Annotated in this window: 54 protein-coding genes (1 of these 54 cut by a window edge); 22 read left to right on the top strand and 32 right to left on the bottom strand. The window is 71.6% G+C overall.

Going from position 1 to position 54,619, the window contains the following annotated elements:
* From ACWBNA_RS35245 to ACWBNA_RS35235, 3 genes are all read left to right on the top strand, one after another.
* Positions 1-1,350: the 3' portion of a DUF6777 domain-containing protein gene (locus ACWBNA_RS35245; RefSeq protein ID WP_482708580.1), read on the top strand. Its footprint begins 126 nt before the window's first position; the window shows 1,350 of its 1,476 coding nt (coding positions 127-1,476); the start codon falls outside the window, past its left edge; the stop codon is at positions 1,348-1,350.
* Positions 1,351-1,415: 65 nt separating this feature from the next.
* Positions 1,416-3,506, top strand: a complete 2,091-nt coding sequence (locus tag ACWBNA_RS35240) for a SpoIIE family protein phosphatase (RefSeq protein ID WP_482708579.1) — start codon at positions 1,416-1,418, stop codon at positions 3,504-3,506.
* 36 nt (positions 3,507-3,542) lie between these two features.
* Positions 3,543-4,406: an Fpg/Nei family DNA glycosylase gene (locus tag ACWBNA_RS35235; protein WP_482708578.1), complete on the top strand. Its 864-nt coding sequence runs from the start codon at positions 3,543-3,545 to the stop codon at positions 4,404-4,406.
* A 1-nt stretch (position 4,407) separates the two neighbouring features.
* On the opposite strand, the gene ACWBNA_RS35230 is transcribed toward ACWBNA_RS35235, so the two are convergent.
* The 5 genes from ACWBNA_RS35230 to ACWBNA_RS35210 all read right to left on the bottom strand — a co-directional run bounded on the left by ACWBNA_RS35230 (position 4,408) and on the right by ACWBNA_RS35210 (position 8,719).
* Positions 4,408-6,204, bottom strand: a complete 1,797-nt coding sequence (locus ACWBNA_RS35230) for a caspase family protein (RefSeq protein WP_482708577.1) — start codon at positions 6,202-6,204, stop codon at positions 4,408-4,410.
* A complete protein-coding gene (locus ACWBNA_RS35225; protein WP_482708576.1) occupies positions 6,201-6,593 on the bottom strand; it encodes a hypothetical protein in 393 nt (130 codons plus the stop codon). Before ACWBNA_RS35225 ends, ACWBNA_RS35230 begins: the two co-directional genes overlap by 4 nt.
* Before the next feature lie 123 nt (positions 6,594-6,716).
* Positions 6,717-7,373: a zf-HC2 domain-containing protein gene (locus tag ACWBNA_RS35220; RefSeq protein ID WP_482708575.1), complete on the bottom strand. Its 657-nt coding sequence runs from the start codon at positions 7,371-7,373 to the stop codon at positions 6,717-6,719.
* A 149-nt stretch (positions 7,374-7,522) separates the two neighbouring features.
* Positions 7,523-8,038: a hypothetical protein gene (locus ACWBNA_RS35215; RefSeq protein ID WP_482708574.1), complete on the bottom strand. Its 516-nt coding sequence runs from the start codon at positions 8,036-8,038 to the stop codon at positions 7,523-7,525.
* A gap of 135 nt (positions 8,039-8,173) precedes the next feature.
* On the bottom strand, positions 8,174-8,719 hold the full coding sequence (locus ACWBNA_RS35210; RefSeq protein WP_482708573.1) for a sigma-70 family RNA polymerase sigma factor: 546 nt from the start codon (positions 8,717-8,719) through the stop codon (positions 8,174-8,176).
* Positions 8,720-8,932: 213 nt separating this feature from the next.
* Between ACWBNA_RS35210 and ACWBNA_RS35205 the strand changes: the two genes are divergently transcribed.
* Positions 8,933-10,084: a CapA family protein gene (locus ACWBNA_RS35205; RefSeq protein ID WP_482708572.1), complete on the top strand. Its 1,152-nt coding sequence runs from the start codon at positions 8,933-8,935 to the stop codon at positions 10,082-10,084.
* A gap of 6 nt (positions 10,085-10,090) precedes the next feature.
* Here the strand turns inward: ACWBNA_RS35205 and ACWBNA_RS35200 are convergent, their stop codons facing one another.
* Positions 10,091-10,564: a MarR family winged helix-turn-helix transcriptional regulator gene (locus tag ACWBNA_RS35200; RefSeq protein ID WP_482708571.1), complete on the bottom strand. Its 474-nt coding sequence runs from the start codon at positions 10,562-10,564 to the stop codon at positions 10,091-10,093.
* A 57-nt stretch (positions 10,565-10,621) separates the two neighbouring features.
* Between ACWBNA_RS35200 and ACWBNA_RS35195 the strand changes: the two genes are divergently transcribed.
* On the top strand, positions 10,622-11,437 hold the full coding sequence (locus ACWBNA_RS35195) for an alpha/beta fold hydrolase (protein WP_482708570.1): 816 nt from the start codon (positions 10,622-10,624) through the stop codon (positions 11,435-11,437).
* A gap of 197 nt (positions 11,438-11,634) precedes the next feature.
* Here the strand turns inward: ACWBNA_RS35195 and ACWBNA_RS35190 are convergent, their stop codons facing one another.
* The gene (locus ACWBNA_RS35190) at positions 11,635-12,099 is read right to left on the bottom strand and encodes a universal stress protein (protein WP_482708569.1); all 465 of its coding nucleotides are present in this window, start codon (positions 12,097-12,099) and stop codon (positions 11,635-11,637) included.
* Between the two features lie 121 nt (positions 12,100-12,220).
* On the opposite strand from ACWBNA_RS35190, the gene ACWBNA_RS35185 reads away from it, so the two are divergent.
* Together ACWBNA_RS35185 and ACWBNA_RS35180 are read left to right on the top strand one after the other, a co-directional pair.
* On the top strand, positions 12,221-12,760 hold the full coding sequence (locus ACWBNA_RS35185; protein WP_482708568.1) for a hypothetical protein: 540 nt from the start codon (positions 12,221-12,223) through the stop codon (positions 12,758-12,760).
* A gap of 166 nt (positions 12,761-12,926) precedes the next feature.
* A complete protein-coding gene (locus ACWBNA_RS35180; protein ID WP_482708567.1) occupies positions 12,927-13,775 on the top strand; it encodes a polysaccharide deacetylase family protein in 849 nt (282 codons plus the stop codon).
* 33 nt (positions 13,776-13,808) lie between these two features.
* Here the strand turns inward: ACWBNA_RS35180 and ACWBNA_RS35175 are convergent, their stop codons facing one another.
* A complete protein-coding gene (locus tag ACWBNA_RS35175; protein WP_482708566.1) occupies positions 13,809-14,477 on the bottom strand; it encodes a class F sortase in 669 nt (222 codons plus the stop codon).
* A gap of 332 nt (positions 14,478-14,809) precedes the next feature.
* Here ACWBNA_RS35175 and ACWBNA_RS35170 point away from each other — a divergent pair, with 332 nt between their 5' ends.
* Complete coding sequence (locus ACWBNA_RS35170) at positions 14,810-15,307, top strand: hypothetical protein (RefSeq protein WP_482708565.1); 498 nt, start codon at positions 14,810-14,812, stop codon at positions 15,305-15,307.
* A gap of 122 nt (positions 15,308-15,429) precedes the next feature.
* Here the strand turns inward: ACWBNA_RS35170 and ACWBNA_RS35165 are convergent, their stop codons facing one another.
* The 3 genes from ACWBNA_RS35165 to ACWBNA_RS35155 all read right to left on the bottom strand — a co-directional run bounded on the left by ACWBNA_RS35165 (position 15,430) and on the right by ACWBNA_RS35155 (position 17,152).
* Positions 15,430-15,957 carry a hypothetical protein gene (locus tag ACWBNA_RS35165; RefSeq protein WP_482708564.1) on the bottom strand — a complete coding sequence of 176 codons (528 nt, stop codon included), beginning with the start codon at positions 15,955-15,957 and terminating at the stop codon, positions 15,430-15,432.
* Between the two features lie 247 nt (positions 15,958-16,204).
* Positions 16,205-16,969: a bestrophin-like domain gene (locus ACWBNA_RS35160; protein ID WP_482708563.1), complete on the bottom strand. Its 765-nt coding sequence runs from the start codon at positions 16,967-16,969 to the stop codon at positions 16,205-16,207.
* A gap of 21 nt (positions 16,970-16,990) precedes the next feature.
* Entirely contained in the window at positions 16,991-17,152 is a 162-nt protein-coding gene (locus tag ACWBNA_RS35155) for a hypothetical protein (protein WP_482708562.1), read from the bottom strand.
* A 26-nt stretch (positions 17,153-17,178) separates the two neighbouring features.
* Between ACWBNA_RS35155 and ACWBNA_RS35150 the strand changes: the two genes are divergently transcribed.
* From ACWBNA_RS35150 to ACWBNA_RS35135, 4 genes are all read left to right on the top strand, one after another.
* Entirely contained in the window at positions 17,179-17,433 is a 255-nt protein-coding gene (locus ACWBNA_RS35150; protein WP_482708561.1) for a hypothetical protein, read from the top strand.
* A gap of 369 nt (positions 17,434-17,802) precedes the next feature.
* A complete protein-coding gene (locus tag ACWBNA_RS35145; RefSeq protein WP_482708560.1) occupies positions 17,803-18,759 on the top strand; it encodes an SCO0930 family lipoprotein in 957 nt (318 codons plus the stop codon).
* Positions 18,760-19,055: 296 nt separating this feature from the next.
* On the top strand, positions 19,056-19,868 hold the full coding sequence (locus tag ACWBNA_RS35140; RefSeq protein ID WP_482708559.1) for an SAM-dependent methyltransferase: 813 nt from the start codon (positions 19,056-19,058) through the stop codon (positions 19,866-19,868).
* The gene (locus ACWBNA_RS35135) at positions 19,865-22,000 is read left to right on the top strand and encodes a putative bifunctional diguanylate cyclase/phosphodiesterase (protein ID WP_482708558.1); all 2,136 of its coding nucleotides are present in this window, start codon (positions 19,865-19,867) and stop codon (positions 21,998-22,000) included. The genes ACWBNA_RS35140 and ACWBNA_RS35135 overlap by 4 nt, the downstream gene beginning before the upstream one ends.
* 305 nt (positions 22,001-22,305) lie before the next feature.
* Here the strand turns inward: ACWBNA_RS35135 and ACWBNA_RS35130 are convergent, their stop codons facing one another.
* Positions 22,306-23,190 (bottom strand): LysR family transcriptional regulator, encoded by an 885-nt coding sequence (locus ACWBNA_RS35130; RefSeq protein WP_482708557.1) that lies wholly within the window; start codon positions 23,188-23,190, stop codon positions 22,306-22,308.
* Between the two features lie 119 nt (positions 23,191-23,309).
* Between ACWBNA_RS35130 and ACWBNA_RS35125 the strand changes: the two genes are divergently transcribed.
* From ACWBNA_RS35125 to ACWBNA_RS35105, 5 genes are all read left to right on the top strand, one after another.
* Positions 23,310-23,981: a succinate dehydrogenase gene (locus ACWBNA_RS35125; protein WP_482708556.1), complete on the top strand. Its 672-nt coding sequence runs from the start codon at positions 23,310-23,312 to the stop codon at positions 23,979-23,981.
* A 2-nt stretch (positions 23,982-23,983) separates the two neighbouring features.
* Positions 23,984-25,951 carry a fumarate reductase/succinate dehydrogenase flavoprotein subunit gene (locus ACWBNA_RS35120; RefSeq protein WP_482708555.1) on the top strand — a complete coding sequence of 656 codons (1,968 nt, stop codon included), beginning with the start codon at positions 23,984-23,986 and terminating at the stop codon, positions 25,949-25,951.
* Positions 25,948-26,697, top strand: coding sequence for a succinate dehydrogenase/fumarate reductase iron-sulfur subunit (locus tag ACWBNA_RS35115; RefSeq protein ID WP_482708554.1), 750 nt, complete (start codon positions 25,948-25,950; stop codon positions 26,695-26,697). Before ACWBNA_RS35120 ends, ACWBNA_RS35115 begins: the two co-directional genes overlap by 4 nt.
* Positions 26,698-26,922: 225 nt before the next feature.
* Positions 26,923-27,693 carry a GNAT family N-acetyltransferase gene (locus ACWBNA_RS35110; protein ID WP_482708553.1) on the top strand — a complete coding sequence of 257 codons (771 nt, stop codon included), beginning with the start codon at positions 26,923-26,925 and terminating at the stop codon, positions 27,691-27,693.
* Positions 27,693-28,502 (top strand): lysophospholipid acyltransferase family protein, encoded by an 810-nt coding sequence (locus ACWBNA_RS35105; protein WP_482708552.1) that lies wholly within the window; start codon positions 27,693-27,695, stop codon positions 28,500-28,502. Before ACWBNA_RS35110 ends, ACWBNA_RS35105 begins: the two co-directional genes overlap by 1 nt.
* Here the strand turns inward: ACWBNA_RS35105 and ACWBNA_RS35100 are convergent.
* Positions 28,499-29,101 (bottom strand): TetR/AcrR family transcriptional regulator, encoded by a 603-nt coding sequence (locus ACWBNA_RS35100; protein ID WP_482708551.1) that lies wholly within the window; start codon positions 29,099-29,101, stop codon positions 28,499-28,501. The genes ACWBNA_RS35105 and ACWBNA_RS35100 overlap by 4 nt on opposite strands.
* 81 nt (positions 29,102-29,182) lie before the next feature.
* On the opposite strand from ACWBNA_RS35100, the gene ACWBNA_RS35095 reads away from it, so the two are divergent.
* Complete coding sequence (locus tag ACWBNA_RS35095; protein ID WP_482708550.1) at positions 29,183-30,262, top strand: DMT family transporter; 1,080 nt, start codon at positions 29,183-29,185, stop codon at positions 30,260-30,262.
* Positions 30,263-30,347: 85 nt separating this feature from the next.
* Here the strand turns inward: ACWBNA_RS35095 and ACWBNA_RS35090 are convergent, their stop codons facing one another.
* Positions 30,348-32,681 (bottom strand): ATP-binding cassette domain-containing protein, encoded by a 2,334-nt coding sequence (locus tag ACWBNA_RS35090; protein ID WP_482708549.1) that lies wholly within the window; start codon positions 32,679-32,681, stop codon positions 30,348-30,350.
* Between the two features lie 56 nt (positions 32,682-32,737).
* Positions 32,738-33,748, bottom strand: coding sequence for an LLM class flavin-dependent oxidoreductase (locus ACWBNA_RS35085; protein ID WP_482708548.1), 1,011 nt, complete (start codon positions 33,746-33,748; stop codon positions 32,738-32,740).
* 158 nt (positions 33,749-33,906) lie between these two features.
* Between ACWBNA_RS35085 and ACWBNA_RS35080 the strand changes: the two genes are divergently transcribed.
* Positions 33,907-34,620: a nucleotidyltransferase domain-containing protein gene (locus tag ACWBNA_RS35080; protein WP_482708547.1), complete on the top strand. Its 714-nt coding sequence runs from the start codon at positions 33,907-33,909 to the stop codon at positions 34,618-34,620.
* On the opposite strand, the gene ACWBNA_RS35075 is transcribed toward ACWBNA_RS35080, so the two are convergent.
* From ACWBNA_RS35075 to ACWBNA_RS35060, 4 genes are all read right to left on the bottom strand, one after another.
* Positions 34,581-35,735, bottom strand: a complete 1,155-nt coding sequence (locus tag ACWBNA_RS35075; RefSeq protein WP_482708546.1) for a GTP-binding protein — start codon at positions 35,733-35,735, stop codon at positions 34,581-34,583. The two genes, ACWBNA_RS35080 and ACWBNA_RS35075, sit on opposite strands and share 40 nt — an antisense overlap.
* A 6-nt stretch (positions 35,736-35,741) precedes the next feature.
* Entirely contained in the window at positions 35,742-35,912 is a 171-nt protein-coding gene (gene rpmF, locus ACWBNA_RS35070; RefSeq protein WP_482708545.1) for a 50S ribosomal protein L32, read from the bottom strand.
* Between the two features lie 72 nt (positions 35,913-35,984).
* Entirely contained in the window at positions 35,985-36,395 is a 411-nt protein-coding gene (locus tag ACWBNA_RS35065; protein WP_482708544.1) for a (2Fe-2S) ferredoxin domain-containing protein, read from the bottom strand.
* Between the two features lie 55 nt (positions 36,396-36,450).
* The gene (locus ACWBNA_RS35060) at positions 36,451-37,653 is read right to left on the bottom strand and encodes a right-handed parallel beta-helix repeat-containing protein (protein ID WP_482708543.1); all 1,203 of its coding nucleotides are present in this window, start codon (positions 37,651-37,653) and stop codon (positions 36,451-36,453) included.
* 98 nt (positions 37,654-37,751) lie between these two features.
* Here ACWBNA_RS35060 and ACWBNA_RS35055 point away from each other — a divergent pair, with 98 nt between their 5' ends.
* Complete coding sequence (locus ACWBNA_RS35055; RefSeq protein ID WP_482708542.1) at positions 37,752-38,243, top strand: phosphatase domain-containing protein; 492 nt, start codon at positions 37,752-37,754, stop codon at positions 38,241-38,243.
* A gap of 30 nt (positions 38,244-38,273) precedes the next feature.
* On the opposite strand, the gene ACWBNA_RS35050 is transcribed toward ACWBNA_RS35055, so the two are convergent.
* The 9 genes from ACWBNA_RS35050 to ACWBNA_RS35010 form a co-directional block, all read right to left on the bottom strand.
* Positions 38,274-38,483: a dodecin gene (locus ACWBNA_RS35050; RefSeq protein ID WP_482708541.1), complete on the bottom strand. Its 210-nt coding sequence runs from the start codon at positions 38,481-38,483 to the stop codon at positions 38,274-38,276.
* A 125-nt stretch (positions 38,484-38,608) separates the two neighbouring features.
* Positions 38,609-39,571, bottom strand: a complete 963-nt coding sequence (gene egtD, locus ACWBNA_RS35045; RefSeq protein ID WP_482708540.1) for an L-histidine N(alpha)-methyltransferase — start codon at positions 39,569-39,571, stop codon at positions 38,609-38,611.
* A complete protein-coding gene (gene egtC, locus ACWBNA_RS35040; protein WP_482708539.1) occupies positions 39,568-40,359 on the bottom strand; it encodes an ergothioneine biosynthesis protein EgtC in 792 nt (263 codons plus the stop codon). Before egtC ends, egtD begins: the two co-directional genes overlap by 4 nt.
* A complete protein-coding gene (gene egtB / locus ACWBNA_RS35035; RefSeq protein ID WP_482708538.1) occupies positions 40,359-41,705 on the bottom strand; it encodes an ergothioneine biosynthesis protein EgtB in 1,347 nt (448 codons plus the stop codon). The genes egtC and egtB overlap by 1 nt, the downstream gene beginning before the upstream one ends.
* Positions 41,702-43,039: an ergothioneine biosynthesis glutamate--cysteine ligase EgtA gene (egtA, locus tag ACWBNA_RS35030; protein ID WP_482708537.1), complete on the bottom strand. Its 1,338-nt coding sequence runs from the start codon at positions 43,037-43,039 to the stop codon at positions 41,702-41,704. The genes egtB and egtA overlap by 4 nt, the downstream gene beginning before the upstream one ends.
* A gap of 378 nt (positions 43,040-43,417) precedes the next feature.
* The gene (locus tag ACWBNA_RS35025) at positions 43,418-43,864 is read right to left on the bottom strand and encodes a type II toxin-antitoxin system PemK/MazF family toxin (protein WP_383875604.1); all 447 of its coding nucleotides are present in this window, start codon (positions 43,862-43,864) and stop codon (positions 43,418-43,420) included.
* 52 nt (positions 43,865-43,916) lie between these two features.
* Positions 43,917-45,404: an SPFH domain-containing protein gene (locus tag ACWBNA_RS35020; protein WP_383875605.1), complete on the bottom strand. Its 1,488-nt coding sequence runs from the start codon at positions 45,402-45,404 to the stop codon at positions 43,917-43,919.
* 135 nt (positions 45,405-45,539) lie between these two features.
* Entirely contained in the window at positions 45,540-45,758 is a 219-nt protein-coding gene (locus ACWBNA_RS35015; protein ID WP_266450852.1) for a hypothetical protein, read from the bottom strand.
* A gap of 26 nt (positions 45,759-45,784) precedes the next feature.
* Positions 45,785-47,209: an amidase gene (locus ACWBNA_RS35010; RefSeq protein WP_482708536.1), complete on the bottom strand. Its 1,425-nt coding sequence runs from the start codon at positions 47,207-47,209 to the stop codon at positions 45,785-45,787.
* Between the two features lie 255 nt (positions 47,210-47,464).
* Here ACWBNA_RS35010 and ACWBNA_RS35005 point away from each other — a divergent pair, with 255 nt between their 5' ends.
* Positions 47,465-48,853, top strand: a complete 1,389-nt coding sequence (locus tag ACWBNA_RS35005; protein WP_482708535.1) for a glycoside hydrolase family 43 protein — start codon at positions 47,465-47,467, stop codon at positions 48,851-48,853.
* A gap of 31 nt (positions 48,854-48,884) precedes the next feature.
* Here the strand turns inward: ACWBNA_RS35005 and ACWBNA_RS35000 are convergent, their stop codons facing one another.
* The 4 genes from ACWBNA_RS35000 to ACWBNA_RS34985 all read right to left on the bottom strand — a co-directional run bounded on the left by ACWBNA_RS35000 (position 48,885) and on the right by ACWBNA_RS34985 (position 52,985).
* A complete protein-coding gene (locus ACWBNA_RS35000) occupies positions 48,885-49,916 on the bottom strand; it encodes a LacI family DNA-binding transcriptional regulator (RefSeq protein WP_482708534.1) in 1,032 nt (343 codons plus the stop codon).
* Between the two features lie 75 nt (positions 49,917-49,991).
* The gene (locus tag ACWBNA_RS34995) at positions 49,992-50,825 is read right to left on the bottom strand and encodes an ATP-binding cassette domain-containing protein (RefSeq protein WP_482708533.1); all 834 of its coding nucleotides are present in this window, start codon (positions 50,823-50,825) and stop codon (positions 49,992-49,994) included.
* Positions 50,822-51,817: an ABC transporter permease gene (locus tag ACWBNA_RS34990; protein WP_482708532.1), complete on the bottom strand. Its 996-nt coding sequence runs from the start codon at positions 51,815-51,817 to the stop codon at positions 50,822-50,824. Before ACWBNA_RS34990 ends, ACWBNA_RS34995 begins: the two co-directional genes overlap by 4 nt.
* A 145-nt stretch (positions 51,818-51,962) precedes the next feature.
* Complete coding sequence (locus ACWBNA_RS34985; protein WP_482708531.1) at positions 51,963-52,985, bottom strand: substrate-binding domain-containing protein; 1,023 nt, start codon at positions 52,983-52,985, stop codon at positions 51,963-51,965.
* A 261-nt stretch (positions 52,986-53,246) separates the two neighbouring features.
* Here ACWBNA_RS34985 and ACWBNA_RS34980 point away from each other — a divergent pair, with 261 nt between their 5' ends.
* A complete protein-coding gene (locus ACWBNA_RS34980; protein ID WP_482708530.1) occupies positions 53,247-54,209 on the top strand; it encodes a carbohydrate kinase family protein in 963 nt (320 codons plus the stop codon).
* The last annotated feature ends 410 nt before the right edge of the window (positions 54,210-54,619 follow it).

Raw genomic sequence — 54,619 nt, 5'->3', positions numbered from 1 at the left:
GCGGCCCAGGGACCCGACCCCTTCACGGACTCCACGGCGACCGCGTCGGCCACGCCGTCCCCGGTCACCCGAACGCCGCAACCGGACCGGTCGGGTTCGACCGCGGCACGGTCCGTGTCCGGCGGGACGCCCGGGCTCTACAGCGGCACCGCACGGGTCGGCAGCTGCGATGTCGAACGGCAGATCGACCACCTGGCCCGCGACCTGCCCAGGGCCCGCGCCTTCGCCCGGGCCCAGGGCATCGCCCCGGCCTCGATCCCGGAGCACCTGCGCGCACTGGCGCCGGTCGCCCTGCGCGCCGACACGGGGGTCACCAACCACGGCTACCGCGACGGGCGGGCGACGAGCTACCAGTCCGTCCTGCAGGCCGGCACCGCCGTCCTCGTCGACAACCGGGGCGTGCCCCGCGTGCGCTGCGCCTGCGGCAACCCCCTCGGGCCGCCCGTGGCGATGCCGGGCGGTCCCGGCGCCAGCGGCCGCCCCTGGGCCGGATACCGGCCCGCCCAGGTGATCGTGGTGGCCCCGACCACTCGGGTCATCAGCAACGTCACGATCATCGACGTCGTCGACAACACCTGGATCGAGCGGCGTATCGGCCACGACGTCCGCCACGACCGTGTCGTGCCCGCGCCGGACCCGGTGCCGCCGTCCCCGCTCCCCTCCCCGGGCGAGAGCGCGCCCAGCGCCTTGCCGGACGGGAGCGCGTCCTCGAGCGCGGAGGGCTCCTCCCCGGAGACGACCGACTGCGCGACCCCCACCGTGACCGCGACCCCGGGCACCTCCGACGGCGTACCGGTCGACGAACCCACGGACCCGCGCACGGGCCTGCCCACCGGCACGCCCACGGGCCTGCCCACCGGCACGCCCACGGGCCTGCCCACCGGCACGCCCACGGACCTGCCCGTGGACACGCCCACGGACCTGCCCGTGGGCACCCCCGCGGACCTGCCCGTGGACACGCCCACGGACCTGCCCGTGGGCACCCCCACGGGCGCGCCCGCGGACGTGCCGGTGGGGCAACCCACGGAAGCGCCCGCGCGCACGACTACGAACTGCCCCACGGCCACCGCCCCGGCCGTGCCCCGCACGAGCGAGCCGGCGAGCCCGCTGGTCCCGTCGGACGGCGCGAGCGTGCCCGGCTCCGGGGCGACGATCCCGCAGGAGCCGACCGTCGAGGGCCCACCCCTCGACGCCCCCGACTCCCTCGACTCCCTCGACTCCGCGGAGGAGACCGGCCCCCAGAGCGTGCCGGACACCCCCGACCCGCCCGACGGAGGCGGACTGATCCCCGACGACCCGGCCGGCACGGACAGCGTCTTCGGCAGTCCCACCGACGTCTTCGACAGTTGACCGAGCGCGCTGACCGGCCCGTCTCCCCGGTCGAAGAATCGGACAAACCCTGGCAAGGTGGCCACATGGTTGATCGGGGAGCGAGCGCCCTGTCACTCCCGGACGACTGGCCCGCCCACCCGGATCCGATCCTGGCGCTCAACCGCATGGGCAGTTTCGACTGGGACCTGGACACCGGTCTGTTCCACATGGACGCCCAGGCCCACGAGGTCTTCGACGTGCGCCCGGACGAGTTCGACGGGAACCCGGCGACCCTCGCCGTCCGGTTCCTGCAGGCCGAGGCCCACCGCCTGGACGCGCTGGTCGCCCGGGCCATGAAGGACGGCAGCGAGAACTACGGCACCTACTTCCGCCTCCGGTGCCGCGACGGCAGCCTGCGCTGGGCCCACACCCAGGGCTACATCCGGCGCGACGAGACGGGCCGGCCACGCCGGATCATCGGCATCGTCCGCGACGCCACCCAGGAACTCGACGACCTCGCGTCCCGGCGGGAGCAGGCAGCCCAGGACGAGGCGAGGCGTCGGCAGACCAACGTCGTTCAGCTCACCACGGCCGCCCTCGCCCATGCCCGCACCGTCCAGGACGTCATCGATGTCCTCAAGGACACCCAGGGCATCACCCACCTCGGCGCCACCAGTCTGGTCTTCGGCCTGGTCGAGGCCGGCCGCATCCGGCTGGTCGCCGAGGGCCCGGAGGGCAGCTTCGTCCCCGGCACCGACGTCACCCGGATCGACGAGCCCTACCCGATGAGCGAGGCCGTGCGGACCCTCAGCCCCCGCTTCATCGAGTCGCCCGAGGAGTTCGCGGACCGGTACCCGGTGCTGTGGCCGCACATCACCGACCTGAACATCACCTCGGCCGCCTATCTCCCGCTCATCGCCGAGGCCCGCCCGATCGGCGCCATGGGCCTGCTCTACAGCGACCGGCGCGGCTTCTCGCCGGAGGACCGCAACGTCCTGGTCGCGCTCGGCAGCAGCATCGCCCAGAGCCTCATGCGGGCCATGCTCTACGAGCAGGACAAGGACCTGGCCACCGGTCTTCAGCAGGCCATGCTGCCGCGCACCATCCCCAGCGTCCCCGGCGCCGACATCGCCGTCCGCTACCGCGCCGGCAGCGCCGCGGGTTCCCTCGGCCGGGACATCGGCGGTGACTGGTACGACGTGATTTCGCTGCCGGGCGGACGGGTCGGCGCCGTCATCGGTGACGTCCAGGGCCACGACACGCACGCCGCCGCCGTCATGGGCCAGTTGCGCATCGTCCTGCGGGCGTACGCCGCCGAGGGCCACCCTCCGGCCACGGTGATGGCCCGCGCCTCCGTCTTCCTCCACGAACTCGACACCGACCGCTTCGCGACCTGTCTGTACGCGGAGGCCGACCTGACCACCGGCGTGGTCCAGGTGGTCCGGGCCGGCCACATCGACCCCCTCGTCCGCCGGCCCGACGGCAGCTGCCGGCGCGTCTTCGTGGAGGGCGGCCTGCCGCTTGGTCTGTCCGCCGAGTTCGGCAGCCTCGAATACCCCGTCGCCACCCTCGAACTGGACCCCGGCGACACCCTGCTGCTGTGCACCGACGGCCTGGTCGAACAGCCCGGCGCCGACCTCGACGACGGCATGCGGACCCTGACGGCCCTCATCGCCACCGGCCCGGACGACGTCCGCGACCTCGCCGACCGCCTCATCGACGTGGCCGAGGAGCGCGGCGGCGACGACGACGTCGCCCTGCTCCTGCTGCGCCGCCGCGGCCTGGACACCCCGCGGTCCCAGGGCCGTCTCCAGCAACACGTGGCGCCGGGCGACCCCGAGGCCCTCACGGAGGCCCGGCACATGATCCGTGTCGCGGTCGGCGCCTGGGAGGCCCGTGACCTCTCCGACGAGATCGAACTGGCCGCCGACGAACTGATCACCAACGCCCTGATGCACACCGAGGGCTCCGCCATCGTGACCCTGCGGGTCCTCACCGGCGGCCGCGACCGCCGGCTGCGCGTCGAGGTCGAGGACTCCTCCAGCGCCCTCCCACGCCGCCGTGAGGCCGGGGAGTCGGGCGTGTCGGGCCGGGGCCTTCTCCTCGTAGACCTGCTCACCGACGCGTGGGGCGTGGAGGCGCGGGGCAGCGGCAAGTGCGTGTGGTGCGAGTTCGTGGTGCCCGACCGCGGCTGACCTGAGCGCGACGGCCGGCGGTGGCACTCTGGACGTATGCCGGAACTGCCCGAGGTCGAAGCGCTCAAGGACTTCCTGACCGACAACCTCGTCGGCCACGAGATCGTCCGGGTGCTGCCCGTCGCGATCAGCGTCCTGAAGACGTACGACCCTCCGCTCACCGCCCTCGAGGGACGCGAGGTCACCGCCGTGCACCGGCACGGCAAGTTCCTCGACCTGGAGACGGACGGCGGCCCGCACTTGGTGACCCACCTGGCCCGCGCCGGCTGGCTCCACTGGAAGGACAGGCTCCCCGACGGCCCGCCCCGGCCCGGCAAGGGCCCCCTCGCGCTGCGGGTGGCCCTGGAGACCGGGGCTGGCTTCGACCTGACGGAGGCGGGAACGCAAAAACGCCTCGCGGTGTACGTCGTCCAGGACCCGCAGCAGGTACCGGGCGTGGCCCGGCTGGGCCCGGACCCGCTCGCCGACGACTTCGACGAGGCACGCCTCGCCGCCCTGCTCAAGGGCGAACGCCGGCAGATCAAGGGCGCCCTGCGCGACCAGAGCCTCATCGCGGGCGTGGGCAACGCCTACAGCGACGAGATCCTGCACGCGGCGAAGATGTCCCCGTTCAAGCCCACGTCGTCCCTCACGCCCGAGGAGACCGGACGTCTGTACGAGGCCCTGCGCACCACCCTCACGGAGGCGGTCGAGCGTTCCCGAGGGGTGGCGGCCGGTCGGCTCAAGGCCGAGAAGAAGAGCGGTCTGCGCGTCCACGGCCGCACCGGCGAGCCCTGCCCGGTGTGCGGCGACACCGTCCGCGAGGTCTCCTTCAGCGACCGCTCGCTCCAGTACTGCCCGACCTGCCAGACGGGCGGGAAGCCGCTGGCGGACCGGAGGTTGTCGAGGCTGCTGAAGTGAGTCACCAGTGCTTGCTGCCCACTTGGTAGGTGATCAGGGCGAGCGCGGCCAGGATCAGGGCCGGAATGGCCAGACCCTTCGCCAGGGAGGTGAGGGTACTTGCCCAGCTCGACGCCGAGGTCGTGTAGCGGTCGTGCCGCGCACGAAGGTCGTGCCGGGCGAACGCACCCAGGACGAGCGCGGCTGCGGCGGTGATCAGGCAGATGGTGAGCGACGTGTCCACACCGAACTCGCGGACGTGGTCCTTGACGGGGGGTCCCTCGTCGATCCTCTTGGTCACGGCTTGCGCCGCTCCCACGGCGGCGAGAACGACCGTGATCACCGCGGTGACGGCAAGGGCGAGGGCGGCGCCGGCGAGGGCGGGGGCCCAGTGGGACTTGGGGGACCCGGGGGAGGTCCGGCTTCCGACGGGTTCCCGGGGAATCTCGCGCGGCTGCCCGGGAGGGCGGCCTGCCTGCCCGGTGTCGATGATCACCGTGTCCCGGTCGGCTCGCGGTGGATCGTCCGGAGGTTTGGGGACGCCCTGCCCGGGTCCGGGTGCGGGGGCCACCACCGCCTCCACGTGGACGACCGCGTCGTCGGCAACTCCCTTGAGCACGATGTCACCGGACAGTTGGCCCTCCGCGGAGGTGTCCAGCCGGACGGTCAGGCCGTTCACCACCGGCTCGACCCTCAGCCACGACTGGGTGGACTGGGCCACGCAGTGCCGGGCGAGGGGCGGGCCGCCCAGGGTCAGCGACTGCTGCCGAGGGGCCGAGCCCTGCAGTACCCGGCCGAAGTCCAGATGGTCCGGGGAGGGCGTCAGGCGGACCTCGCGCAGAGCGCCGCGCGCCAGGTCGGCGATCTGCTGGATGTCGTCGCGGGCGATCTCCTCCAGGTCCTGACGTGCCCCTTCGGCGATGGGGAGGGACTCGTTCTGCAGCCGGGACCTCAGTTCCAGGACGGCGCCCTGCCGGGTGAAGGCGTTGTCGCTGTGGATGGCGGCCATCAGGGACGGCGGTGAGGAGACCTTGACGATCTTGATGCGCCCGCGCCGGCTGTGGGCCAGGGTCAGTTCCCCCTCCATCTCCACGTCCTTGCTCGGCGTCTGGTGCGGGTTGACCTCGCGGACGCGGTCGTAGACGTAGTCGTACAGCTCGTCGAGGGTGACGTCGCCGTCCCCGTCGCGATCCGCCTCGCCGCTCTCCAGTCCCTGCACCACCGCGTGGGTGAACACCGACGGCCGCGGCGCGGAGTTCTCGGCCAGGTCCGGGCCCTCGAAGGCGTACTCCATGGAGTTGGACGCCGTGATGACGGCCCTGCCCCGCCCGCCGGGGGGCTTCTCGCCCCGGAAGGATTCGAGGACGTTCACGTCGCCGGTGGCGCGTACGGAGCCCGACCCGCGGGAGAAGGCGCCGCCGTAGCAGCAGTCGAGGAAGAGGACGGTGCTGCCCGCCCGGGTGCGGGACATGCACCGGCGCACGAAAAGCGCGGGGACGGCCGTGGCGTCCAGCAGCCGGGGGTCGGTGTCCTTGGCGGCGAAGTAGAGTTCGCCGGACTCGCTCTTGAGGCCGTGGCAGGAGAAGTGCAGGAGCAGCGTGTCGTCGCGCCGGCGGTCGTTGAAGAAGGCCTGGATGTGCCGGTTGGTGACGTGGGCGGGTTCGTTGCGGATGACCTCGACCTCGAAGTCGCCGACCTCGGGATCGTGCAGGACCTCGGCGAGGGCCGTGGCGTCCTGTGCGGGCGCCCGGAGACTCTTGAGTCCTTGGTCGTCGTAACGATCGTTGGCGATGATCAGCGCGTGCCGGGCTTCCGTCATGGCGGGGCTCCTGCCGTCGCGTGGCGCCGCACGAAGACCTCGAAGGCCTCGGCGACCTGCTCGTCGGTCGCCTTGGAGACCTCCAGGACGTCGTCGTCCAACTGCAGGCGCAGCGACGGGCGCGCGTCGTGGCACCGGCCAAGCCAGCCCCGGACCACGGTCACCACCTGGCTCAGGGCGGTGGCCGAGCCGCCCAGGGCGACCAGCAGGGAGCCGATCTGGGAGACGTCCACGGCACGTGCTCCGGGCGGAATCGCCTCCCCGGGAACGGCCGTCACGTCGTCCACGTCGAGCTGAAGCAGTTCTTCGCGCAGGTAGCCGGTCAGCTCCGCCACGCGTTCGGCTTCCGCTCCCTCCTCGGAGAGGAGGATCATCAATTGGTCGCCCACCGGTTCAGCCCCTTCGCTCGTGCTCCCAGGGGGCGCGGAGCGGGCCTGCCATCGGCTCCACGTCGGTACGTCCAGTTTCCGTCCGTGACCGTGGACCGGCAAATCAGGCGACGTGCGTGCCCGTCAGCCGGGTTGGAGCGTCACCAGGTGGTCGCCCCCCGTCGTCCGCACCTCGAAGCGGGCGATCTGGTCGGGGTGCATCGACGCGCCGCCGCGCATGGTGTTGGGGCGGGCGTCGTGGTCGGGGACGGTCCAGTTGGTGATCGTCTGTTCGGAGCCGTCGTGGCCGACGGCGACGAGGAGACAGGCACGGGGACCGGCGCCGTCCTTGACCTTGAGCTGCACCTGGCTGCCCCAGACCTCGTCCTCGGTCGTCACCTCGGCCCACACGCCCGAGCGTTCGTCGGTCGCGGTGACCCGCGCGGCCGCCGCCCCGCTGCTGTCGCTCGCCAACAGCACGATGCCGGGCCCGGCCACCGCGAGGACGACCGACGCGGCCAGGGCGAACCACAGCCGCCTGCGGCGGCCCCGCTGCCGTACCGCCACCTCGCCGAGGAGCCGCTCCAGCATCCGGGGGCCGGGCTGCGCCGTGGGGTGCACGACGCGTGGGGTCGCGCGCCGGTACAGCATCAACTGCCGGGTCGCGGGCCCGAATTCGGTCACGTGTGCCGCACAGCGGGGGCACTCCATGAGGTGGTCCTCGAAGCGGAAGGCGTCCGCCTCGTCCAGCACGCCGAGCGCGTACGCGCCGACGTCGCGATGCCTCTCCAGGGACCTCATGACGAATCCTCGTGCCGTTGAGTGGGTGGGGGGTTACTCCTTGCTCCCACCGGTACGCACCGGACCGCCGAATCACTCAAGGCACACACAGAATCGCAACCAACGATTCGGAGCGGCCGGACCCGCGGATTGGTCCGAGTCGAACGAATCTAAAAAAGGTGGATGGCGAGGTGTCCCAGAGGCAACCCGAGCTGCCATGCAGGCGTCCATACCTTGGGCCCTTCGTCCTCGCCGATCACCGGGCCGCCGCCCGGCACGGCGTTCAGATCGGGCGCGAGCAGCTCGGTCTCCTCCAGCCAGCGCCAGGCCGCCCGGGCCAGGTCCAGGTCGGGGGAGGGGCCGTCGGTGGCGGCCTCGGCGGCGGTGAGCGCGGTCATCCGCTCGCTCACCCAGTCCTGCCACGGCTGGTCGTATGCCGTCAGCGACAGCCAGTTCTCCAACTGGGAGACGACCTGGATGCCGGACAGTTCACCGTCGGTGTCGGACAGGAAGATGGTCAGCGCCAGGGCGTCCCGCCCGGCGCGGAACTCGAACGACGTCGGTGGCATCAACTCCCCGGACCGCAGCAGTTCGTCGGCGATGTACTCGGCGTAGAACCACGCCATGGGGACGGTCAGTTCGCCGCCGCCGGCGCCGTCCGTGCTCTCTTGACCTCTGTGCAGCATTCCTTCCTGCCTTCCTCCGGTGCGTGCGCGTCGCCCGTCGCCGGGCCCCAGTGCGGAACACGGATGAGGACAGCCGATTACTCAACCGGGGTCAGAGGCAAGGCGCTTTACGGAGGCTTGACTCGGCCATGGGTTTCACCGCAGGTCGGCCGCGTATCCGGGAAGCACCCGGCGCAGGGCGCGCAGCGCGTAGTACGCGCGGGACTTCACGGTACCGGGAGGAATGCCGAGGCTTTCCGCGGCCTCCGCCACACTCGCCCCTTGGAAATACACCAGCACCAGGACTTCACGGTGCTGCGGAGTGAGTGTCTTCACAGCCTCGCGCACATCGAGGGCGGCGGCCGCCCGCTCGGCGTGGTCGCCGCACACCCGGGCGTTCTCCAGGATCGCGTCGCCGACCTCCGCCGGCCGCGCCTGCCGGGCCCGTCGCGCGTCTATGGCGAGCCGCCTGCCCACGGTCAGCAGCCAGGGCCGTACGGACTCGAAGTCGTCGGCGCGCAGGGCCTCGGGGTGCTGCCAGGCGCGTACGAGCGTCTCCTGGACGAGGTCCTCGGCGCGCTGCCGGTCGCCGTCGCAGAGCCGGAGCAGGAGCGCGAAGAGGGGCCGGCCGTGCTCGCGCTGCAGTGCGGCGAGCTCGTGCTCGGCGGTCGTCCCGTTCGTGAGAGTGGTTCCGGCCGTCATGGCTGCATGGCACAACAGGGGGCCGTTTCTGGACAGGGCGGGCGCACAGGTCTGCGGCGGACGGTCGATCGCGTCGGCGAACGGTTCGACGAACGGTCCGCGTCCGGTCGTTCGCGGGCTCCGGACGGCCTAAAGAGGGCGGGAAGGTTGTTTGCGGTCGTCGTCAAGGTCGTACCTATTTGTGCGTAAATATGACCACAATGGGGTGAGCCGATGATTGCACGCAGACGGCAGGTGGCCCTGGCCCTCACGGCCCTCCTCGCCGCGGGCGCCGCCTGCCAGGCCCAGGACCAGGACACGCCCACCCGGCCGGGACGTCCCGCGCCGGCCAAGGACAAAGGCTTCACGCTGGTCGCCTCCGGCGACGTCCTCCCGCACAGCTCCATCATCGACCGCGCCCGCTTCGACGCGGGCGGCACCGGCTACGACTTCCGTCCGATGCTCGCCGGGATCGAACCCGTCGTCTCCCGCGCCGACCTGGCGCTGTGTCACATGGAGACCGTCTACGGCGAGAACGGCGACTACACCGGCTATCCCACCTTCAAGTCCCCGCCCGAAGTGGCGCCGGCCCTCGCCGCCACCGGCTACGACGGCTGCTCCACCGCCTCCAACCACAGCCTCGACGACGGCGCCGACGGTATCCGCCGCACTCTGGACGCCCTGGACCGGGCGGGCGTACGGCACGCCGGTTCGGCCCGCACCGAGTCCGAGGCAGGCGCGGTCACGATCCTGCGCGCGGGTCCCGCGAAGGTCGCGCACCTCGCCTACACCTACGACACGAACGGCTTCCCGCTCCCGCAAGGGCAGCCCTGGGCCGTCGGCCTGATCGACGAGAACAAGATCGTCGCGGACGCGCGGGCGGCCCGGAAGGCCGGTGCCGACGTGGTCCTCGTGTCCCTGCACTGGGGCACCGAATGGCAGGACGCCCCCGACGAGCGGCAACTGACCCTGGCCCGCTCGCTCACCGCCGCCCGTACCGGCGGCCGCCCCGACATCGACCTGATCCTCGGCACCCACGCCCACGTCCCGCAGGCCTACGAGAAGGTCAACGGCACCTGGGTGATCTACGGCATGGGCGACCAGATCGCCGGCGAGATGTTCAACCACGAGGGCGCCCAGGACCCGCGCGGCAACCAGTCCACCCTGGGCCGCTTCACCTTCGCCCCGCCCGCCCGGCCCGGGGAGCGCTGGCGGGTGACCAGGGCCGAGTTCGTGCCGCAGGTGTTCGACGTCGACGCGGGCCGCGTGCTGAACCTGAACGAGGCGCTCGCCCAGGGCGCCGACGTGCGGGGTGTGCGCGACCGCATCCGGGACGTCGTCCTGAGCCGGGGCGCGGCGAAGGACGGGCTGGTGATGGGGAAGTAGCCCGGCTCAGTCCACGTCCACGTCGTCGAAGGTGCGCACCATCTCGGTCAGCACCCGCACGCAGGCCCGGACCTCGGCGTCGGTCAGATCGCCGCCCACCTGGCGGTTGAGGGTGTGTTCCCGTGCCAGGACGGCGACGATGGTGGCCTGCCCCGCCTCGGTGAGCCGGATCAGCGAGGACCGCTGGTGCGCGGGGTTGGGCGTGATCTCCACCCAGCCCCGGGCCGCCGCCTCGTTGACCATGCGCTGGACGAACTGCCGGCTCAGGGCCTGCGCCCTGCCCATCTGGGGCACCGTCATGGCCCCGTTCCGGCGCAGCAGGTTCAGCACGGCGCGTACACCGGCGGACGCGCCCTCGATCGGTTCGCCCTGCTCCACCTTGCGCGCGGCGCGCCGGTAGAGCGGGCCCACGAGGTCGAACACCTCGGTGAGGCGGTCGCCGAGTTCGTCGGGGGCCAGGGGTGTGCCGGTGTCGTCCATACGGCCATCATGACACTTCGGTTGTCAAAACTCCCCGATGATGACACCTTGGTTGTCATGACTGCTGCTTCGGAGCTTCGCTTCTTCCCCTCTGGCGACGGCGACCTCGCCTACCTCGACGCCGGCTTTGGGGATCTCGTGGTCCTGATCCACGCGGGGTACGTCGACCACCGGTTCTGGGACGACCAGATCGCGGCCCTCGCCGCCGGACACCGCGTGATCGCCCCGGACGTACGCGGCCACGGATCCTCCGCCAACGCGAGCGAACCGTTCCGCTGGGCCGACGACCTCGCCGGTCTGCTGCGCCACCTCGACGCGGGCCCCGCCGTCCTCGTCGGCCTGTCGATGGGCGGGGTCATCGCCACCGACACCGTGCTGGAGCATCCGGAGCTCGTCCGCGCGGTCGTCACCTGTGGCGCCGCGACCGGCGACTTCCAGTACACGGATCCCTGGCACCGGGAGATCCAGGCCGAGTACGCGCGCACGCTGGGCGCCGGTGACATCGAGGGCTGGCTCGCGGCCTTCCTGCGTGTCGTGCCGGGCGAGCATCGCGGCGCCGACGAGATCGACCCGCGGATCCCGCGCCGGTTGCGGGAGATGGCGCTCAACACCATCTCGAAGCACACGCCCGACGAGAAGGACTGGCTCGTGCGGGTGACCGACTCGTGGTCCCGCCTGCCGAAGATCGACGTCCCGGTGCTCACCGTCAACGGCGGCCTCGAACCGGCCGACCTGATCGACGCGGCACAGCGCCTCGCCGGCACCGTCCCGGACGGCCGCTCCCGGGCCATCGAGGGTGTCGGCCACTACCCGAACCTGGAGAAGCCGGAGCTCTTCAACGAGATCCTGCTCGACTTCCTCCGCACCCTGTAGGGCTTGTCCGGCGGATCATGCCGCAGGCGCGGGGCCCGCATCGCGGATCTGCGGCGTTGTCGTCGGCTGCCGACGCTCCGCGTCGAGGCGCCCGCCGATTTCATGCGACCTGATCCGCCGACAGGCCTTGGTGGCGCGCCGGTCGTGAAGGGCGGCCAGCGTGGCGGCGGGCGCACCCCCGGCAGGCACAGGCGCGCCTACGGCACCACCGTCACCGGCCACCGTCCCGCCTTCACCAGCCGTACCGCCACCGAGCCGACGATCCGGTGGCCGGCCTGCTCCGAGGCGCCCACCACCACCGCGTCCGCCTTGAGGTCGTCCGCCGCCCTCACCAGTCCGTTGTAGGGGTCGCCCCGGAAGGTGTGGAACTCCCAGCGCACGTCGAATATCCCCTTGCTGTGCTCGGCCGCGTCCCGGATCTGCGTCACCAGGTCCTCGGCGATCTCGTCGGTCGTGTCGGTGACCGGCGCCCCGAGCGCCGCGCCCGCCGCGAGCACCGGCTGCACATAGACGACCGCGAGCAGAGCGTGCTGTCGCCGGGCCAGGCCACCGGCGTACGCCGCGGCGCGGAGCGAGGAGTCGGAACCGTCCACCCCGACCACGATGACCTTGGGGCCGTCCGTGCCCCGCTCGAACCCTTGCGATCGCTGCTGTTCCGTCACGGCTGCGAGGCTATCGGAAACCGCAGGTCCCGCCCCCGTCAGGGACGTCTCGACGGGCGAGGCGGCGGGGCCGTCAGCACCGATCTCGCCCACGCCGTCTCCGCTCGCCGCCGCTGCCCGCATGAAGATCGCCTGGTGGCGGGCGGTCGTCTGTCCCGGCCCGCTGGTCCTGGCCGGCCGCGCACTGCTCGCCCCGCTCTCCTTCGTGCCCTGGGGCGGGGCCGGCGCCCTACTCGACCTGATGCGCCGTGACCCAAGCGCCCCCGACCGCGTCATGGGGACCAAGGCCGCCGAACTGGGCGCGGCCGCACTGGGCCTACCCCGGGTCTCCCTCGCCTTCGCCGAACGCTCCGTCTCCGTACCTTCCTTGCACGAACTCCGGGGAAGAGGGCACCCGAAGGGCGGGCACCGGCCGGCCACGACCGAAGGCCTGCCGCCGCTCCCGGCGCTCGGCCTCGACGGAGGGGACGAAGCCAGGCCCGGCGAACCGGATGCGGACCTGCCCGACAGGTCCGCATCCGGCACCGCGCCCTCGCCCGGCTGCGCGCCGGCAGCACCGACCTCTGCCCGGTGGGCGCTCTCGCATACCGCCACCTCCCCATCGGCGGCCTCCGGCTCGGCATCGACCGACTTGTCGTGTTCCGCCCCTGACCATCCGTGAGACCTTGCCACGTCCGCTGTGCGCCGACGCTGACGATCCCCACGGTGCTTCGCTGCACCGGTCGGGTGAGGTCGGCACCGCCCCGGTTGGACCGGGCGGGTGGAATCGTGCGGCCGCCCCGGTGTTGCTGTGGTGCGCCGGGTCCACTCCGGGCGACTGATGAGTCATGACGAAGGATCAGTTGCTCACACGGCTGCTCACGCGGCGCCGGGCGTTGCTCTTCGGGGCCGGGGCCTGCGGGGCGGCCGGGACGGCCGGCGTGCTGGCGGCGGTCACCGGCCCACAGCCGGTCCGGTCCGCCGCCCCCGCGGCCGGCCCCCGGACACACCTCGCACTCAAGCCCTCCGCCTACCGTCTCCAGCCCCTGACCGGATACGGCCCGCCCCCGGCCGTTCCCGCCAGGCCCCTCGTCCGGCGCGAGCCGCTCCTGCGCATGTCCGGGCGCGGCCGCTCCATGGTGCTGACCTTCGACGACGGGCCCGACCCCCGCTACACCCCGGACATCCTGGACATCCTGGCGCAGTACGACGTCCGCGCGATGTTCTTCGTGTGCGGGGAGACGGCCGCCGACAACCGGGACCTGCTGGCCCGCATGGCCGACGAGGGACACGTCGTCGGCAACCACACGTGGTCCCACCCGCTGCTGACCCGCCTGAGCCGCGGGCGGATCCGCTCGGAGATGGAACGCACCTGCGAGGTGATCGAGGAGGCGTACGGCGAGCCGCCCGTGTGGTTCCGCGCGCCCTACGGAGCCTGGAACCGCGCCACCTTCCAACTCGGCGCCGAACTCGGCATGGAACCGCTGGCCTGGACCGTCGACACCCTCGACTGGACCACTCCCGGCACCCGGACCATCGTCGGACGGGTGGAGAACGGCGCCGCCCCCGGCGTCGTGGTGCTCTCGCACGACGCCGGGGGCGACCGCACCCAGAGTGTCAGGGCGCTGCGCGAATATCTCCCGCAACTGCTCGACTCCGGCTATCACATCACCGTCCCGCGACGGCAGTACGCGTAACCGCAAACCACCGCCCGCCGGGTCGGGGAACGCTCAGCGGACCTCGACCATGCGGGCGAAGGCGACGACGTTCCCCTCGTAACCGTTCTGCTGGGAGAAACCGCCCCCGCAGGTGATGACCCGCAGTTCGGGATGGCCCTTGGAACCGTAGACACGGTCGCCGGGGAAGTTGTTCTTCTCGAAGACCTCGACGCCGTAGATCTCGAATACGGCCGTCTTTTGGTCCTTGCGCGTGATCTCGACGCGATTGCCCTTCTTCAGGGCCCCCAGCCCGTAGAACACGGCGGGGCCCTGTTTGTTGTCGACGTGGCCGACGACGACCGCGGTGCCCTTCTCGCCGGGGGAGACCGCACCGGTGAACCAGCCGGCCAGGTTCGGGTCCTCCGGTGGCGGTGCGGCGACCCAGCCGTCCATGTCCAGGCCCACCGGGATGACCGGCGCGTCGACGTTGATCGCCGGGAGCCTGACGCGGTCGGGAAGGGAGTACGGCAGGGGATCGGCCCTGGCGAAGGTGGAGCCGGACAGACGGCTGTCCGCCGCGGCCGCCGAGGCGGGCTGCGGCGGCCCGATGTCGAACTCTCCCGAACCGTTGCGAATGAGCGCGAGGCCGGTCAGCAGAACAAGCGCTATCACGCCCCAAGGAGCGCGCTTCTTCCGCCGCTCCTCCTCTTCGGCCAGCTCGGCCAGTACGGACGCAGACATTCGACTTCCCCTCTCGACGCGGCCGTCGCCACGTCATTCGCGCATACGAGAACGCTAAGTCTCACGAGGGAAACCGGCGACGGGGCGGATGCGAACGGGTGGCCCGCGCCGCCGCCGGTGCGCCATCCGAGTTGCCGCCCGCAAATATTTTCTGACGGTCCGTGACCTGCGGTGATATCCGATTGTGTGCTTTTTCTTCGGCGTGTCCTCTCACCAGGACGGACCATTCCCGAAATGCGGGTCGCCGCAAGGCATCTGAGGGTCTGTCTGGGAGGCACTTTCTCGCCGATCGACCGGGGACGGTTCCCGGGGTGTCTCCCGCGGAGGAACACATGCGTACTACTCGTGCCCTGGCGGTCACCGGCGCCGCGATCGCCGCTCTCGGGCTCGCCGCCCCCGCGGCCGTCGCCCGGGACGGCATGGGCGTCAGCCCGACCAACATCGTCGCCCAGCCAAGCGTCATCGCCCGCGGTGGGCAGCTGACCGTCACTGTCGACAACTGCCCCACCGGCGGCACCATGACCTCGGACGCGTTCCCGAGCACACCGCTGACGCCGATCCACGGCGCCAACCAGACGGCGAAGGGCACCGCGACGATCAACCGCAACGCGCGTCCGGGTTCGCACAGCATCACGGTCAACTGCAACGGCCGCATCCTGACGAACCCGGCGGCCTTCACCGTCATCGGAGGCGTCCAGGGCGGTATCGGCGGCAGCAGCTCCACCGGGGCGACGCCGGCCGACATCGCCATCGGCGGCGGGCTCGTGGCCGCGGCCGTCGTCGGCGGAGCCGTGTTCTGGATGCGCCGCCGGTCCGAGAACCGGATCTGACGGTCCCGGATCCTGATCCGGCCTCCCCCTTCGAAGCAACGGATCGCACGTGCACAGGACTTCGCCCCGGTCCCGTCAGGGAGCCGGGGCGAAGTGGCCCGTGCGGTCGGCGACGCGGTCGGTCAGGCGTCGTCGTCGCCGGTGCGGCGACGGGAGAAGTGGTACGCCGCCCCGACCGATCCGGTGATGAGCGCCAGCCCCAGGCCGATCTCCTTGAGGTCGAAGCCGGCGATGGTGCCACCCTCACCGGCGTGCACGCCCCGGCTCGGGTGCACCGGCGCCGGCGTCGGGTCGATCGGCACCGGTGTCGGGTGGCCGCCGGCGATGGTGAGGCTCGCGTTCTGCCAGAAGGTGCCGCAGTGGAAGGTCACCTCGTAGATGGCGCCCGGTTTGGCGTCCCAGTCGACCATGGCGGTGGCCGAGGTCTGGCCCCGGTGGATGGTGAGGTCGTCGAAGACGCCGGAGGTGACGAACACGGCCTGGTCGCAGCCGGTCGCGCGCAGGGTCACCTGTCCGCCGGCCGCGATGGTCTCGGGCAGGACGGCGACCCGGAAGCCTGAGGTCTCGGCGCTCGCCTGGGCGACGCAGGCGGTGAGGGTCAGGGCGCTCACGCCCAGCAGTGCGGCCGAAGCGACGCGTATCGCGCGCATGATGAGTCCTCCGGGTCCCCGAGGAGCAGCCGCGGACCTTTTCCGCTTGCGCCAGAAATGCACCTCGATGACCGAAACGCTAGGAACATGTGTGCGTCCGCGCGATCGCAGTAGTGCGAATGGGGTAAGCGCCTGGGCCGCACGGGGGACCGCGTGCCCGCGTCCGGGGGACACCGGCGGTGTGGCGGGCGGCCCCCGGACCGCCTCTGTGGTGAGGACCTGTCAGCGGCCGTCCGATGCCGCGCCGTCAGCCCTTGATGTCCGGGAAGAGACTCAGGAACGGGTCGGCCGACGCCGTGATGCCTCGGCTGTACGGGGCGTCGAAGTCCCAGATCAGGAAGAGCAGGAAGGCAATCAGCGCGGAGAACAGCCCGGCGAGGATCAGTTCCCGGGTCGTACGCCGGATCTGCAGCGCGAAGATCATTCCGATGGTGGCCGCGCCACCGCCGATGAGGCCGAACCACACCACGCCCGGCATGGTGGGCGCCGCCGAGTCCGCCCGGGCGTTGCGCGCCTGGTCGGCGGTGGCCATCTGGTCGAGGACCGGTTGGTAGGCCTGGGCCTCGAAGTCGGTCCTCGGCTCGTAGTCGGTGACGTCGACGCGGACCTGCTCGAGAAGCTCGGTGCCCCGCTCGGTGATCTGGCCGGTGTCGGCCATCGTCTTCCACTCTTTGGTGACGACGTGTCCGACATAGGCGTTGACATCGCCCCGAATGCGGTCACGGACGTCGGCCGGGTAGACCCTGACCCGCTCCGAGATCTCGTGCAGCGCCTGCGCCTCCGCCTGGACGTGGTCCTGGGCCGCGCTGCGCGCCTCCCAGACACCGGCGATGGCCAGGCCCAGGACGATGGCGTACACGACGCCGATCCACATCGTCATGTACTCGATGACGTCCGGCGTCTCGTTGGGGTCCTCGTCCTCGGGTGCCCTGCGGTGCCGTACGAGGGTGATGACGACCACCACGACGCAGGCGGCCAGCATCGCGAGGGTGAGAACAAGCCATTCCGGCAAGGGGTGCCTCCAGGATCAGCACTAGCGCGGCCGCAGCGCGGCGACGGCGATCACCGCGGGGGCGGTGATGAGCAGGACGTAGGTGACCGGCGACGTGGCGCCGTGGGCCGGTCGTTTGCGGGGGTGTGCCTTGTAGCGCGGATACGTCACCGGCGTGACGGACGGGCGCGGGGTGGGCTTCACCGACGGCGTCGGGGTGGGGGCCGGCGGTGGAGGTGGTGGGGGCGGAGTCGGCGTGGGCGTCGGCTGCGGACGGGGCGGGGCCGGCCGCGCTGCCGGAGGAGGCGGAGGCGGAGGCGGCTCGGGCGTCGGCGTGGGCCGCGGTTTCGGCGACGGAGGGGATGGGGGCGGTTCCGGAGTCGGCGGCGGTGGGGGAGTCGGTGTCGGCGTGGGTGTGGGCGTGGGTGTCGGGCACGGCGGCGGGGGAGGCGGCGGCGGGCAGGCCGGAGGAGTCGGCCAGGTGAAGCTGCCGGCGACCGCCACCGCCTGCGTGCCGCCCGGCCCCGTCGAGGCGGATGCGCAGGCGGTGGCCTCGGCCACCTCGGCCGGCGCGCCCACGAGCATCCACGTCAGTGTCAACAGGGCGAACACCCGTATGGCGACGGCGGATCGGGTCGGTTCGGGTCGATGCACGACGGAGATCATGAGGCCTTGCGGGCCCTCGCACGTCAGGTCAGGAGGGCATTGCCCCGAAAGAGGGAACGGCCGTGTCACAGGTTTCGGAAAGAAATGTGCGGGGCGGTTGAACACAACGATGGCCCCGCCGCGTATTCATGGTCGTGCGGCGGCGCAGCAGGGCGTTGCAACACCTTTGAAAGTATGGGGAGTTGACGATGAAGACCTCCTGGCGGAGCGCATCACTCGTGGCGAGCGCTGCGGCGGTGCTGGCGCTGACGACGGCGTGCGGCCAGGAAAGCGGCACGCCGTCGGCCGGCAGCCAGAACGTCGGCGCGACGGCCGCGGCGGGCGACTACACCGTCGGCGGCATCGGTACCGGTTCCAGCACGGACACGAGCACCGCCGAGGCCGGAGGACAGGGCCCCGCGGCCCAGACGTCCACCGCGGGCGAGCTGAACGTGTCCACCAACGCGGAACTCGGCAACGTGCTGACCGACAGCGCGGGCCTCACTCTCTACCGCTTCGACCAGGACACGGCCGAACCGCCGAAGTCCAACTGCGACGGCGACTGTGCCAAGGCCTGGCCGCCCGTTCCCGCGGACGACGCCGAGGCGGGCGCCGGTGTCGACGAGTCGCTGCTCGGCGAGGTCACCCGCGCCGACGGCACCAAGCAGCTGACCATCGGCGGCTGGCCGGCGTACCGCTACGCGAAGGACACCAAGGCCGGCGACGTCACCGGTCAGGGCGTGGGCGGCAAGTGGTACGCGCTGGCGCCCGACGGCAAGAAGGCCAAGATCACCGACCTGCCCGGGCTGTCCACCCGCAAGGACCCCGAGCTCGGCGAGATCGTCGTCGACAAGAACGGCATGACGGTCTACCGCTTCATGAAGGACGAGGCCTGGCCCAAGCCGGTGTCCAACTGCACCGGAGCCTGCCTGGAGAAGTGGCCGGCCGTCGCCCCCGTGGCGACGAACGACACCAAGGACGTCCAGAAGAAGGGCCTGATGAGCTTCACCCGCTCCGACGGCGTCAAGCAGATGACGGTGAACTGCTCGCCCATCTACACGTTCGCAGGCGACAAGGCCGCCGGCGACACCAACGGCCAGGGCGTCGGCGGCACGTGGTACGCCGTGGCACCCGACGGAAAGCCGGTCGGAGCGCCCGAGCAGTAGAGACGGCGTCCCGATCCACCGGTCCGCCCCCTCCGCGCCGCACGGAGGGGGCGGACCGGTTTGCCGTCATTCCCCGCAACTCCCCGCGAGTCGCCCGCCCGATTCCGGATACGGGCGAAACGCGCCGGAGTGTCGCGGGCACTTTTCGTGCAGGATGCGGCGGGGCATCAATTCGGCACGTGCCGCAGGCAGTGACCGGGAACGGATGGTCAATTTCCGTTTCTGCTCGCTCCATTGGCGGGCGATCAGTAGCCTCTGCTCTCGAACACCGGATCGCCTACGCCTTGGAGAGATAGATGGAGCGTCCCGCCTGGGCCCCACGAAGCATCGACATCTCGGTGCCGAGCGTTTCGCGCATCTACGACTACTACCTGGGCGGTTCGCACAACTTCGAGGTCGACCGGCAAGCGGCCCGCAAGGCCATGGAGTTCATGCCGGGACTTCCGAAGATCATGCAGGCGAACCGGGCGTTCATGCGCCGCGCGGTGCGCTTCGCCGTGGACGAGGGCGTCACCCAGTTCCTCGACATCGGCTCGGGCATCCCGACCTTCGGAAACGTCCACGAGGTGGCCCGGGCGACCTGCCCCGACGCCCACGTGATGTACGTCGACCACGACCCGGTGGCGGTGGCGCACAGCGAGGCGGTCCTCGCCGGCGTCGACGGGGCCGCGGTGGTCGCGGCCGACCTGCGCAAGCCCCGGGAGATCCTCGCGAGCCCCGAGGTACAGCGGTTGATCGACCTGAACCGGCCGGTGGCGCTGCTGCTCGTTGCCATACTGCACTTCGTGGAAGACGCGGACGACCCGTACGGAGCGGTGGCCGAACTGCGCGACGCGCTCGCGCCCGGCAGCATGCTGATCCTGACGCATGCCTCGTACGAGGGAATCCCGCTGCCACCGGAGCGAGCCGAGGGCGCGGTGGACGTGTACAAGGACATCCGCAACCCGCTGATCATGCGCTCGCGCGAGGAGATCGCGCGGTTCTTCGAGGGGTACGACATGGTGGAACCCGGACTCGTGCCGCCGCCGCACTGGCGGCCGGACACCGCACCGGAGGACGAGGATCCGTATGCGTTCTCCGGGTTCGCGGGCGTGGGGCGTACGGCGTGAGCGCGGAACCGGACGGGCCCGAGGACAGACTCCGGCGGTTCGCGACGATCTGGAGCCGGGCCGTGTTCCCGGTCACCTCGACGTCCGCGACCCGGCCCGAGTTCGAGAAACAACTGCTCCCGCTGGCACGGCGGTTGAGCGACGCGCTGCGGGCGCGGATCTTCGACGCCGACGAGGCCAAGGCGCTGGGCGCGGCCCTGGTCGGCGCGCACTGCACCGACCCGGACGCGCTGAGCCGCACGCTCGACTGCGTCGACGCCTACCTGGTGCTCTACTGCGGCGAGGGAGGCGACCAGGAGGACCTGCGGGCGCGTGCCGCGCGGCTGCAGCACGCCATGGCCGCCGGGTTCGCCCAGGCGCTGCGCGAGCGGACGCTGGCCGAACAGGAGGCCATCGCGCAGGCGGCGCTGCAGGCGCAGGGCGTGGTCGCCCAGGCGCTGCACGCGACCGAGGCCCGCTTCCGCGCGGTCTTCGAGGGCGCGGCCATAGGTATCGGCATGGCCGACCTCGAAGGCAACATCCTCCAGGTCAACGGAGCGCTGCTGCGCATGTTCGGCATCTCCGAACAGACCATGCGCGGCCGCAACGTCATGGAGTGGACCCATGCCGAGGACGCGCCCCAGACCTGGAAGCTCTACGACGAACTCGTCCGCGGCGAGCGCGAGCACTACCACACGGAGAAGGCCTTCTACCGCCCTGACGGAACGGTCCTGTGGACCAATCTGACGGTCTCCCTGCTGCGTGACGCCGACGGCAACCCGCAGTACCAGCTGGCCCTCATGGAGGACACCACCGAGCGTCGCCTGCTCAACCTGCGGCTGCGTTACGAGGCCACCCACGACGCGCTCACCGGCCTGCCCAACCGCACCTTCTTCTTCGAGCGCCTGGAGAAGGCACTGGGCGCCGGGAAGGGCCAGCGCTTCGGGCTGTGCTACCTCGACCTCGACGGCTTCAAGACCATCAACGACAGCCTCGGGCACGCGGCCGGCGACCGGCTGCTCGTCGAGGTCGCCGACCGGCTGCAGTCCTGCGCGACCGCACCCGGCGAGATGGTCGCCCGGCTCGGCGGTGACGAGTTCGTGGCGCTGACCACCGGGCCGGACACCGAGCGCGAGGTCGACGAGCTCGCCGCGCGCATCATGAACGCGATGATCGCCCCCATCAGCGTCGACGGCCGTGAGCTGACCGTGCGCGGCAGCATCGGCATCGTGGAGGGCCCGGTGGGAGAGCGCAGCCCGGCGGAGGTGCTGCGCAGCGCCGACATCACCATGTACCGGGCCAAGTCGGCGGGCGGCAACCGCTTCGAGCTCGCCGATCCGGAGGCCGACGCCCGCGCGATCACCCGGCACGGACTGACCACGGCACTGCCGGCGGCGTTGGACCGGGGCGAGTTCTTCATCGAGTACCAGCCGCTGGTCCACCTCGGCGACGGCAGCGTACGCGGCGCCGAGGCCCTGGTGCGCTGGCTGCACCCGCAGCACGGCGTCCTCGGCCCCGACCGGTTCATCCCGCTCGCCGAGCACACCGGGCTGATCGTGCCGCTGGGGCGCTGGGTCCTCGAACAGTCGGTACGCCAGGCGCGCGAGTGGGCCGAACGGCACACCGGCGCGGGGCCGTTGCGGATCAACGTCAATCTCTCGCCCTGCCAGCTCACGCACCCCGGTCTGGTGCAGGACACCGTCGACATCCTGGAACGTATGGGCGTCGCACCCGAGGCGCTGTGCCTGGAGGTCACCGAGTCGGCCCTGATCGGGGCCGACGACGACCTGCTGAAGCCGCTGCGGCGCCTGGCCGAGATGGGCGTCGACATCGCCCTGGACGACTTCGGCACCGGCTACTCGAACCTGGCCAACCTGCGCCGCCTTCCGGTGAGCATCCTCAAGCTGGACCGCTCCTTCACCCAGAGCATGCAGCAGTTCCCGGCGGACCCGGTCGACCTCAAGATCGTCGAGGGGATCGTTTCGCTTGCCCACAGCCTGAACCTCGCGGTGACGGTGGAGGGCGTGGAGACCGGCGCCCAGGCCGAGCAACTGCGGATACTGGGCTGCGACACCGCCCAGGGCTGGTACTACGCCCGCCCCGGCCCACCGGAGCGGCTGCACGAGCTGGCCCTGGTGGACGCGACGGGCTGAGCGGGGCCGGATGGTGATCCGTGCGGCGGCCGACTCGGATGTGTACCGAGCCGGGATCGTCTCCAGTAGCCCGCGCCGTGGTCGGCCTTGGCGGCCGCGCCCGGCGTCGGCTCCGGGGCCGTCTCGCGCCGGGCCTGTCGTCCCGTGGTCTGCGCTGCCCCGCCGGGTCAGGGTTCGGGGCGCCGCGCCCGGGTCCCTCGGTCGGCGGTCGCCTCGGCTTCAGGGCGACCGCGCCTCGTCGAGGAGCACCGCATCGCCGGGGCTGAGCGGCGCCGCTGAAGCCGGCGGTCCGGAACCGGCCACCCTCAGCGCTCCAGCAGCATCCGTTGCAGTTCGCGTGCCGCTCGTGGCGGGGCCACGTCGCTGCGGTGTGCGAGGGCGATCGCGCGGTGGAGGCCGGGGCGGGCCAGCGGGGTGACGCGCAGGCCGCGCCCGGAGCGGGCCGCGACCATGCGGGGTACGACGGCCATGCCGAGGCCCGCCCGGACGAAACCGAGTACCGCGTCCATCTCGCCGCCCTCCACCGCGAAGTCCGGCTCGAAGCCCTCGGCGCGGCACGCGGCCACGGTCAGCTCCCGCAGGTCGTAGCCGTGCCGGAACATCACCAGGCGCTCGCCCTCCAGGTCGGCGACGCGCACGGTGCGCCGGCCCCGGCCCGGCTTGGGGGCGTCCGGGGAGGACACCACGACGAGGTCCTCGCGCAGCAGTTCCACCGTGGTCAGCGCCGGGGAGGGCGTCGGCAGCGGGAGGACGACGAGGGCCAGGTCGAGGGCACCGCGGGCGAGTTCCCGTACGAGATCGTGGGAGCCGCCCTCCTCGATCAGCAGCCGGATCCCGGGATAGCGGTCGTGGAAGGCGCGCAGCACGTCCGGCAGCAGGCCGGTGCACAGACTCGGTGTCGCGCCCAGCCGGACGCGGCCGCTGCGCAGCTGCACCAGCTCCTGCACCTCGTGCCGGGCGGTGTCCGCGTCCGCGAGGATGCGCCGGGCCAGCGGCAGCAGCGCCTCGCCCGCGTCGGTGAGGGTGATGTTGCCGCGCGCCCGCAGGAACAGGTCCGCGCCCAACTCCCGCTCCAGCGCCTTGATCTGCTGTGACAGGGACGGCTGGGCGACATGGACCACCTCGGCGGCCCGGGTGAAGTGCCGGGTCTCGGCGACCGCCACGAAGTACTGGAGCTGCTGGAACTGCATGCCCTCACGATAGCCCCAGGCTATGGAATCAAGCCGGACCATGTCTTGGACCGATCGGCGGCACGCCCGTAGCGTGCTGTGACATGGCTCTGGCAACGCGGACGGACCGACGGTCGTCCATGGCACGCACCGTGTGGGACTCCTCCGTCGGCAAGAAGAGCGTGATGGCCGTCAGCGGCCTGATCATGCTGCTGTATCTGGTCGTCCACATGATCGGCAACCTGAAGATCTTCTTCGGGTCCGGCGAGTTCAACCACTACGCGCACTGGCTGCGCACCGTCGGCGAGCCGTTCATGCACTACGAGTGGACGCTCTGGCTCGTCCGCGTGGTGCTGGTGGTCGCCGTCGTCGCCCACGCCACCTCGGCGTACCAGCTCAGCCGCCGCGACATCCGGGCGCGTCCGAGCAAGTACGTCCACAAGAAGCCGCGGGCGAGCTACGCGACCCGCACGATGCGCTGGGGCGGGATCATCCTCGGCCTGTTCATCGTCTGGCACATCCTCGACCTGACGACCGGCACCGTGCACTCCGGTGGCTTCCAGGAGGGTCACCCGTACCAGAACGTCGTGGACACCTTCTCCACCTGGTACGGCAACGTGATCTACATCGTCGCGATGCTCGCGCTCGGCCTGCACGTCCGGCACGGCTTCTGGAGCGCCGCCCAGACCCTCGGCGTCGGCAGCAAGGCCCGCGACCGCGCCCTGAAGACCGTCGCCAACTTTCTCGCGCTGCTGCTCACGGCCGGTTTCATCGCCGTACCCGTGGGCGTCATGACCAAAGTGGTGAGCTGAAGATGAACTCTTCCGCCGAATACACGCAATACACGGAATTCGCGACTGGCGAGCCGGTCCTCGACAGCAAGGCCCCCGCCGGCCCGATCGGCGAGCGCTGGGACAAGCGCCGCTTCGAGGCCAAGCTGGTCAACCCCGCCAACCGGCGCAAGCACACGGTGATCGTCGTCGGGACGGGCCTGGCGGGCGGCTCGGCCGGCGCCACCCTCGCCGAACAGGGCTACCACGTGGTCCAGTTCTGCTACCAGGACTCGCCGCGCCGCGCCCACTCCATCGCCGCGCAGGGCGGCATCAACGCGGCGAAGAACTACCGCAACGACGGCGACTCGATCCACCGGCTGTTCTACGACACCGTCAAGGGCGGCGACTTCCGGGCGCGCGAGTCGAACGTCCACCGGCTGGCGCAGATCTCCGTCGAGATCATCGACCAGTGCGTCGCGCAGGGCGTGCCGTTCGCCCGCGAGTACGGCGGTCTGCTCGACACCCGCTCCTTCGGCGGCGTCCAGGTGTCCCGGACCTTCTACGCCCGCGGCCAGACGGGGCAGCAACTGCTGCTCGGTGCCTATCAGGCGCTCTCCCGGCAGATCGCGGCGGGGAACATCGAGATGCACCCGCGTACCGAGATGCTCGACCTGATCGTCATCGACGGGAAGGCACGCGGCATCGTGGCCCGCGATCTCGTCACCGGTCGCATCGACACGTACTTCGCGGACGCCGTCGTCCTGGCGAGCGGCGGCTACGGCAACGTCTTCTACCTGTCGACGAACGCCATGAACTCCAATGCCACCGCCGTCTGGCGGGCGCACCGGCGCGGCGCCTACTTCGCCAACCCCTGCTTCACGCAGATCCACCCCACCTGCATCCCGCGCACCGGCGACCACCAGTCCAAGCTGACGCTGATGAGCGAGTCGCTGCGCAACGACGGCCGGATCTGGGTGCCGAAGGCCAAGGGCGACGACCGGCCGCCGAACAAGATCCCCGAGGACGAGCGCGACTACTACCTGGAGCGCATCTACCCGTCCTTCGGCAATCTGGTCCCGCGTGACATCGCCTCCCGCGCCGCGAAGAACGTCTGCGACGAGGGCAGGGGCGTCGGGCCCGGCGGGCAGGGCGTGTACCTCGACTTCGCCGACGCGATCGAGCGCATGGGGCGCAAGGCCGTCGAGGCCAAGTACGGCAACCTCTTCGACATGTACCAGCGGATCACCGACGAGGATCCGTACGAGGTGCCGATGCGGATCTATCCCGCCGTGCACTACACCATGGGCGGGTTGTGGGTGGACTACGACCTCCAGACCACGATCCCGGGCCTGTTCGCCGTCGGCGAGGCCAACTTCTCCGACCACGGGGCGAACCGGCTGGGCGCGTCCGCCCTCATGCAGGGTCTCGCCGACGGCTACTTCGTCCTGCCGGCGACCATCAACGACTACCTCGCCCGCAACCCGCACCACGAGGCCGTCACCGCCGGACATCCCGCCGTGCAGGAGGTGTTGGCGGAGACCGAGGACCGGCTGAACCTGCTGCTGTCCGTCGACGGCGACCGCACCCCCGACTCCTTCCACCGCGAGGTCGGCGAACTCATGTGGGAGTTCTGCGGCATGGCCCGCACCGACAGCGGACTGCGCAAGGCGCTGGAGCGGATCCCGCAGATCCGCGAGGAGTTCTGGCGGCGGATCAAGGTCCCCGGCACCGGCGAGGAGTTCAACCAGTCGCTGGAGAAGGCCAACCGGGTCGTCGACTACCTGGAGCTCGCCGAGCTGATGTGTCTCGACGCGCTGCACCGGGCCGAGTCCTGCGGCGGCCACTTCCGGGAGGAGTCCCAGACCCCGGACGGCGAGGCCGCCCGCAGGGACGACGAGTTCGCCTACGCGGCCGCCTGGGAGTTCACCGGTACCGGTGACGCCCCCGTCCTGCACAAGGAAGACCTGGTCTTCGAGTACGTCCACCCCACTCAGCGGAGCTACGCATGAAGCTCACCCTGCGCGTCTGGCGGCAGAAGAACGCCGACGCCGAAGGCGCCATGTCCACGTACGAGGTGGACGGGATCTCCCGCGACATGTCCTTCCTGGAGATGCTCGACACCCTCAACGAGCAGCTCATCCTGGGCGGCGAGGACCCCGTCGCCTTCGACCACGACTGCCGGGAGGGCATCTGCGGGGCGTGTTCGCTCGTCATCAACGGTGACGCGCACGGGCCCGAGCGCACCACGACCTGTCAGCTGCACATGCGGTCCTTCGAGGACGGCGACACGGTCGACATCGAGCCGTGGCGGGCGTCGGCGTTCCCGGTGATCAAGGATCTGGTCGTCGACCGGACCGCCTTCGACCGGATCATCCAGGCCGGCGGGTACATCACCGTGCCGACCGGTGCGGCGCCCGAGGCGCATGCGACGCCGGTACCGAAGCCGGACGCGGACTTCGCGTTCGAGCACGCGGAGTGCATCGGGTGCGGGGCGTGTGTGGCGGCCTGTCCCAACGGGGCGGCGATGTTGTTCACCTCGGCCAAGGTGAACCACCTGAACGTACTGCCGCAGGGGGCGCCGGAGCGGGAGACGCGGGTGCTGGACATGGTCGCGCAGATGGATGACGAGGGGTTCGGGGGCTGCACGTTGGCGGGGGAGTGTGCCACTGCCTGCCCCAAGGGGATTCCGCTCGTGTCCATCACCGGGATGAACAAGGAGTGGCTGCGGGCCGCGCGGAAGGCGGGCAAGCGGTAACGCCGTGGGGGCCGGCTGTCACAGGAAGCGTTCGCCGAAAGGTGCGGACGGGCGGGGCCGGGAGTGGTGCTCATCCCCGGTCCCGTCTCGCTTTTCGGGGGCGCCCCTGGCATTTCAGCATCCCCACATCCGCGCTCCTGGCACTCGTCACGCGCCGGTCAGCCGGGGTCGGAAGAACAGGAGCGGCGGCACCGCTCGCCGCCCCGGCCCGACCAGGAGAGTGCCATGACCGGCGTTTCCACGCTCGACCGTCCCCCGCAGCCGACCGCCCCCGCCCGCTACACCGTCACCCTGGCCCGCGACGAGGCCGACGTGCGGGCCGCACAGCGGCTGCGGCACGAGGTGTTCGCCGGGGAGATGGGCGCCCTCCTGAACTCCCCGCAGCCGGGCCTCGACACAGACCCCTTCGACGCCCACTGCGACCACCTGCTCGTGCGGGACACGGCGACGGGCCAGGTCGTCGGGACGTACCGGCTGCTGCCGCCGGAACGGGCCGCCGTCGCCGGACGCCTGTACGCGGAGGGCGAGTTCGACCTCACCCGGCTCGACCCGATCCGCCCGGGACTCGTCGAGGTCGGCCGTTCCTGCGTCCACCCCGGCCACCGGGACGGCGCGGTCATCGGGCTCATCTGGGCCGGTCTGGCCCGCTACATGGTGGACCGCGGTCACGAGTGGCTCGCCGGCTGCTGCTCGATCCCGCTGGCGGACGGCGGCGCCCTAGCGGCCGGGACCTGGGACCGGGTGCGGGGCAAACACCTCGCCCCCGAGGAGTTCCGGGTACGGCCGCTGCTGCCCTGGGTCCCGAGCAGCGCGCCGCCCGCCGCCCGCACCGAGCTGCCCGCCCTCCTGCGTGGCTACCTCCGCCTGGGCGCCTGGGTCTGCGCGGAGCCCGCCCACGACCCGGACTTCAAGGTCGCCGACCTGTACGTGCTGCTGTCGATGCGCCGGGTCGACCCGCGCTACCTGCGGCACTTCCTCTCCCTCGCCCCCGCCTGATGAGCGTCTGGCTGCCGGGCGCTCCCTGCACCCCCGCGGCGTGCGTGGACTCGTCGTCGGGGTCCGCCGTCGCCGTACCGCTTGCCGTGCTGCGGCTGCTGGCGGTCACGGTCCTGGTGGCCGCCGGGGTCCTCCTGTCGCCGCTCGGCGCTCTCGTGCCCGCCGCCGTGGTCAGCAGGTGGTGCCGGGCGGTCGTACGAGCGGCGGGGCTACGGGTCCGGGTGACCGGGGTCGCAGCGCCAACCGGCGGACTCCTCCTGGTCGCCCACCACATCTCGTGGCTGGACATCCCGCTGCTGGGTGCCGTACGCCCGGCCAGGACGCTCGCCAAGGCCGAGATCCGCCGGTGGCCCGTGGCGGGGCCGCTGGCCGCCCGGGGCGCGCTATTCATCGAGCGGGACCGGCTGCGCGCGCTCCCCGCCACGGTCGCCGGCGTCGCCGAGGTGCTGCGGAACGGCTCGGCGGTCGTCGCCTTCCCCGAGGGAAGCACCTGGTGCGGCCGCGCCCAGGGGCCCTTCCGCCGGGCCGTCTTCCAGGCCGCGCTCGACGCGGGGGTTCCCGTCCAGCCCGTGCGCATCCGCTACCGCACCGCCCGGGGAGCGGCCAGCACGGCGCCCGCCTTCGTCGGCGAGGACACCCTGCTCGCCTCTCTGTGGCGGGTGGCCTCGGCACGAGGGCTGGTGGCCGAGGTGGAGGTCCGGGCCGCCATCCCGCCGGGCCGCCACCTCGACCGTCGCGCCCTGGCCCGGGCGGCGCAGTGGGACGCGCTGCCGGAGCCGGCGCGTGCCCGCACGACCTTGCTGTCCTAACGCCCGTCGTCGGCGCCGGCCCCGTGAAGGAGTTCGGCCGCCCGGTCGCGCGCGTGGCCGATCGGGTCGGGAAAGACCCGCAGGCCGTGGGCGACCATCGCACCCTCGTGGAACAGCATGAGCGTGCGGGCCAGTTCGTCGGCTCTGCTCGGGACGATGTCGCGGATGTCGCGGACCAGGTCGGCGAAGAGCGCCAGCATCCACTCCTTCTGGCCGGTGATGATCGCGTAGGCCGGATGGGAGGGATCGCTGATCTCGGCATGCGCGTTGACCATGCTGCATCCCTTGGGGCTGCTCTCGGTCATCCACGCCTGCGAGGCGTCGAAGACCGCGCGGACGCGGTCGACGGATCCCGGCTCCGTCCGCTCCAGCCACTCCGTGACGAACGCCCGCCAGCGTTCGTCACGGTCGGCCAGGTACTCGACGACGATCTGCTCCTTGGAGCCGAACCGGTCGTACAGCGTCTTCTTCGTGACCCCGGCCTCGGCGGCGATCAGGTCCACCCCGACCGCGTGGATGCCCTGGTCGTAGAAGAGCCGTGACGCGGCGGCGAGAACACGGCGCGCGCCCGGGGTCATCGTGATCCGTCTGGTGCCCATGACGGAAAGTATACCGATCTGTATAGTGGGAACCCTGACAGGTATACCGATCTGTTTAGTGGTGTTGGTGGGTGATCAGCCGTGAACCTCCTCCTCTCCGTCGCCTTCGTGCTGTGCTGGAGCTCGGGCTTCGTGGGCGCCAAGCTGGGCACGGAGGACGCCGGTGCACTGACGATCCTGATGTGGCGGTTCCTGCCACTGGCCCTCGTCCTCGCCGCGGCGGCCCCCACCCGCCACAGGGCCTCCTGGCGCGGGCTGACCACGCGCGACGTCGGACGGCAGACCGTGATCGGGCTCCTCTCCCAGAGCGGCTACCTGCTCACCGTCTACTGGGCGATCCAGCTCGGCGTCTCCACCGGCACGACCGCCCTGATCGACGGCACCCAGCCCCTCGTCGCCGGAGCGCTCGCCGGCCCGCTCCTGCGCCAGTACGTCTCCAGCCGGCAGTGGCTCGGCCTGTGCCTGGGGCTCGTCGGCGTCGCCCTGGTCGCCACCGCCGACGCCGGAGCCAACGGCGGTGTGGCCTGGTGGTCCTATCTGGTGCCGTTCACGGGGATGCTGTCCCTGGTGGCGGCCACCTTCATCGAACAGCGTTCCCGTACGCACGTCACGCCCGCGGTGTCGATGACCGTCCACTGCGTCACCAGTGCGCTCGTCTTCTCCGGCGCCGCCCTCGCGGTCGGGTCGGCCGCGCCCCCCTCGGCGCCGTCGTTCTGGATCGCGATCGTGTGGCTCGTGACACTGTCGACATTCGGCGGCTACGGGCTCTACTGGATCGTGCTGCGGCGCTTCGGTGTCACCAAGGTCAACACGCTCATGTTCCTGATGGCTCCCGTCACGGCCGTCTGGGGCGCGCTCATGTTCGGCGAACCGTTCACCGCGCGGACCGCCGTCGGCCTGGCGGTCGCCCTCTCGGCAGTCGCCGTCGTGCACGCGGCGAGCCCTCGTGCGGCACAGTCGTCACGCGAGGGCGAGGGCGAGGGCGAGGGCGAGGGCGACAGCGACGGTCAGGGCGAGCGACGCGACGGCCGGCGCCAGGATGGCCCCGGGCCGGACGGCGTCCTGGAGCACGCGTGCACGAACGGGCAGGCCCGGCGCATCTACCCAGAAGCCGACCAGCCCGGTCGCGGCCGCGAGGCCGACGACCGCAGCACCCGGTAGCTCCAGCGCCGGCCCGTCCGCACCGGCGGCCCGCCAGACGTCCGCCAGGGCGCCCCCACCTCAGAGGCCGCGACCGTCCCGTCGACTACCGGAGCACCCGCTCCAGATATGCCGCCGTGGCGCTCCCCTCCGCCCGCGCCACCTCCGCCGGCACCCCCGCCGCCACGATCCGCCCGCCCTCGTCGCCGCCGCCCGGCCCCAGGTCGATCACCCAGTCCGCGCCCGCGACGACCGCCATGTCGTGCTCGACGACGATCACGGTGTGCCCGGCGTCGACCAGGCCGTGTAGCTGACGCATCAGGACCTCGACGTCGGCCGGGTGGAGACCGGCCGTCGGCTCGTCGAGGAGGTAGAGGGTGTGACCGCGTCGCGCGCGCTGCAACTCGCTCGCCAGCTTGATGCGCTGGGCCTCGCCGCCGGAGAGTTCGGTCGCGGGCTGCCCGAGACGCAGATAGCCGAGACCGACGTCGAGGAGCGTCGTCAGACTGCGCGCCACGGCCGGAGTGTCCGCGAAGAACTCGGCCGCCGACTCCACCGTGAGGTCCAGGACCTGCGCGATGTTCCGCCCCCGGTACGTCACTTCGAGGGTCTCGGGGTTGTAGCGCGCCCCGCCGCAGTCGGGGCACGGCGTGTAGGTGCTCGGCAGGAACAGCAGCTCGACGGTCACGTACCCCTCGCCCTGGCAGGTCTCGCAGCGCCCTCCCGCGACGTTGAAGGAGAAGCGGCCCACGCCGTAACTCCGCGAGCGGGCCTCGTCGGTGGCCGCGAACACCTTGCGTACGACGTCGAAGAGGCCCGTGTACGTCGCCAGGTTGGAGCGCGGGGTGCGTCCGATGGGCTTCTGGTCGACCGAGACCAGCCGCCGCACGCCCGGCAGGTCCTCGGTGATCTCCCCGATCAGCGTGGACTTCCCGGATCCCGAGACGCCGGTGACCGCGGTGAACACCCCGAGGGGGAACTCGGCGGTCACCGCGCGCAGGTTGTGCCGGGTGACCGGGCCGACCCGCAACCGGCCGCGCGCCGGGCGGACTTCGCGTACGGGTGCGGGGGAGCGGTCGAAGAGGAAGCGGGCGGTGGCCGACTCGGTGACACCGGCCAGCCCGGCCACGGGCCCGCTGTGCAGCACCCGACCGCCGTGCTCACCGGCCAGCGGTCCCACGTCCACGAGCCAGTCGGCACCGCGCATGACGTCGAGGTGGTGCTCCACCACGAACACCGAGTTCCCGGCCGCCTTCAGCCGCGCCAGCACGGTCAGCAGCGCCTCGGTGTCGGCGGGATGCAGTCCTGCGGACGGTTCGTCGAGGACGTACACCACTCCGAACAGGCCGGACCGCAGCTGGGTCGCCAGGCGCAGCCGCTGGAGTTCGCCCGCCGAGAGGGTGGGTGTCGCACGGTCGAGGCCCAGGTAGCCGAGGCCGAGTTCGACCACCGGCGCGATCCGGGACCTGAGGTCGGCGGTGAGGACGCGGGCGGCCTCCGACGTGCCGGCGTCGAGGATCGCGGCCAGCTCCACCAGGGGCAGGGCGGCCAGTTCGGCGATCGTCCGGCCCGCGAAGGTCACCGCCAGTGCTTCGGGGCGCAGCCTGCTGCCGCCGCAGACCGGGCAGGGAGCGCTGGTGAGGAAGCGTTCCGCCCGCGCGCGCAGCGCCGGGCTCTTGGAGTCCGCGAACGTCTTCATGACGTACCGCCGGGCGCTCATGTACGTGCCCTGGTACGGCCGTTGGATGCGCTCCGCCTCCCGGACCGGATGCACGGTGACGACCGGCTGCTCGTCCGTGAACAGGATCCACTCCCGCTGCTCGGCGGGCAGGTCGCGCCACGGGCGGTCCACGTCGTGGCCCAGGGCGTCGAGGATGTCCCGCAGGTTCTTGCCCTGCCAGGCTCCCGGCCACGCGGCGATCGCACCGTCGCGGATCGACAGCGACGGATCGGGGACCAGCGACTCCTCGGTCGTCCGGTGCACTCGCCCGAGTCCGTGACACTGCGGGCACGCCCCGACCGCCGTGTTGGGGGAGAAGGAGTCCGAGTCGAGCCGCTCGGCGCCCGGCGGGTAGTCGCCGGCCCGGGAGAACAGCATCCGCAGGGAGTTGGAGAGGTTGGTGACCGTGCCCACGGACGAGCGGGACGTCGGCGCCGAGCGGCGCTGCTGCAGCGAGACCGCGGGCGGCAGACCGGTGATCTCACCCACCTTCGGTGCCCCCACCTGGTGGATCAGCCGGCGCGCGTACGGCGCGACCGACTCGAAGTAGCGCCGCTGTGCCTCGGCGTAGATCGTGCCGAACGCCAGCGACGACTTCCCCGAACCGGACACGCCGGTGAACACGGCCAGCACGTCCCGCGGGACGTCGACGTCCACGCCCTTGAGGTTGTGCTCACGGGCGCCGCGAACGCGGACGTACGGGTCGTGCGGATCGTGCATGGCGGGAGCTCCGTACGGGTATTCAGCCTGGCTGAGGGTGGACAAACCCCGCGATCCTATGCGAGCGGGGCGCCGGTGGTGATCCGGGCCAGCCGGCGGTAGGAGTCCAGCAGGGCCTCGCGGTCGTAGGTGCTCGTCGTCACCAGCACCTCCTGGGCCCCTGTCTCCTTCAGCACGGTCTCCAGCTCGTGGGCGACCTGCTCCTCGGTGCCGACGAGGTGCCCGGCGAGCCCCGACTCGTACAGGCCGCGTTCCTTGGCGCTCATCGTCAGCGCCTCCACGCGCTCGGCCGGCGGCAGGGGAGGGAAGGTGCCGTGCGTGCGCGAGTACGCCATCGACCAGGCCTCGGGGACCAGCAGCCGCCGGGCCTCCTCGGGCGTGGCGGCCACCGCGATCGTGCCGGAGATGACGACGTAGGGCTCCGGCGCCCATGAGGAGGGGCGGAAGTGGGTGCGGTAGTGGTCGATGCCGCGCCGCATCTTGTCGCGGTTGCGCAGGTCGCCGATGACCATCGGCAGCCCGGCGCGGGCCGCGATCGTCGCGCCCTCGCCCATGGCCAGCACGAACGGCGTCACGGTCAGACCCTCCGCGGGGCGCGCGTGCACGCCCGTCGGGGACGTGCCCCGGAACCAGCCGAGCAGCTCCTCCAGCTGCCCCGCGAAGTCCTCTGCGACGTCCTTGTCACGCCCCAGCGCCTTGCGCACCCCGTCCGTGAAGCCCACCGAGCGGCCGAGCCCCATGTCGATCCGCCCGGGGAAGAGGGACTCCAGCACGCCGAACTGCTCGGCCACGACGAGGGGTTGGTGGTTGGGCAGCATCACGCCGCCGGTGCCGACCCGGATCGTCCGCGTCGCGGCGGCCACGGCGGCGGCCAGCACGGTCGGCGCCGAACCGGCGACCCCGGGCACCCCGTGGTGCTCCGAGACCCAGAAGCGGTGATAGCCGAGCCCCTCCAGCTCCCGCGCGAGGCGCACGGTGTCGCGCAGCGCCTCGGCGTCCGTGCGGCCCTCCCGGGTGCGGGAGCGGTCGAGGACGGAGAAGGGGGTGGCGGCGATCAGGGGGCTCACACGGGGTTCAACGCCTGGCGGGCGGTGACATTCCCGCCGTCGGTGTCCGTCGGTCCGCGGAAAACCGGATGACCGCGACGTCGCAGGTCATCACAATGGAGCACGTCTCAGCGGCGGCCGCACGTCCGCACAGCCACATACCCGAAAGGCGGCCGACCGTGACCGTCCCGAACATCCTGCTGTCCGGCATCGTCGGTTCCACCGCGTACGGCCTCGCCCACGCCGGTTCCGACGTCGACCGGCTCGGCCTCTTCGCCGCGCCCACCGTCGAGCTGCACGGCCTGCGCGGGCCGAAGGAGTCCCACGTCACCACCGCACCGGACCGCACCCTGCATGAGGCCGCCAAGTGGTGCCGGCTCGCCCTGGGCGGCAACCCGACGGCCATGGAGCTGGTGTGGCTCCCGGAGGACCTGTACGAGGTCCGCACCCCTCTCGGTGAGGAACTGATAGGCATCCGCACGTCGTTCCTGAGTGCCAAGCGCGTCCGGGACGCCTACCTCGGCTACGCCACCCAGCAGTTCCGGCGGCTGGAGGGCCGCGGTGACGGCTCGTTCCCCGCGGACAGCCGCAGGCGCACCGCGAAGCACGCCCGGCACCTGAAGCGGCTGTGCCACCAGGGTCTGGTGCTGTACACGACCGGCCGACTGGAGATCCGCGTCGAGGACCCCGAGGAGTACCACGCCTTCGGCGAGCGCGTCGCCGCCGACCCGTCGGCCGCGCTGCCCCTGCTCCGGCACTACGAGGCGGCCTTCGACGAGACGCCCACCGTGCTGCCCGAGCAGCCCGGGGAGGCGGCCGTCGAGGCGTGGCTGCGCAAGGTACGCGGCCTCCTCTACACCTCGGAGTGGTCGCAGGCCTCGTCGATGCCGTAGGTGTCCCAGGCGGGGAACGGATCCGCCCGGGGGGCGGATTCGGCCGGGCGCAGGAGGCAGCCGGTGAGGGCGGCTCGGAGTGCGTCGGCGTCCAACCCGGTGCCGATGAAGACCAGTTCCTGCGCGTGGGGGGCGTCGTGGTCGCGGGCGGCGGAGGGCTCGAACCGGGCCACCGAGCCGGCCTGCGACCACAGGCCCGTCACGTGCGGGCGGCTGGAGAGGGTGAAGAACCCCTTGGACCGCAGGATCCTCCCGTACGTGCCGCTGTCCAGCTCCTGGACCACGAAGTCCCACAACCGGGCGGGGTGGAAGGGGAGTTCGGAGCGGAACACGGTGGAGGACACCCCGTACTCCTCGGTCTCCGGAACGTGCTCGCCGTTGAGCTCCCGCACCCAGCCCGGCGCCTGCTGGGCCCGCTCCAGGTCGAACAGGCCGGTGCCCAGGACCTCCCCCAGGTCGACCCGCCCGTCCGTCGCCGGGACGATCCGGGCGACCGGGTTGAGGCGGCCGAGCGCCGCCCTGAGCCGGGCCACGGACTCCTCGTCGACGAGGTCGAGCTTGTTGAGCACGATGACGTCGGCGAACTCGACCTGGTCCACCAGCAGGTCGCTGACCGTGCGCTCGTCGTCCTCGAAGGGGGCGAGTCCGCGCTCGGCGAGTTCGTCGCCCCTCGCCAGCTCGGGCAGGAAGCCCGCCGCGTCCACGACCGTGACCATCGTGTCCAGGCGGGCGACCTCCCCGAGGGTGGCACCGTCGTCGCGGGCGAAGGCGAAGGTGGCCGCCACCGGCATGGGTTCGGAGATCCCGCTTGACTCGATCAGCAGGTGGTCGAAGCGGCCCTCGCGGGCCAGCCGGTCGACCTCCTCCAGCAGGTCGTCGCGCAGGGTGCAGCAGATGCAGCCGTTGGTCATCTCGACCAGGCGTTCCTCGGTCCGTGAGAGCGCCGCCTGACCGCCGCGCACCAGGGCCGCGTCGATGTTGACCTCGCTCATGTCGTTCACGATGACGGCGACGCGCAGGCCCTGGCGATTGGTGAGCACGTGGTTGAGGAGCGTGGTCTTGCCCGCGCCGAGGAACCCGGACAGCACGGTGACGGGCAGCAGGTCGTTCCACACCGGCACTCAGCCCTCGGGGCGCAGCAGCCCGCGCTCGTACGCCTTGACCAGGTTCTGCGGTACGAGGTGACGCGCGCCGTCGATCGTGACGGGCACCAGCGTCGGCGTGGCGGCCTTCCACTGCGAGCGGCGGTGGCGGGTGTTGCTGCGGGACATCTTCCGCTTGGGTACGGCCATGACGGTCCTCCTCGATGGGGTGAGCACCGAGGACGCTACATGAAAATGGATCCCATTAACAATTGCGGGATGTCAGCGCCGGGACCGCACGCGCGCGTCCCGCGGCGGCCGGATGAACTGCATCTCCAGCGTGGCCGGCGGCTCGGCGACGCCGGGCCCGCCGGCGGCGGCCCACCGCACGACCTCCTCGGTGCTGTCGTCGTCCATGACGAACCCGATCCAGGCGGCCCGCCCCCCGGCCCGGCGTCCGGCGGCCGAGGGGCGGACCACGATCACGTTGGCCTGGTCGCAGGGGCCCAGGCAGTCGGTCGTACGCACCTGGAAGCCGTGCTCGGCCGCACCGGCGCGCAGCAGGTCCAGCTGCCATGCCGGGTCGGTGCCGGGCTGCTTGCGGGCGTTTCCGCAGCAGCAGCCCCGGCAGACGACGAGGGTGCAGGAACCGGATCCGGAGCCGGTCAGGCGCGTACGGGGCGTCGAAGGCATGGGACAAGCATGCGGCCTGCGGTGATCACCCGGCGCCGCCGGGGTGCCCTTCGCGTCAGAACCGTGCCCCGATGGCCGCCCCGCTCCGCGGGACGAGGAACGACGGTGCCGACGGCAGGGAACCGTCCGCCGCTCGCGCGCCCGTGAGGGGAGCCGAATCCGTGCTCAGGACCGAGGCCGCGTTCCAGGTACCGCCCAGGTTCCAGGAGTTGCCGCTGGACACGGTGGCCGAGCCGAGCGCCACGGCACGTGCGTCGGCCACCGAAAGGTTGGCGGTGAGGACTGCCTTGCCGCCCGAGACGTCGACGTCGAAGCCCGTCCCCGTGTTGCCGTAGGTCGAGTTGCGGGTCAGGGCGAGCGCGCCGGTGTTGCCGTTGTCCGTGATGCCGTGCGCCGCGTTCTTGAAGGCCACACTGTTGCGGAGGGTGTGGGCCACCGCCGGGGCCGGGCTGCCGCCGCCGAGCTTGAAGCCGTTGCCGTCCCCCGCGAAGTCCGGGAAACCCCAGCGGTTGAAGCCGTTGCCGTACGCGACCGTGTTCTCGACAACGACCGGCGAGGTGAACTTCCAGTTGTCGAAGCCGTCGTCGACGTTGTTCCACAGCCGGGCGCCCCGCACCACGTTGCCCGTCCCGGTGCCCTCCTTGATGGCGAGACCGTCCGCGCTCTCGCCGTTCTTGCGCGGGTCGCGGTTGGCGTAACTGTCGAGGTTCAGGATCTGGTTGTTGCTGGAGGCGCCCTGGAGCTGGAAGCCGGACTCGTAGTTGTCGTGGGTCTTCAGGCGCGCGAAGACATTGCCGTTGCAGCCGTCGCAGTACACGCCGTACGGCCCGTTCACGATCTCCAGGTCCGAGATCCGCCAGTACGACGCCTCCTGATGGATCGCCCCGCGGTCGGCGCGCGCGATGCTGCCGCCGACGGGCGTGTGGCTGGCGGGCAGCTGATCGCCGTCGACGACGACTCGCTCGCCCTGGTAGGAGCCCAGGGTGATGGGCAGGGACGCGGTGCCCGACGTGGTGATGGTGATGTTGTCGGTGAGGGCGTAGGTGCCCCCGCGTACGGCGATGGAGTCGCCCGGCCTGGCCAGGTCGACGGCCCGCTGGATCGTCCGCAGGGGCTGGGCGAGGGTCCCCGGCGCGGTGTCGCTGCCGTTGGGCGCCACGATCAGCGTCGCCGCGGCGGACGCCTCGCCCACCGGCCCTAATCCCGTCCACAGCGCCGCGCTCACCAGTGCCGCCGTCCAGACAGACGTCTTGCGCATGAGGTCTCCCGCCTTTGCCGTGCATGCCATGTCGCACAGCAGTGGCCGCCCGGAGCGCGAAGGTTGCCGGGGTGCGCCGTCCGTTTAGGGTGGGCGGTGTGACCGACAGCAGCACACGCCCGCTCGCCGTGTTCGACCTGGACAACACCCTCGCCGACACGGCCCACCGGCAGCGGTTCCTGGAGAGCAAACCCCGCGACTGGGACGCCTTCTTCGCGGCCGCGCCCGAGGATCCGCCCCTCGCCGAGGGCATCGCACTGGTCCTGGAGAACGCCCGGGAGTGCGAGGTCGTCTACCTCACCGGGCGGCCCGAGCGCTGCCGGCGGGACACGCTCGAGTGGCTCGCCGCGCACGAACTGCCCGAGGGGCGCGTGTACATGAGGCGCAACCACGACCGCCGGCCCGCCCGGCGCACCAAGCTGGAGATCCTCGGCCGGCTCGCCCGCACCCGTGAGATCAGGGTGCTCGTGGACGACGACGAGCTGGTGTGCCAGGACGCCGAACGGGCGGGATTCACCGTCGTACGGGCACGCTGGGCGGCCGACTCGGCCGCGCTGAAGGTGGCGCAGGAGGGGGAGGGCCGGACCTGAGGCCCCGACGGGACGCGGGGGCCGTCAGTCCTACTCCTCCAGGCGGAAGCCGACCTTCAGGCCGACCTGCCAGTGCGCGACCTGCCCGTCCTCGATCTGGCCCCGCACCTGGGTGATCTCGAACCAGTCGAGGTTGCGAAGGGTCTGCGAGGCGCGGGAGATTCCGTTGCGGACGGCCTGGTCGACACCGTCGGGCGAGGTGCCGACGATCTCCGTGACCCGGTAGGTGTGGTTCGACATGCGGGGCTCCTCTCCGCGGTGACGGCGGTGTCACCGGTGACGGGCGTGTCCGGGCGCGTCCGGGCGCGCGTCACTCCACCGTGCCCCAAGCCGTGGCGGAGCGCGAGACGGCCCGTGGCACGCTGTCACCGCGCCACGCTCAGCGACAGGGCGAACCGGCCCTCCTCGTCCGTCCACCAGTGGGCCAGATCGAGACCCGCCGTGGACAGTTCGGCGCGTACGCCTTCCTTGCGGAACTTGGCCGACACCTCGGTGCGCAGCTCCTCGCCCGCCGCGAAGTCGACCGCCAGGTCGAGCGCGGGGATCTTCACGGTCTGTGCCGTACGGGAGCGCAGCCGCATCTCGATCCACTCGTTCTCGGCGTCCCACAGGGCCACGTGGTCGAAGGCCGCGGGATCGAAGTCGGCGCCCAGCTCACGGTCGACGACGCTCAGCACGTTCTTGTTGAACGCGGCCGTCACCCCGGCCCCGTCGTCGTACGCCCTGACCAGGACCTTCTCGTCCTTGACCAGGTCCGTGCCGAGCAGCAGCGCGTCACCGGGGGAGAGCAGGGCGCGGACCGAGGCGAGGAACGCGGCCCGCTCGGCGGGCAGCAGGTTGCCGATCGTGCCGCCGAGGAACGCCAGCAGCCGGGGGCCGGGCGTGTCCGGCAGGGCCAGCCGCGCGGTGAAGTCGGCGATGAGGGCGTGGACCTGGAGGGCGGGGCGCTCGGAGATGAGCGCGTGCCCGGCCTGGGTGAGCGCGCTCTCGCTGACGTCGACAGGGACGTACGTGTGCAGTTCGGCGAGGGCGTCGAGAAGGTGGCGGGTCTTGTCCGAGGAGCCGGAGCCCAGCTCGATCAGGGTGCGGGCGCCCGTCGCGGCGGCGATCTCCCCGGAACGGGCGACCAGGATCTCCCGTTCGGCGCGGGTCGGGTAGTACTCGGGCAGTTCGGTGATCTGCTCGAACAGCTCGCTGCCGTGGGCGTCGTAGAACCACTTCGGCGGCAGTGTCTTCGGGGTGCGGGTCAGGCCCTGGAGGACGTCGGCGCGCAGGGCGGCCTCGGTGGCGTCCTCGGGCAGGGTGCGGGTGAGAAGGAACGGACTCACGTGCGGGGCTCCTTCGCGGGTGCGGGTGGCAGGGCGGCGCTCGGTTCCTTCAGCGGGGTGAGCAGCACGTCCGTGCGGCTCGCCGCGAGCAGGGTGCGGTCGGGGACCTCCTGCCAGTGCGGGTCGTCGTCGTAGGGCTCGGAGGCCACGACGGTGCGGCGGCCGGGCTCCGAGAGGTACCAGAGGGTGTCGCCCCAGGCCGTCGCGGTGATGCTCTCCCCGTTGGTGAGCAGCAGGTTGAGCCGGGAGTCGGGGGCCGCCGCGGCGACCTCCAGGACCGTGTCGGCCAGCGCCTGACCCTCCTGGTCGCCGCCGTGCAGCCGGGCGAGGACCAGGGCCCACACGAGCGCCGAGTCGTTGCGCGCCTCCAGGGACAGCAGGTCGGCGGCGGGCAGGGTCCGGGTGAGGGGCGCGAGGGAGTGCGGCCAGCCCTTGACCGCGCCGTTGTGGCTGAACAGCCAGGGGCCCGCGGCGAACGGCGCCGCCGCGGCCTCCGCGTCCGCACCCGCCAGGGTCGCGTCCCGTACGGCGGCGAGCACGGCCCCCGAGCGGACCACCCGGGCCAGGTCGGCGAGCGACTGGTCCGCCCAGATGGGCCCGGCCCGCCGGTACCGGGCCGGTGCCGGATCCCCCTCGGCGTACCAGCCGACGCCGAAACCGTCGGCGTTGACCGTGCCGTACCGCTGCCGCCTCGGCGCCCACGACTGCCGGTACAGACTGTGCGGCGGCTCGACGAGGATCCGGCCGAGCGGCTCCTCGGGGCCCAGATAGGCCAGGTGACGGCACATCAGACGGCCTCCGAGCGGGCCGTGCGGAACCCGGAGAAGATCTGCCGCCGGATCGGGAGGTCCCAGTTGCGGAACGTGCCCCGGCAGGCCACCGCGTCCACGGCGAACGAACCGCCGCGCAGCACCTTGTGGTCGGGGCCGAAGAAGACCTCCGAGTACTCCTTGTACGGGAACGCCGTGAAGCCCGGGTACGGCAGGAAGTCGCTGGCCGTCCACTCCCACACGTCACCGATCAACTGCCGTACCCCGAGGGGGGACTCGCCCTCCGGATAGCTGCCGGACGGCGCCGGGCGCAGATGCCGCTGTCCCAGGTTGGCGTGCTCGGGCGCGGGGTCCGCGTCGCCCCACGGGTAACGCGTCGAACGGTCGCCGGCGGGGTCATGCCGTGCGGCCTTCTCCCACTCGGCCTCGGTGGGCAGCCTGCGCCCGGCCCAGCGGGCGTACGCGTCGGCCTCGTACCAGCACACGTGCAGCACCGGCTCGTGGGGCGGGACGACCTCGGTCACGCCGAAGCGGCGCCGCAGCCACTGCCTGCCGTCGCGGCTCCAGTACAGCGGCGCGTGGATGGAGTTGCGGCGGATGTGCGCCCAGCCGGCCGCCGTCCACCAGCGCTCGTCGTCGTAGCCGCCGTCCTCGATGAACGCCTGGTACGCGCCGTTCGTCACCGGAGTCGTGTCGATGGAGAACGGCGCCACCTCACGCCGGTGCGCCGGGCGTTCGTTGTCCAGTGCCCACGGCTCGGTGGAGGTGCCCATCGTGAACGGGCCGCCGGGGACGAGGACTTCGGCCGGTCCGGTGAACAGCGGTACCGGGTCCGGGTCGGGGGCGGTCAGGGCCTGTGGGCCCTTGCGGAGCTGATGGGTGATCAGCATGGTCTCGTCGTGCTGCTGTTCGTGCTGCGCGATCATCCCGAAGGCGAAGCCCGCCTCCGTCAGCCGCGTCCCGTGGAACGCGGTGCGCTCCAGCACGCCCGTCACCCTGCCGCGCACCTCGGCCGCGTACGCGCGGGCCTCGGCGGGCGCCAGCAGCGGCAGCGAGGGCCGCTCCGAGCGCGGGTGCTCGAAGGCGTCGTAGAGGCTGTCGATCTCGGGCCGTATCGCCTCCTGCCCGGCGACGGCCCGCAGCAGCCACTGCTCCTCCTGGTTGCCTATGTGGGCGAGGTCCCACACCAGCGGCGACATCAGCGGGGAGTGCTGCGCGGTCAGGTCCGGCTCCTCCACGCAGCTGGTCAGCAGCGTCGTACGGTCGCGGGCGGTGGTCAGGGTGGTCAGCGCCCGGTCGCGGAGCGCATCGGCATCGACGGCCTCGTCGACGACGGGTTCGGTGTCGAGGGCGGGGTCGCTCATGTGCGGATGTCCTTCCCGTGGGCGGTGGAGGTCCCCTCGGCCGAGCCGAGCCGGGACGTGGGGCGATCCGTGCCGCGCAGGTGTTCGAGCAGGTCGTCGGCGGGGCAGCGGCCGGGGACGACGTACCGGTCCCGGTACGCCGCGACGGCCGCGGTGACCTCGGCGGTGGCGCCGAGCCGGGGCAGGGCCTGAAGGGCCGCCTCGAAGCACGCGACGGCCGCCTCGTGGAGCTCGGGGTCGGTCAGGCCGTGGCGGGCCGCGTCGATCCACAGCGGATTGTGCGGCGCGGGCAGCGACAGGGCCCGTTCGGCCAGCGGCTTCACGACCCGGTAGGCGGTCTCGGCTGCCTCGGGGTCGTCGAAGAGCGCCGTCGTCACCGCCAGCGGCACGATCCAGCCGTCGTCGCCGGGCTGGGCGTCGATCATGCGCAGTTCGAGATGGCCGCGCGGTCTGACCGGCGGGAACAGTGTGCTGACGTGGTAGTCGAGGTCCTCCCGGGTCGGCGGCCTCGGCGCCGACGACCTGGTCCACTCCCGGAAGGTCAGCTCCTCGGGCACGTCCCACGGGCCGCCGTCCCGCCGTACGCACATCACCGGGGCGTCCAGCACGTGCCGGGCCCAGGCGGTCCGCGGATCGACGTCGAGCGGGGGTGCGCCTGCGCGGCCGGGGCCGATGTCCATCCACAGCAGTTGGCGGCTGGAGAGCCAGCCGGTGGGCTCGTGCCCGGCCGCCGGGGAGTTCGCGAACGCGGCCACCAGGACCGCCCCCAGCTGGTGCGCCAGCCACCAGCGCCGCCCGAGACCGAGCGGCCCGGGCTCCTCGTGACCGGCGTCCAGGCACACCTGGACGGAGGCGGAGGTGCACATCATGGCGCGGCCGGCCGGGCCGGTGCGGTCGAGGCAGGTCTCCATGGCGTCGTAGCGCGGCTCCCGCAGGAACCGGCGGGGCGTGTGCCAGGGGTCCTGGCCGATGCCCACGAGGCCCAGGCCGTCCTCGGCCAGCACCGCGCGGACGGCGGTCAGGTCGGCGGAGACGGTACCGATGCACTCCATCAGGGAGGCGGCGGGCGGCGAGCTCAGTTCCAGCTGGCCGCCGGGCTCAATGGTGAGCGCCGACCTCAGGGGCACGGTACGCAGTGCGGCGTAGGCCGCTTCGAGCCGTTCGGGTGTCACGGGGAGCTGCGGTGTACGCAGCTCATGGACGAGCCATTCCACTTCGACCCCGACGGTGCGGGGTGGTCCGGTCTTGAAGCAGATGCCCCGGACCAGGGCCTCCACCTCGGCTTCGGTGACAGCGGTACGGGGCTCCGTACAGTCACTCGGCGTATGGGACATGTCGGGATCCTCCTGAGATTCCACCATGTCACCGGCCCGCGGTCTGATGGGGCGGGCCGGCGTCACTCGTCCCACCCAAGACCCTCGCGTGCGATCGCACAAGGGTACACATCGTCGCAATAGGGGCCGAGAATCTCCGTTTCCGGGGTGTTTTCGAGTTGTTTTCCGGGCACGTCCGGCCCGGAAAACTCCGTTGCACGGCAAGACCAGAATCGCTCAGGATGCGTGTGTCAGCACGACGGGGGAGGTCGCGCGGTCACAGAGCGCACGGGGGTCGTGCTGTGACCGCGCGACCGCGCGCCTCACGTCGTTCGAGGGGATCGGTTTGTTCGAGGCGATCGGCGAGAGCGGCCCGGCGGCTTCCCGGACCGCCGGCCGTCAGCTCCAGCCGTAGCGCTCCCGTAGCCGGTGCCGGACGAGGTTGAAGCGCATCCGGTCCAGGGCGCACGCCTCGCGGCGCATGCCGGCCTCGTGCAGCCGCAGTACGCGGTCCACGTCGACCCACGAGTCCCGCCCCGACCGGTCCCAGGGCCCGCTGCCGATCGGCACCCACTCCCGGTCGCCGTCGTGCCGCTTGCTCGACAGCTGGACGGCCAGGAAGGTGCCGCCGGCCTCGCGGGCGACGACCAGCAGGGGGCGGTCCTTGCCCCGGCCGTCGTTCTCCTCGTAGGGGACCCAGGTCCAGACGATCTCGCCGGGATCCGGGTCCCCGTCGTGCGCGGGCGAGTACTCCGTGCGCACCCGGCCCACCTCGCGGGGGTCGGCCTCGGTCGTGGCGGAGGGGCCGAACCGGCCGGGGACGTTCTCTTCGGTAGACGCAGTCACGGACGCAACGTTAGAGCCCGCGCCTCCGAGCCGGTTCTCGCACCCCTCGCCGTCATCCCCCGTCCTTCTCCACCGGCACCTTCTGGAGGGGCGGCGGCACGACTCCGTTGAGGGACGAAGTCCCGTTCACGGCCTGCCCGTTCTGGTTCATCGAGGCCAGCAGCTGGCGGGCAAGGCCAAGGCCCGTGCCGCCCATGGTGAGCGCCTTGGTGAGCATCTCCGCCATGCCGTCGGCGCCGTTGAGCACCACCATGTTGTCGACGCTGCCGAAGGCGGACGCGCCGGCCCTGACGATCTCCGGCCAGTTCTCGGCGAGTTGCTGGGCGACGACGGCCTCCTGGTTCTCGGCGAGGGCGGCGGCGCGGGCCTTGATGGCGTCCGCCTCCGCGAGCCCCTTGGCCTTGGCCGCCTCGGCCTCCGCGAGGCCCCTGGCCTGTGCCGCGGCCGCCTCGGCCTCGCCGGTGGCACGGGTGGCCGCCGCCATGGCGGTGCCCCGGGCCCTGGTCGCCTCGGCCTCGGCGCCCGCGGCCGTCTTGACCCGGGTGGCTTCGGCCGCGGCCGCCAGCTCCGTCTCCTTCGCCTTGGCCTGGGCCGCGGAGATGCGTGCGTCGCGCTCCGCCTCGGCCATCGTGCGCTTCTCGTAGGCCTGCGCGTCGGCCGGCTTGCGGACGTCCGCCTGGAGCTGCTGCTCACGCCGCTGCACCTCCAGCTCGGAGACCCTCGTCTCCTGGACGACGACTTCCTGCCGGGCGGCGGCGTCGGCGAGCGGTCCGGCCTGGCGGGCCTTGGCCCCCGCCTTGTCCCGCTCGGCCTGGTAGCCGGCCTGGAGGATCTCGCTGTCCCGGGTCGCCTCGGCCATCCGCGCGTACGACTGCTGCTCGGCCTCGGTGGCCAGCCGGTTCGCCTCCGCCTGCGCGATCCGCGCGTCCCGCTGGACGGCCGCCGCGTGCGGCATCGCCAGGTTCTGGATGTACCCGGTCGGGTCCTCGATCTCGTGGATCTGCAGCGAGTCGACGATCAGGCCCAGCTTCTCCATCTCGGTGCCGCAGGCCGCCCGGGTCTGCCCGGTGAGCTTCTCCCGGTCGCGGATCATGTCCTCGACCGTCAACCCGCCCACGATGGAGCGCAGATGACCGGCGAAGACGTTGTGCACCCGCTCGGACATCAGCTTCTGCTGGTCGAGGAAACGGCGGCCCGCGTTCGCGATCGACACGAAGTCGTCGCCCACCTTGAAGATGACCACGCCCCGCACCTTGAGCGGAATGCCCTGGTGGGTCACGCAGTCCACATGCAGTTCGGTCTCGTTCAGGTCGAGCGAGAGCTTGCGCACCGCCTGCACTCCGGGCAGCACGAGCGTGCCGCGTCCGGTGACGATACGGAAGCCCATGCCCGCCTCGAGGCCCTCCGTCTTGTGCTTGGAGCCGGAGATGATCAGTGCCTCGTTCGGTTCCGCGACACGCCACATCATCTTGAACAGACCGATCAGAACGAGGACGGCGGCAACCGCCACCCCCGCAACGACGCCGACAACCATCGGCATACGCCCCCTTTGGATGGTGCCCTTTCGGCACCGAACGAAGGGAGTGTGCGCCTGTGCGACGCCCTGGGTACAGGCGCTGACCCATCCTTGTCGAAACCTTGATACAAACCCGGTCTCACCTGCGGGGGAGCGGGCTCAACTGTCGTACGCCGCCTGGACGTAGACCGTTCTCGGCGGCAGGTACTCCACGACCATGACCACGGTGCCCCGCTCGATGCGGTCCGTGCCGGTGGCGGGGTAGGCGAGGAAGTGTTCGGCGCCGCCGCGCACCCGGACGATCACCTCGCCGACCAGCCCGGGCCCGATCGCCCCCGTGACCCGCCCCATCAGCCCGACCATCGACGCGTCGTCCATGGTCACAGGGTACGGGCCGAACGCCGTTACGCGGCCGGGGAGTCCGTGACCGCGTGCTCCGAAGGCCACGCCGAGTGCCAGCGCAGTTCCGCCTCCAGCTGCGCGGCGAGGCAGAGCAGCAGCGGTTCACTGTTCGCCGGTCCGAGCAACTGGGCGCCGACCGGCAGGCCGCCGCCCACGAAACCGGCGGGGACGTTCACCCCGGGCCAGCCCAGCACGTTCCACGGCCAGGCGTACGGGCAGGCCGCGATCATCGCGCGGTCGGTGGCCAGGCCCCCCAGGCTCAGCAGCGCGCCGATGCGGGGCGGGGGAGCGGCCGTGGTCGGCGCGAGGATCACGTCGTACGTCGTGAAGAACGCGCCGATACGCCGGTGCAGGACCGCCTCCGCGCGTCGCGCCGCCCGCAGCGGCACCCCGCCGAGCAGCCCGCCCAGCCGGGCGGCGTCGCGGGTGCGGCGGTCGAGCAGGGTGGGGAAGGGCGCCTCGCGGACGCGCTCGGCGATACCGGCGGTGGCGCGGGGCACGAAGGTCAGGCCGATCTGGCCGTAGGGCGGATCGGCCTCCTCGACGTCGTGCCCCAAGTCACTCAGCTTCTCGGCGAGTTGGACGACCCGGGCGCGCACCTCCGGCCGGAGCCGGGCGGGCAGGGCGGTGAACGGCGGCTTCAGGGAGAGCGCGACGCGCAGCCGGCCGGGGTCGCGCTTCGTCGCTCGCAGGGCGTCGACGGCCGGCGGCCGGTGCGGGTCCCGTTCGTGGTTGCCGGCCGCCGCGTCCAGCAGCAGGGCCGCGTCGGCGATCGTACGGGCCAGCGTGCCGTTGACCGTGATGCCCTGGAAGGACTCGCCGCGCGGCCAGGTGGAGATCCGGCCGCGCTGCGGTTTGATGCCGACGAGATGGGTCCAGGAGGCCGGAATCCGCACGGAACCGGCTCCGTCCGAGCCGAGCGCGGCGGGCACCAGACCGGCGGCGACGGCGGCGGCCGAACCGCCCGAGGAGCCGCCCGGCGTGTGCTCCGTGCTCCACGGGTTGCGGGTCGCGCCGAAGGCGGGCCCTTCGGTGAACGGCCACTGCCCGAACTCGCAGGTGTTGGTCTTGCCGACGATCACGGCTCCGGCCGCGCGCAGCCGCCGTACCGCCTCGCCGTCCTCGGTGACCGGCGGGAACTCGCCCCGGCAGCCGAACGCGGTCGGCTCGCCCGCCACGTCCATGTCGTCCTTGACCGCCACGGGCACCCCGAGGAGCGGCTTGCGCACGCCGGCGGCCAGTTCCCTGTCCGCGGCCTCCGCCTCGGCGAGCGCCGCCTCGGTCCGGACGATCCTGAAGGCGTTCAGCGTCGTCTGCGTCGCCTCGATCCGCGCCAGCGCCCGCTCCACGAGCGACCGGGACGTCACCTCCCCGCCGGCGAGCGCACGGGCCGACTCCGCGAGGCCTTCGGAACGATCGAGCGTCATGCGGGACACCTCCGGGAGGGCGTTGTCTACCGAACGGTAACGTCCGGCGGGGGTGCGGCGGAATGCCCGGGCGGACAGCACTCGACCCGTGCGCCGCATCGGTGCACACCACAGCTTTCCCACAGGCCTCAGAAGTCCTGCGCGAACCATTGACGCGCCCCACCCTCGGCCCTACCTTTCGATCGACTTTCCGAACCTGGTTCGGAATATCGAACGTCAGAGCCGCATGTGTTTGTGTCCGAGGGAGAGCCGCCCGTGTCCACACGACCCCCCGCGCCGTCGCGCCGCACCCTGCTGCGGGCGATGGCCGTCCTGCCCGCCTCGGCGCTCGTCCTGGGCGAGATGCCCGGACTGCTCGGCACCGCCTCGGCCGCCGCGCCGCCGAGCGGCTCCGCGACCCGCTACACCATCGTGCCGTTCCTCAACAGCAACGACGGCACCGTGAACGTGTACCAGTCCGACGACGCCACCGACTTCCGGCTGGCCAAGTCGTCCGCCTACACCCCGCCCAGCAACCGCATCCGCGACGCGAGCGTGTTCAAGCACACCGACGGCTACTACTACATCACCTACACGACCCACACCTGGCAGGACCCGAGCACCACGATCGGCTTCGCCCGCAGCTCCGACCGGCTCAACTGGACCTTCCTGTACGACTACACGGTGCCGATCACCAACCTGTCCCGGGCCTGGGCGCCGGAGTGGTTCGTCGACAGCGACGGCAGTGTGAACGTCATCGTGTCCTGCTCGACGGCCAACGACGAGTGGATCTTCACCCCGTACCTGCTGAAGGCCACCAACTCCGCCCTCACCGCGTGGAGTTCACCGGTCGCCCTGTCCGGCATCGGCGCCAACCACATCGACACGTACATCGTGAAGATCGGCTCGACCTACCACGCCTTCACGAAGAACGAGACGGCGAAGTACATCGAGTACGCGACGGCGTCCAAGCTCACCGGCCCCTACACGATCAGCCGCACCGGCGACTGGGCGGGCTGGGGCAGCTACCGCGAGGGCCCGGCGCTGGTGCAGCTCGACAACGGCGACTGGCGGATCTTCTTCGACGGCTACGGCGACGGCACCTACTACTACAGCGACAGCTACGACACCTTCGCCACCTGGTCCGCCCCGGCCGCACTGCCCGTCGTCTCCGGTACGGCGCGCCACTTCACGGTCATCAAGGAGACGGTGTCGGGCGGCCCGGCCCTGGCGAAGAACGTCACCCGCTCCTTCCGCTCCGCCAACTTCTCCACCCGCTACTGGCAGACCCAGTCGTCCCTGCTCAACCTCCCCGTGGTGAGCACCTCCAGCACCACGGCCGAGAAGCAGGCGTCCACCTTCACGGTCGTCGCCGGCCTCGCCGACGCGAACGCCTACTCGTTCCGGGACGCCTCCGGCAAATACCTGCGCCACTGGGACTTCCGCGGCCGCTTCGACGCGAACGACGGGACGTCGACCTTCGCCAAGGACGCCACGTTCATGGCCCGCACCGGTACGGCGAGCGGCTCACTGCGCTTCGAGTCGTACAACTACCCGGGCTACTACCTGCGCCACTACAACTACCAACTGCGCGTGGACCGCACCGACGGGACGGACCTGTTCCGGCAGGACAGTTCGTTCCTGCCGGTGACCGCCTGGGCCTGAGCCGTGCACCTGCCCACCCGGTGGCGGGGGGTCATGCCCCTCGCAGCGCTGGAGCCGGCCGCTCCCCCGAGCCCCGGACGATCAGCCGGGTGGGCACGGTGATCGTGCGGGCGCGGGAGCGGTCGCCGTCCAGGCGGGCCAGGGCGGTGGTCGCCGCCGTTCTGCCGATCTCCTCGGCGTCCTGGGCGACGACGGTCAGGGCCGGCTCGAGTGCCTCGGCGAGCTCCACGTCGTCGAAGGCGACGACGGCGACGTCCTTGCGCTTGCTGCGGGCGAGTTCGGCGATGATCCCCAGCGCGACGATGTTGTTGCCGGCGAACAGGGCGGTGGGGGGATCCGCCAGGTCGAGGAGCTGGGCGGTCGTGGCGGAGGCGCCGTGCTGGTCATGGGCGTTGGTGACCAGGGAGCGGTCGGCGGGGAGGCCGGCCTCCTGCAGCGCGGTGCGGTAGCCGGCCAGTCGCTCGCGGCGTGTGTAGAGCTTGGTGGGCAGGTCGCCGATGAAGCCGATGCGCCGGTGCCCGTGCGCGATCAGATGGGCCACGCCGTCGTGGGCGCCCGCGCGGTTGGAGCTGACGACGCTGTCCGTGGCCAGACCCACACCGGGCCGGTCGACGAAGACGACGGGCAGGCCCGTGGCGCGGTGGGTCTTGAGGTAGGAGTGGTCGGCGCCGACGGACGGCACGACCAGCAGGATGCTGATGCGGCGGGCGAGGAACTTGTCCGTCAGCGCGCGTTCGCGGTCCGGGTCGTCCGCGGAGGAGCCCATGAGCAGGGTCAGGCCGCGGTCGCGGACGGTGTCCTCGATGCTGCGGGCCACGGCTCCGAAGAACGGGTTGCCGAGGTCCGGGATGACCAGTCCGATGGTGGTGTCGGGTCCACCGACACGGATGTTGCGGGCCATGAGGTTCGGCTGGAAGCCGAGCTTGGCCACGGCGGCGAGAACCTGCTGCCGGGTCTGCGCCGAGGCGGGGCCGTCCTCGTTGAGGACGCGGGACACGGTCTTGGCGCTGACGCCCACTTCGCGGGCGACGTCTGCCAGGGTGGGGCGGCGGTTCGCTGCCATGGAGGAAACGGTCTCCTGTGCTCGTCGGTTCCGGCCGCGGCCTCGGCCGGAATCGGTGAGTGCTTCAGTCCTACGTCAGGTGGCCTGGACGCCCGCGGCCTTGGCCGCCTTGGAATCCGCTACGACAGTATCTCCGGCCTCGTCGACGGTGAGTGCGCCGGTCATGATGGCGACGACCTCCGCCATGGAGTAGTCGGAGGGCTTGATCACGGCGGCCCGCCGGCCCAGCCGGTGGACGTGGATCCGGTCGGCGATCTCGAAGACGTGCGGCATGTTGTGGCTGATCAGGACGACCGGCATGCCCTTGTCCCGGACGCGGCGGATGAGGTCCAGGACCTGACCGGACTCCTTGACGCCGAGGGCGGCGGTGGGTTCGTCCATGACGACGACGCTGCGGGCCCAGGCGACGGAGCGGGCGACCGCGACGGCCTGCCGCTGTCCGCCGGAGAGCGTCTCCACGGCCTGCGTCAGCGAGCGCAGACCGATCTTCAGGTCGGCCATGTGCTCGGCGGCCTCCTGGCGCATGCGCTTCTTGTCCAGCATGCGGAAGACACTGCCGAGGGCGCCGGGGCGGCGCAGCTCGCGTCCGAGGAACATGTTCGAGGCGATGTCCATGGAGGCGGCCACGGCGAGGTCCTGATAGACCGTCTCGATGCCGTGGGCGCGTGCGCTCTGCGGCCCGGAGAAGGTGATGGGCTCGCCGTGGAGACGGATCTCGCCCGCGTCGGGGGTGACCGCGCCGGTGAGCGCCTTGATCAGGCTGGTCTTGCCCGCTCCGTTGTCGCCGATGACGGCGAGGACCTCGCCGGGCAGCAGGTCGAAGTCGGCGCCGTCGATGGCGGTGACATGGCCGTAGCGCTTGACCAGACCGCGGGCCTGCAGCACGGGGGTGGGGGAGGTGGCAGTCATCGGGCCTTCTTCCGGGAGAGCTGGTCGACGGTCACCGCGAGGATCACCAGGACTCCGGTGATCAGGGTCTGGTAGATGGAGGCGACGCCCATCAGCTGCAGGCCGTTGCGGAAGACACCGACGATGAGGACGCCGATGAAGGTGCCCAGGACCGATCCGCGTCCGCCGAAGAGGCTGGTGCCGCCGAGGACCACGGCGGTGATGCTGTCGAGGTTGTCGGTCTGTCCCGCCTGGGGGTCGCCGACTCCGGTGCGGGAGATGAGCAGCAGGGCGGCGATGCCGTAGAGGAGACCGGCCACGGTGTAGACGCCGATGGCCAGCCGGGAGGTGCGGATGCCGTTCAGCCGCGCCGCCTCCGGGCTGTCGCCCAGCGCGTGGACGTGCCGGCCCCAGCCGGTGCTGCTGAGGGTGTAGGCGAGCAGGAGGAACAGGGCGATGGTGACCAGGGAGCCGTACGTGATGTCGGTGTGGCCGAGCGGGAAGGTCTGCCCGAGGGCCGTGAGCGGGCCGGGCAGGTTGGTGACCGTCTGCTCCTCGGAGTAGATGTGGGTCAGCGCGAACGCCACGTTGAGCATGCCGAGGGTGACGATGAACGGCGGCAGCGGGATCTTCTGCACCAGCAGCCCGTTGAGCAGCCCGAACCCGCCGCAGACCACCAGGCCCAGGGCGATGGCGACGAGCGGGGGCAGGGAGCCCTCGGCGGCCATCTTGGCGATCACGATGCTGCCGAACGCCATCACGGCACCGCACGACAGGTCGATGCCCGCCGTGAGGATGATCAGGGTCTGTCCGATGGCGAGGGTGCCGACGACCATGACCTGCTGCACGATCAGCGAGAAGTTGCCGCCCGTGAGGAACTGGTCGGTCGAGAGGGAGAAGAAGGCGCAGGCCAGGAGGAGAGCGACCAGCGGGCCGGTGGTCGGTGCCGTGAGCAGTCTGCGGGCCGTGGTGGGTGCGGTGATCTCGGCGTACGGCGAGGTCGTGGCTGTCATGCGAAATCCTTGTCGGAAGACGTCAAGTCGTTGCCCGCCCTGGTCGGCGGACAAGAGGACGAGCGGGCGGCCGCCCCGGTCAGGGAGGAAGGGGCGGCCGCCCCGCTGAGGGGAGAGGCTCAGGCCTGCCGGCCTCGGGGGCGGCTCAGCCCCAGCAGTTCTCCAGGCCGTAACCGGTGTCCTTCGACGTGACTCCGGCCTGCGCCTTGTCGGAGATCAGGGTGACGCCCGTGTCGGTGTAACCGGACGCCTTCTTGCCGTCCTTGGCGTACGTCACGACGGCCTTGACGCCCTCGGCGGCCATCTTCAGCGGGTACTGCTGCGAGGTGGCGGCGATCTTGCCGTCCTTGACGGCCTGGGTTCCGGTGCAGCCGCCGTCGACGGACACGATCAGGACGTCCTTCTCCCGGCCCTTGGCCTTGAGCGCGGTGAACGCGCCCAGGGCGGCCGGCTCGTTGATCGTGTAGACGACGTTGATGCCGGGCTCCTTCTGGAGGCAGTTCTCCATCGCCGTCTGGCCCTTGGCCTGGTCGCCTCCGGTGTCCTGGGAACAGACGACCGCCGGGTCCTTCTCCGCGATGCCGAAGCCCTTGAGGAAGCCGTCGTGCCGCTGGACGCCGACGGACACACCCGGAGCCAGGTCGAGGGTGGCTATCTTGGCGGTCTTGCCCTTCATGGCGGCCTTGGCGTACTGGCCGATCAGCTCGCCGGCCTTGAGGTTGTCGGTGGCGAAGAGGGCGTCGACCGCGCTCTCCGGCTCGGTCGGGGTGTCCAGGGCGATGACCAGGACGCCCTTGGCGCGGGCCTTGGCGATCGCGGGCACGATGGCCTTGGAGTCGCTCGGGGTGATCAGGATGCCCTTCACCCCGGAGGCGACCATGTTCTCGATGGCGGTGATCTGACCGGCGTTGTCGCCGTCGAACTTGCCGGCCGCGGTCATGAGCGTGACGCCCTCGGCCTTCGCGGACTTCTCCGCGCCCTCCTTCATCTTCACGAAGAACGGGTTGGTGTCGGTCTTGGTGATCAGGCCGACCTTGACCTCGCCCGAGCCGGTGCCGGTGGAGCTCGATCCGGAGCCGGATCCGCAGGCCGTCAGGGTGAGGGCCGCGATGCCCGTGCACGCAGCGGCTCTGAGGAGGGACATGGGCAGACGAGCGGTGCGAGGCATGAACGACTCCTGCGGGATTGCGAGCGGCGCGGTCGGCATCGGAGCATGCCGTCCCCGTGGTGTCATCGTTGACTTATGTCATCGTTGACACCGCATGGCGAGGATGATGGACTCCGTCTCCCGGAAACGTCAATGCCCTGTGCTCGTCACAAATCGGCAACGCCCCGAGGCCGTTGCCCGCTCGTAGCCGTCCGGCGGCCGCGCCACGACGCGTCCGGCCTGCCCGCACGTTCGTCAGCGTTCGTCAGAGAAGAGCAGCCCATGAGCCCGCGTGAGATCACCGTCCTGGGGGAGTGCGTCGCGGACGCGTTCGCCGAATCCGCAAGCGCGTCGAACGAACTAGCCCTGCGGGTACTGCCCGGAGGCGGACCGGCGAACACGGCCGTGGCCCTGGCCCGGCTCGGCACTCCGGCCCGTTTCCTCGCGCGTCTGTCCGGCGACGTGTTCGGCCGCCTGTTCCGGGCCCACCTGGAGGCGTCCGGAGTGGACCTGTCGAGTGCCGTCCGGGCCGCCGAGCCCAGCACACTGGCCGTGGCGGAACTGGACGCCGAGGGACAGGCCGCGTTCTCCTTCCATGCCCAGAACACGGCCGACTGGCAGTGGACGGCACAGGAGTTGGCGCCGGTGGACCTTGCCGAAACCGCCTGCGTGCACACCGGATCCCTGGCCCTGGTCCAGCAGCCCGGGGCGGCGGTGGTGGAGGACTTCCTGGCGGCGGCCGCCCCCCGGGCGACCATCAGCATCGACCCGAATGTCCGGCCACTGCTCGTCCATCCCGATGTCTACCGTGCGCGGCTGGCGCACTGGTGCGCCCTCGCCGATGTGCTCCGGCTGAGCGAGGACGACCTGGGGCTCCTGCTGCCGGGGACGCCGCCCGAGCAGGCATGCGACATCTGGCACGAGGCCGGGGCGCGGCTCGTCGTGATCACGCGCGGTGCCGACGGCGCCCTGGCCTCACTCGACGGCGAACGGATTCAGGTGCCCGCGGTGACGACGACCGTCGTCGACACGGTCGGGGCGGGGGACTCCTTCACCGCCGGGCTGCTGCATCACCTCGGCATACGCGGCCTCCTCGGCGGCCGGCTGACGGAACTCCGCATCGGTGATGTCGAGGACGCCTGCCGGTTCGCCACCCAGGTCGCGGGTCTGACCTGCTCGGTCGCCGGTCCCAATCCGCCGTGGCAGAGCCGGTTGGCGCAGCTCGCCGCGGCCGACGGGGCCTGACAGCCGGCGAACCGCGTGGGGGTGCCTCACGGGGGCACATCGCGTCCGGACCGGTTGACGCGTCGGCCGGGTTGCCTCCATCATCGGGCCACTCGATGTCATCGATGACACAAGTCAACGATGACGCTCCTTGTCGACGCCGCGGACGACGGCGTCGGCGAGGAGTCACTTGTACGGTCGGTCCGCGCCCGGCAGCAGGCTCCGCGGTGTGGACGGCCGCGGCACAGGAGATCCCATGAGCTCTGGACGTGTATCCCGGCATGCCCGCACCCGGATGATCGCGGCGGTGGCGACCGTCTGCGCCCTGTCCGCAGCGCCGCTGGCTCCTTCAGCCGTCGCTGCCGACACCCCGCCGTACTCCGAGACCTACCGGCCCCAGTTCCACTTCACGCCGGAGAAGAACTGGATGA

The organism is Streptomyces sp. Q2, assembly GCF_056820935.1.
Note: the sequence above shows the minus strand (reverse complement) of the source record. Positions and strands in the feature narration are given on the sequence as shown.

Excerpts from the sequence above, each read along its gene's own strand:
- ACWBNA_RS35240 (WP_482708579.1), top strand. The coding sequence starts at position 1,416 with ATGGTTGATCGGGGAGCGAGCGCCCTGTCACTCCCGGACGACTGGCCC.
- ACWBNA_RS35235 (WP_482708578.1), top strand. The coding sequence starts at position 3,543 with ATGCCGGAACTGCCCGAGGTCGAAGCGCTCAAGGACTTCCTGACCGAC.
- ACWBNA_RS35230 (WP_482708577.1), bottom strand. The coding sequence starts at position 6,204 with ATGACGGAAGCCCGGCACGCGCTGATCATCGCCAACGATCGTTACGAC.
- ACWBNA_RS35220 (WP_482708575.1), bottom strand. The coding sequence starts at position 7,373 with ATGAGGTCCCTGGAGAGGCATCGCGACGTCGGCGCGTACGCGCTCGGC.
- ACWBNA_RS35215 (WP_482708574.1), bottom strand. The coding sequence starts at position 8,038 with ATGCTGCACAGAGGTCAAGAGAGCACGGACGGCGCCGGCGGCGGCGAA.
- ACWBNA_RS35210 (WP_482708573.1), bottom strand. The coding sequence starts at position 8,719 with ATGACGGCCGGAACCACTCTCACGAACGGGACGACCGCCGAGCACGAG.
- ACWBNA_RS35205 (WP_482708572.1), top strand. The coding sequence starts at position 8,933 with ATGATTGCACGCAGACGGCAGGTGGCCCTGGCCCTCACGGCCCTCCTC.
- ACWBNA_RS35200 (WP_482708571.1), bottom strand. The coding sequence starts at position 10,564 with ATGGACGACACCGGCACACCCCTGGCCCCCGACGAACTCGGCGACCGC.
- ACWBNA_RS35195 (WP_482708570.1), top strand. The coding sequence starts at position 10,622 with ATGACTGCTGCTTCGGAGCTTCGCTTCTTCCCCTCTGGCGACGGCGAC.
- ACWBNA_RS35185 (WP_482708568.1), top strand. The coding sequence starts at position 12,221 with ATGAAGATCGCCTGGTGGCGGGCGGTCGTCTGTCCCGGCCCGCTGGTC.
- ACWBNA_RS35180 (WP_482708567.1), top strand. The coding sequence starts at position 12,927 with ATGACGAAGGATCAGTTGCTCACACGGCTGCTCACGCGGCGCCGGGCG.
- ACWBNA_RS35175 (WP_482708566.1), bottom strand. The coding sequence starts at position 14,477 with ATGTCTGCGTCCGTACTGGCCGAGCTGGCCGAAGAGGAGGAGCGGCGG.
- ACWBNA_RS35170 (WP_482708565.1), top strand. The coding sequence starts at position 14,810 with ATGCGTACTACTCGTGCCCTGGCGGTCACCGGCGCCGCGATCGCCGCT.
- ACWBNA_RS35165 (WP_482708564.1), bottom strand. The coding sequence starts at position 15,957 with ATGCGCGCGATACGCGTCGCTTCGGCCGCACTGCTGGGCGTGAGCGCC.
- ACWBNA_RS35145 (WP_482708560.1), top strand. The coding sequence starts at position 17,803 with ATGAAGACCTCCTGGCGGAGCGCATCACTCGTGGCGAGCGCTGCGGCG.
- ACWBNA_RS35140 (WP_482708559.1), top strand. The coding sequence starts at position 19,056 with ATGGAGCGTCCCGCCTGGGCCCCACGAAGCATCGACATCTCGGTGCCG.
- ACWBNA_RS35130 (WP_482708557.1), bottom strand. The coding sequence starts at position 23,190 with ATGCAGTTCCAGCAGCTCCAGTACTTCGTGGCGGTCGCCGAGACCCGG.
- ACWBNA_RS35125 (WP_482708556.1), top strand. The coding sequence starts at position 23,310 with ATGGCACGCACCGTGTGGGACTCCTCCGTCGGCAAGAAGAGCGTGATG.
- ACWBNA_RS35120 (WP_482708555.1), top strand. The coding sequence starts at position 23,984 with ATGAACTCTTCCGCCGAATACACGCAATACACGGAATTCGCGACTGGC.
- ACWBNA_RS35115 (WP_482708554.1), top strand. The coding sequence starts at position 25,948 with ATGAAGCTCACCCTGCGCGTCTGGCGGCAGAAGAACGCCGACGCCGAA.
- ACWBNA_RS35110 (WP_482708553.1), top strand. The coding sequence starts at position 26,923 with ATGACCGGCGTTTCCACGCTCGACCGTCCCCCGCAGCCGACCGCCCCC.
- ACWBNA_RS35105 (WP_482708552.1), top strand. The coding sequence starts at position 27,693 with ATGAGCGTCTGGCTGCCGGGCGCTCCCTGCACCCCCGCGGCGTGCGTG.
- ACWBNA_RS35100 (WP_482708551.1), bottom strand. The coding sequence starts at position 29,101 with ATGGGCACCAGACGGATCACGATGACCCCGGGCGCGCGCCGTGTTCTC.
- ACWBNA_RS35090 (WP_482708549.1), bottom strand. The coding sequence starts at position 32,681 with ATGCACGATCCGCACGACCCGTACGTCCGCGTTCGCGGCGCCCGTGAG.
- rpmF (WP_482708545.1), bottom strand. The coding sequence starts at position 35,912 with ATGGCCGTACCCAAGCGGAAGATGTCCCGCAGCAACACCCGCCACCGC.
- ACWBNA_RS35065 (WP_482708544.1), bottom strand. The coding sequence starts at position 36,395 with ATGCCTTCGACGCCCCGTACGCGCCTGACCGGCTCCGGATCCGGTTCC.
- ACWBNA_RS35060 (WP_482708543.1), bottom strand. The coding sequence starts at position 37,653 with ATGCGCAAGACGTCTGTCTGGACGGCGGCACTGGTGAGCGCGGCGCTG.
- ACWBNA_RS35050 (WP_482708541.1), bottom strand. The coding sequence starts at position 38,483 with ATGTCGAACCACACCTACCGGGTCACGGAGATCGTCGGCACCTCGCCC.
- egtC (WP_482708539.1), bottom strand. The coding sequence starts at position 40,359 with ATGTGCCGTCACCTGGCCTATCTGGGCCCCGAGGAGCCGCTCGGCCGG.
- egtB (WP_482708538.1), bottom strand. The coding sequence starts at position 41,705 with ATGAGCGACCCCGCCCTCGACACCGAACCCGTCGTCGACGAGGCCGTC.
- egtA (WP_482708537.1), bottom strand. The coding sequence starts at position 43,039 with ATGTCCCATACGCCGAGTGACTGTACGGAGCCCCGTACCGCTGTCACC.
- ACWBNA_RS35020 (WP_383875605.1), bottom strand. The coding sequence starts at position 45,404 with ATGCCGATGGTTGTCGGCGTCGTTGCGGGGGTGGCGGTTGCCGCCGTC.
- ACWBNA_RS35015 (WP_266450852.1), bottom strand. The coding sequence starts at position 45,758 with ATGGACGACGCGTCGATGGTCGGGCTGATGGGGCGGGTCACGGGGGCG.
- ACWBNA_RS35010 (WP_482708536.1), bottom strand. The coding sequence starts at position 47,209 with ATGACGCTCGATCGTTCCGAAGGCCTCGCGGAGTCGGCCCGTGCGCTC.
- ACWBNA_RS35000 (WP_482708534.1), bottom strand. The coding sequence starts at position 49,916 with ATGGCAGCGAACCGCCGCCCCACCCTGGCAGACGTCGCCCGCGAAGTG.
- ACWBNA_RS34995 (WP_482708533.1), bottom strand. The coding sequence starts at position 50,825 with ATGACTGCCACCTCCCCCACCCCCGTGCTGCAGGCCCGCGGTCTGGTC.
- ACWBNA_RS34990 (WP_482708532.1), bottom strand. The coding sequence starts at position 51,817 with ATGACAGCCACGACCTCGCCGTACGCCGAGATCACCGCACCCACCACG.
- ACWBNA_RS34985 (WP_482708531.1), bottom strand. The coding sequence starts at position 52,985 with ATGCCTCGCACCGCTCGTCTGCCCATGTCCCTCCTCAGAGCCGCTGCG.
- ACWBNA_RS34980 (WP_482708530.1), top strand. The coding sequence starts at position 53,247 with ATGAGCCCGCGTGAGATCACCGTCCTGGGGGAGTGCGTCGCGGACGCG.